This window comes from Segetibacter sp. 3557_3 (assembly GCF_004354985.1).
In the GTDB taxonomy this organism is placed as follows: domain Bacteria; phylum Bacteroidota; class Bacteroidia; order Chitinophagales; family Chitinophagaceae; genus Segetibacter.
Genome location: NZ_SMSK01000010.1, coordinates 1 through 57,671, shown reverse-complemented (window position 1 = coordinate 57,671; position 57,671 = coordinate 1). Strand labels below are relative to the sequence as shown.

At 47.2% G+C, this 57,671-nt stretch carries 26 protein-coding genes (1 of these 26 running past the window's edge); 18 read left to right on the top strand and 8 right to left on the bottom strand.

Translation table 11 applies throughout. From position 1 onward, the window contains the following. The 3 genes from recB to recD form a co-directional block, all read right to left on the bottom strand. A protein-coding gene (recB, locus tag EXU57_RS15255) for an exodeoxyribonuclease V subunit beta (protein ID WP_133269094.1) crosses the window boundary here: on the bottom strand, positions 1–2,491 show its 5' portion. Its footprint begins 959 nt before the window's first position; only the first 2,491 of its 3,450 coding nucleotides appear in the window; it begins with the start codon at positions 2,489–2,491; its stop codon lies beyond the left edge, outside the window. A gap of 64 nt (positions 2,492–2,555) precedes the next feature. Next, the gene (recC, locus tag EXU57_RS15250) at positions 2,556–5,756 is read right to left on the bottom strand and encodes an exodeoxyribonuclease V subunit gamma (RefSeq protein WP_133269093.1); all 3,201 of its coding nucleotides are present in this window, start codon (positions 5,754–5,756) and stop codon (positions 2,556–2,558) included. Positions 5,757–5,826: 70 nt separating this feature from the next. Beyond that, the gene (gene recD / locus EXU57_RS15245; protein ID WP_133269092.1) at positions 5,827–7,644 is read right to left on the bottom strand and encodes an exodeoxyribonuclease V subunit alpha; all 1,818 of its coding nucleotides are present in this window, start codon (positions 7,642–7,644) and stop codon (positions 5,827–5,829) included. An 892-nt stretch (positions 7,645–8,536) separates the two neighbouring features. Between recD and EXU57_RS15240 the strand changes: the two genes are divergently transcribed. Continuing rightward, a complete protein-coding gene (locus tag EXU57_RS15240; RefSeq protein WP_133269091.1) occupies positions 8,537–11,656 on the top strand; it encodes a glycoside hydrolase family 2 TIM barrel-domain containing protein in 3,120 nt (1,039 codons plus the stop codon). A gap of 349 nt (positions 11,657–12,005) precedes the next feature. Continuing rightward, positions 12,006–14,408 (top strand): sensor histidine kinase, encoded by a 2,403-nt coding sequence (locus tag EXU57_RS15235; protein ID WP_133269090.1) that lies wholly within the window; start codon positions 12,006–12,008, stop codon positions 14,406–14,408. Positions 14,409–14,450: 42 nt separating this feature from the next. On the opposite strand, the gene EXU57_RS15230 is transcribed toward EXU57_RS15235, so the two are convergent. Continuing rightward, positions 14,451–15,122: a DUF892 family protein gene (locus EXU57_RS15230; RefSeq protein WP_133269089.1), complete on the bottom strand. Its 672-nt coding sequence runs from the start codon at positions 15,120–15,122 to the stop codon at positions 14,451–14,453. A 599-nt stretch (positions 15,123–15,721) separates the two neighbouring features. Between EXU57_RS15230 and EXU57_RS15225 the strand changes: the two genes are divergently transcribed. The 4 genes from EXU57_RS15225 to EXU57_RS15210 all read left to right on the top strand — a co-directional run bounded on the left by EXU57_RS15225 (position 15,722) and on the right by EXU57_RS15210 (position 22,747). Beyond that, entirely contained in the window at positions 15,722–16,534 is an 813-nt protein-coding gene (locus EXU57_RS15225) for a DUF1206 domain-containing protein (RefSeq protein WP_133269190.1), read from the top strand. Positions 16,535–16,824: 290 nt separating this feature from the next. After that, on the top strand, positions 16,825–17,997 hold the full coding sequence (locus EXU57_RS15220) for an efflux RND transporter periplasmic adaptor subunit (protein WP_133269088.1): 1,173 nt from the start codon (positions 16,825–16,827) through the stop codon (positions 17,995–17,997). Between the two features lie 75 nt (positions 17,998–18,072). Further along, positions 18,073–21,246, top strand: coding sequence for an efflux RND transporter permease subunit (locus EXU57_RS15215; protein WP_133269087.1), 3,174 nt, complete (start codon positions 18,073–18,075; stop codon positions 21,244–21,246). A 112-nt stretch (positions 21,247–21,358) separates the two neighbouring features. Next, positions 21,359–22,747 carry an efflux transporter outer membrane subunit gene (locus tag EXU57_RS15210; RefSeq protein WP_133269086.1) on the top strand — a complete coding sequence of 463 codons (1,389 nt, stop codon included), beginning with the start codon at positions 21,359–21,361 and terminating at the stop codon, positions 22,745–22,747. A 444-nt stretch (positions 22,748–23,191) separates the two neighbouring features. On the opposite strand, the gene EXU57_RS15205 is transcribed toward EXU57_RS15210, so the two are convergent. Both EXU57_RS15205 and treS read right to left on the bottom strand, forming a co-directional pair. Beyond that, positions 23,192–24,736: a PQQ-dependent sugar dehydrogenase gene (locus EXU57_RS15205; protein ID WP_133269085.1), complete on the bottom strand. Its 1,545-nt coding sequence runs from the start codon at positions 24,734–24,736 to the stop codon at positions 23,192–23,194. Between the two features lie 11 nt (positions 24,737–24,747). After that, the gene (gene treS / locus EXU57_RS15200; protein WP_133269084.1) at positions 24,748–28,062 is read right to left on the bottom strand and encodes a maltose alpha-D-glucosyltransferase; all 3,315 of its coding nucleotides are present in this window, start codon (positions 28,060–28,062) and stop codon (positions 24,748–24,750) included. A 177-nt stretch (positions 28,063–28,239) separates the two neighbouring features. Between treS and EXU57_RS25900 the strand changes: the two genes are divergently transcribed. Then, positions 28,240–28,404: a hypothetical protein gene (locus EXU57_RS25900; protein WP_133269189.1), complete on the top strand. Its 165-nt coding sequence runs from the start codon at positions 28,240–28,242 to the stop codon at positions 28,402–28,404. 668 nt (positions 28,405–29,072) lie between these two features. Here the strand turns inward: EXU57_RS25900 and EXU57_RS25155 are convergent. Together EXU57_RS25155 and EXU57_RS15180 are read right to left on the bottom strand one after the other, a co-directional pair. Continuing rightward, positions 29,073–29,279 carry a hypothetical protein gene (locus EXU57_RS25155; protein ID WP_165958160.1) on the bottom strand — a complete coding sequence of 69 codons (207 nt, stop codon included), beginning with the start codon at positions 29,277–29,279 and terminating at the stop codon, positions 29,073–29,075. 614 nt (positions 29,280–29,893) lie between these two features. Then, positions 29,894–31,285, bottom strand: a complete 1,392-nt coding sequence (locus EXU57_RS15180; protein WP_133269082.1) for an aminopeptidase P family protein — start codon at positions 31,283–31,285, stop codon at positions 29,894–29,896. 360 nt (positions 31,286–31,645) lie between these two features. On the opposite strand from EXU57_RS15180, the gene EXU57_RS15175 reads away from it, so the two are divergent. From EXU57_RS15175 to EXU57_RS15125, 11 genes are all read left to right on the top strand, one after another. Next, a complete protein-coding gene (locus tag EXU57_RS15175; RefSeq protein ID WP_133269081.1) occupies positions 31,646–32,590 on the top strand; it encodes a dihydrodipicolinate synthase family protein in 945 nt (314 codons plus the stop codon). Beyond that, positions 32,574–34,169: an aldehyde dehydrogenase (NADP(+)) gene (locus EXU57_RS15170; RefSeq protein ID WP_133269080.1), complete on the top strand. Its 1,596-nt coding sequence runs from the start codon at positions 32,574–32,576 to the stop codon at positions 34,167–34,169. Before EXU57_RS15175 ends, EXU57_RS15170 begins: the two co-directional genes overlap by 17 nt. A gap of 344 nt (positions 34,170–34,513) precedes the next feature. Beyond that, positions 34,514–35,515, top strand: a complete 1,002-nt coding sequence (locus tag EXU57_RS15165) for a 4-hydroxyproline epimerase (protein ID WP_133269079.1) — start codon at positions 34,514–34,516, stop codon at positions 35,513–35,515. A 25-nt stretch (positions 35,516–35,540) separates the two neighbouring features. After that, a complete protein-coding gene (locus tag EXU57_RS15160) occupies positions 35,541–36,785 on the top strand; it encodes an NAD(P)/FAD-dependent oxidoreductase (RefSeq protein WP_133269078.1) in 1,245 nt (414 codons plus the stop codon). A gap of 186 nt (positions 36,786–36,971) precedes the next feature. Next, positions 36,972–38,753, top strand: a complete 1,782-nt coding sequence (locus EXU57_RS15155) for a DUF885 family protein (RefSeq protein ID WP_243745612.1) — start codon at positions 36,972–36,974, stop codon at positions 38,751–38,753. Positions 38,754–39,184: 431 nt separating this feature from the next. After that, entirely contained in the window at positions 39,185–40,981 is a 1,797-nt protein-coding gene (locus tag EXU57_RS15150) for a DUF885 family protein (RefSeq protein WP_243745611.1), read from the top strand. A 356-nt stretch (positions 40,982–41,337) separates the two neighbouring features. Beyond that, positions 41,338–44,127, top strand: coding sequence for a DUF5695 domain-containing protein (locus tag EXU57_RS15145; protein WP_133269077.1), 2,790 nt, complete (start codon positions 41,338–41,340; stop codon positions 44,125–44,127). A gap of 162 nt (positions 44,128–44,289) precedes the next feature. Next, entirely contained in the window at positions 44,290–46,917 is a 2,628-nt protein-coding gene (locus tag EXU57_RS15140; RefSeq protein WP_133269076.1) for a WD40/YVTN/BNR-like repeat-containing protein, read from the top strand. A 1,354-nt stretch (positions 46,918–48,271) separates the two neighbouring features. Beyond that, positions 48,272–51,391 (top strand): WD40/YVTN/BNR-like repeat-containing protein, encoded by a 3,120-nt coding sequence (locus tag EXU57_RS15135; protein ID WP_207955492.1) that lies wholly within the window; start codon positions 48,272–48,274, stop codon positions 51,389–51,391. A gap of 1,092 nt (positions 51,392–52,483) precedes the next feature. Then, positions 52,484–55,459 carry a SusC/RagA family TonB-linked outer membrane protein gene (locus EXU57_RS15130; RefSeq protein ID WP_133269075.1) on the top strand — a complete coding sequence of 992 codons (2,976 nt, stop codon included), beginning with the start codon at positions 52,484–52,486 and terminating at the stop codon, positions 55,457–55,459. A gap of 18 nt (positions 55,460–55,477) precedes the next feature. Next, positions 55,478–57,145, top strand: coding sequence for a RagB/SusD family nutrient uptake outer membrane protein (locus EXU57_RS15125; protein ID WP_133269074.1), 1,668 nt, complete (start codon positions 55,478–55,480; stop codon positions 57,143–57,145). Positions 57,146–57,671: the final 526 nt, after the last annotated feature.

Here is a 57,671-nt window from a genome sequence, read left to right as displayed (position 1 = left end):
GTGTAGAATTGCGGTAATAATTTCCGGAACAGTGGTGCACAAAACATTTATAGACCGCCCTTGTAAGCGACACGTATACCAACCGGCGGTTTTCCTGTTCATTTTGCATACGTACCCATTCCAGCTGCTCTTCACCGATTTTGTTCTTTTCAATGGAGATGTATTCGCCTGACTCGGGATCGCGATAGCTAAACATATCGGCAAAGGTATTTTCAACCAGGTCGAGAAAAGGAGCAAAAACAATATTGTACTCCAACCCCTTGCTCTTGTGTATCGTTACTATTTTTACCGACTCTTCGTCGCTTTCAACACGCTGCTCGTATTCGTCGCCCTCTGCTTCCATTCCTTCGATCCCCCGCCGCAGCCAACTAATTAGTTCGGGTGGTGAAAACTGTTTGTTGGTTTGTACCTTGTGCACCACCTCAATCAGCTGAAACAAGTTAGCAATAATGCGTTCCCCGCTTTCAGTGTTAGCTCCCAATAATACCCCACGCACATCAAAGTCGCTGACAAATTCCATAAGGGCTGTAAATACCCCATCATTTTGCCATTGATTGCGGTATTTGCGAAAAAGCGTCAATGTTATCTCATCATTCAGCGATAAGATCTCAGCGGCCTTATACCCCGTGAAGGGCGATAATAATGCCCTATTGATAGACTGCCTTGAAATGTCTGTCATAGCCTCAAGAACGTACAATAAGCATATTGCTTCCGGCGACCTCAACACTTTACTGTCGTCGATGGTAATAGCAGGTATGCAATATCGTGCAAGGGTCTGCTTGATTTCCCTGCCTTGGCCTTTTGTTCTAACGAGGATCCCAATATCGGATGGGGTTACGCGTCTGTGTTCACCGTTCCGGGTAATCCTAAAACCATCATCTGACAACAACTGAATAATTTGTGCCGCAACCGTTTCGGATAATTGTTCTTTCCTGGGTACTGTTGTAATGGTAATTGGCACAACCGCTTGCCGTTGGTACCCCAGTTCGCCTTTCATGTTTGGCTCAGGTGAATGTACTTCGCGGTACCTTATTGCATCCTCTGAGTCATTAAAGAAAAAAGTATCAAATCCTGGGCGTGGTTCAAAAAACAAGTTCATGGCGTGTATCAGTCCTTCTGCGGAACGGAAGTTCCTGTTCATGGTATACCTGTTTTGAACGTCATTTTTAGCTTTGAAGTAAGTAAAAATGTCTGCCTTTCGCCATGCATAGATCGATTGCTTGGGATCACCAATAAGAAAAAGGATGGTGCCGCTTCCAAAAGCTTTCTGAAAGATTTCATATTGAAGCCGGTCGGTATCCTGGAACTCATCTACAAATACCGCTTTGTACTTATTCTGCAATGCATCCACTAATTTCTGAGGATTTTTACCGGTGAATGCCCTATGCAGGTTAACGATCATGTCGTCGAATGAGAGCAGGTTGTTGCGTTGTTTGTAATCTTCTAATCCTGCGGAAACAATGTTTATCGCCTGGCAACTGATGTCATTGATTACTTGCTGAATCCTTGAGCTGATATCTTTTACCAGTATATCGCAGTCGTTGCAACGGGTTACAATATCTGCAAACACTGTTTGTATGTAGCCAGATTTTCTTTTAGCCAGGATATCCGTTACAAGTTGTTCCGGTGACTCGAATTCATGGAAACGAGCCTTTCTAGCATGCGTGTTTGCCAGGCTTTTATCACGGATTTCCTGCTCATTATTTTTGATAAATTCGTGTAATTCCCCTTTTAGCTTTTGTTCTTCAATCTCAATTTCTGCCAGCTCTGTCAGAATTTTTTGGTGATCCTCTTCGCAGTAAGCGTAATCCTTATTCTTATCGTAATTAAAGTATTGTTTACCATTCAGGTGTTCCTGAACAACCTGCCTGATATGCTCTCTTGTTAAAGCTGGTTCTGCTGTTACCAGGTATTGCAAAAGCCGGGCAGGTATTGTTGTAATATTTTCCCGCCAAAATTTGTTTACTTCATCCTGCAGGACAATACCGGTATCCTGCATGGTTTCCGCACCAAAGAGTTGATTTGTTTCAAATGCAAACTCGGTAAGTGTCAATTGGCAGAAGCTGTGAATCGTAAGGACCGCCGTTTCGTCGAGGAACAGTACCGCTTCTTTCAGCTGTTCCTGCACCTCGGTTGCTGAGGTCTTTGCAATACCAGCGCTAACCAACCCTGAAATGGTGCCATCATCAATTTGTTCACCCTGGCTAGCTTTATAGGCCTTGCGAATAAATAGCCGGATCCTTTCTTCAAGTTCAGCAACCGCGGCCTTGGTAAAAGTGACCATCAGGATTTCTTTGACGGACAGCTTTTGTTCAATGATCAAACGCAAAACCAGGATGGCAATAGAGTAGGTCTTTCCTGTGCCGGCGCTTGCCTCTATTAGGTTGCTGCCAACCAGGTCAACTGAACCGGCGTCAAACGGTTTGAATTCCTGGTGGCTGTTGGTTGTAGATTGTTCCTCGTCAGGAAAAAGGCTGAGTATTTTTGACATCGAATTTTTTTGGAGCACTAGGTATCATTTAGTTCTTTGGCTGCCCGGGAATACAGCATTGTTGTTATTTATAATATTCGGGAAACAGTTCTGCCAGCGGTTTGATAAGCTTTTCACCTGTTTTTTTGAATGCCTCAACAATATTTGCTGATTTAAAATAGCCGTTTTCATATTCATTCAATAAGTATCTGTCCGTACAAGGGAACTTGAAGTTGTGAAAATGTTCGCTGATAACTTTCCTGATGAAGGCTTCATCAAGTTCATCTACTTCAGCGGGTTGAATCTTAAAAGCCGGGAAATAAGCCAGGATACTATCGTGTCCCTGTTTGTACAATCTAACCAGTTCCTGTAAACGGTTCACGGCCTCGGTTTTCGCAATCTTTATACCCTTAAACGTAGCGTTCCGGTTTGAAGAAAGAAAATAAACTTCTAAGTCAAATCCATTTGCTGTGGCCGTTAAATACCGGATGTAAGTATCCAGCAATTGTTTTGCTTCGTCCTTAGCATATGATACAACCACCAGCTTACTGCCAAACATATTTCTTATTGTTCCTTTCATTAAGCTATGATCAATAGTCAGCGCCAGTTCAATTTTCTCCTCCACATGGTCTTCTACAACATCCCTGAATAATTTTTTAATATCAATCACCGACTCTTCAACCTGGTGTAATGCCACGTCTGCCATGTTTTTAAGGGGCAGACCACCGGTTTTTACCAGCCGGGTTTTCAGCTCGCCGAGCTCGTTGTCCGGCATTTTCAACATTTGTGGTTTCAACGTCCATTCCTGTAATTTGTTTAACGTAAAAACTTCGGTATCGCTTAATAGAACATCTTCTTCTTCATAGTAAATGTTGAGCACTTTGTTGTAGTAGGCCTTAAATGGATGTCGGAAGAAAGCAATTAATCCTTCCAAGGAAATTTCATCGAAACTGAGGGACTCAGGCTGTTTATTCTCGTCGATGGTTTTAACCAGATCGCCCCGTTTCATATCAAGATAGTTCGGGTATATTCCACTATTACGAATATACCTTTGACTAAAACTGTGCAGTGGGTGTTTGTTAATTATAGCAGCCCGGACACTTGAGGGTTTTTCGCAGCTTGCTTCTATGTAATCAATTAGTTCATCCACTACAGCAGAAGGGGGAAGGGTGGAGTTGTCTTTTGCACTTTGCCCGATATAGCTCATGTATAAATATGCTCTCGCGGAGAGCACCGTCTCCAGAAAAAGGTGTTTATCGTTTTCTTTGATGTTACGATCACCCCTGCGTCTTTTGTCTTTCTCCATCAAGTCGAAACTGGCAGCATTTTCTTTCCGGGGAAAAGCATCGTAATTCAATCCGAGTAGGGCAACAACCTTAAACGGTATACTCCGCATAGGAATTAGTGAACAGAAAGTTATACCGCCGCCGGCAAATGAGCCGGATCGACCGCCCCGCGAGACAGCTTGTAAAAGGCTGCGTGCGAAGATGTCAAATCCAACTTTCTCATTCATAAACTCATCGGCAACATTGTAATTTTTTAGTTGTTCCTGCAACAACAAGTAATCCTCGTCTACCTCTTCTTCCGGCTCGCAAATCAGGTTGTGAATGAGCCGCTCCACATATTCTACCCAGTCAGCGATCGTTCTGTCCTGCTTTCTCTCCTGGATGCTGTTCATTAGCACTTGCACAAAATGAACAAAGCGAACCACCTGTTCCGACTCACTTCCTTCAAGCAGGTCAATTGGAAAAATTAATTCTCTTTCAGGGTCTGTATACGCATCTTCCCCGCTCATACAGATACCATACATGATCCTTTTCAATCCATATTCCCAACTTACAAACCTGGTTTCGTCTAACATTTTGCCTTTGATTCCAAACCTGATGTTGGCAGCATCTACCACCTTACGTACCAGTTCGAGGTTAGTAATGCCAAAGCGTCTTCTGATATATCCGGAGTCAAATAGTTGAAGTACTTCTTCCGCTTTAAAACTTCCCTGGCTTATTCTCAATAGTGAACTTAACGCGCTTACAAGGGTGTCGCCATTGGTAAAACTTTCATCTGCAATGGTAAAATGGAACTTATACGGAGAATGCCTGAATACTGCTTTGATATAGGGCGCATAAGCATCAATGTCGGTTACCATAACAACGATATCCCTTGGTGAAAGGGCTTCTTTTTTCTTGTCCACCAAATGAACCAGGTAGTTATAGAGAACTTCAATTTCACGCGCAATGGTATAACACGAACTGATGCGAAGCGAACCATCGGTAATATCGGCTATACTTATCGTGTTCCGTTCGTTTATGCCCGCGGCATTAAAAATGTCATCCTGGATTTTGTGCAACAAACTGTTGTTTGGCGGCTCAACAACACCAACCTCCTCAAGGCTGTTCAACAGTGCCTCATTCTTAAACAGCATCATAAATGTATCCTGTATCACCCTTCCCCAACTCGTAAGTAAAGTGTTTCCGGTACTCACTTCAGATTTGTCAACGAATCCTTTCCGGCTTAATATCGCCAGTTGTTTTTCACTCCTGTCTTCAAACCAATACACCAATGGCGCGGGATTAACAAGGTAAAAAGTTACCTCAATGCTTTCTGCGATTTGGAAGAGCAGTTCAAGGTGGTACTCCGTTGTAATCGACAACCCAAAAATGTGCAATGCAGGTATTTTGTGCTGTAGTTTTTCTTTCACCAGGTCCGAATTTATGGCCTCCTTAATAAACCTGCCAACGAGTGTTTTGTCAGGCAGTCTTCCCCCGGAAAGGTTTTTTGCTCTTAGCCAGAGGTATTGCTGCCATTTATCCGTTGTTAAGTCTTCGGGCTTTTGCGTATTCCACTGTGCTATCCAATCCGGGCGGTAAACCTGGTATTGATCAAATAAGTCTGCAGTTTTTTCTGCAAGTGCCATTCTCTTTAGATCCTTGTCTGTGCCATCGTAGTTGTAGTAAGCTGCAATTTGGGCAAAGCGTTTTGTAAAGCTTTTCTCACCCAGGATCGTATATAGTAGCCAGGTAAGATTTTGAGCCGATAACATGTTCGGAAATTCACCACCAACCAGGTAATAAATTTTCTGGATGATTTCATTCGGACTTACAAACAGGCAATTTGCAGCAATTCCGTTATGGTCAGCAATCTGCAATTTCAACCAGTTATTCATTCCTTCGGTCTGCGTCACAATATGGTGCGGCTGAAATACGTTGCCCCGCTTGCGTTGCAGATCGCCGGAAAGTGTGCTGGCTAAAGCACCAAGCGAATTAGATATGATCAGATTTAACGACATTGCCAGGTTTTATCACACGAAATAATTAGATTATGGTAGCGCAGCTATTTGTTCAGGCAGCAGGAGTGTTTCATTTGATTAACGGTTTTACTTCTGCCTCATCAAACCGCTCTGCTATGCCCGAAGCTCTTTTAACCCGCCTGTTAACTGCTGCTACGATTACTGCTTCAGTTGCCTGTATCACTACCTTCGACTTTGCCCTTGTTACACCAGTGTAAATTAATTCAGCTGTTAGTATGGGAATTTCGGGCTTGTCAGGTAGTACGATTAACACGTTATCATATTCACTGCCCTGGCTCTTATGAATGGTCATTGCATATACCGTCTCAGCTTCTGATATAAAGCCCGGAAGCACCGACTTCAGGCCGCCGGAACTGTCTTCGAACCAGGCTTTAAGTACGTTGTCCTGGTCCGGGCGTATGATCCCGATGTCGCCATTAAACAAATCCAGGTCATAGTAGTTTTTTGTTACGATAACCGGCCGGTGTTCATAAAATTCAGTTGTTGGTTTAATCAGCTTTCTTTGCTGCAGGTATTTTTCTATTTTTTTATTTATTGCGTATAAGCCCTGCTCTCCATCCCTGACGGCGCACAATACCCGAACTTCATTGAATTTCGTAAGCGCGGTTTTGATATCTTTTTCTCTTATATAGTTTGAATATGCTTTGATAAGATCCTCGAAAATCTTTTCCGAATAAGCAGTATCTATAGTCACCTGCTCGTCCTTTGCTTCTAAAAATGGCGTTAACTTTTCTAAGTCGTTTGCGATAATCGCTTTGCTAAACTTGCCGATGCCTTTATCGCTTATAAAGCGATGGCTTTTTTTTAGTTCTACAATCGTTTCAAACAGAATGTGGCCGTTATCGTCACTAATTAATTCATGCGGTAGTTGTGCTGACGGGCCATCAATTAATGTATTGATCATTGCCGCCCGGTTTGCAGATACAACAAATCTTGGCTGCGATTTGCAAAGGTCCCCAAACAAACTTCCCGCTTCTACAGATGCAAGCTGGTCTTTGTCCCCCAATAAGATCAACTTCGTATTGCTGCCAATGGCGTCCAGCAATTTGCTAAACAGCGATACGTCCACCATTGAAGATTCGTCTACAACCACCAGGTCGTAGTTCAGTGGGTTGTCGGCGGTATGCCTGAAATAAAGTGAGTCTGGTATATATTTTAACAGTCGGTGGATTGTTCCGGGTATTATCTTTTCGAACTGGTTCCTGGTTTCACCTGGGAGATCCGGTGATGCCGATTTCAATGAGTCGGCCAGCCGCAAAGCAGCTTTGCCTGTAGGTGCTGCAAGCGCCACCTTCAGCTGCGGATTCATCGCATATAGAATTGCCAGGATCTTTGCCACTGTAGTTGTCTTGCCGGTTCCCGGCCCTCCGGTAATAATGGTAAAGTCATTTAATACTGCAGTAGTAGCAGCAACCAGTTGCCAGTTGATATTTTCCAGGGGGTCACCGCTCATTGTCCCGCCGTTATTTTCAAATAAACTACGGATGAATTCGCCGTGTGCAAGTAGTTGAGAAGTGCTGTTCAGGCGTGCCCTCCGGCTTCCTGCAAAGCTCGCCAACCGCTCCAGTATCAGGCTTTCATAGTTGAAATAGCGTTGTAAGTACAGCTTGTCGTTGTGCAGGATAAATGGTTGTTTTGGGCCGTCTTTACGCCCGATCAGCGGTTCCTGGCCGACATTTCTTTGGTTATGCGCGTAAGTATGGATATCGCGATAGGGGCTATCCGCGAGCTCATCTGCCGCAGTGGTAAGTTCTACACATATATGCCCTTCGGACAGTTTTTTTGAAAGCAGGTAAGCATATGGTTTTATTGTTTCGCCAGGAAAAAATTCGGCAAATTGTTGATGAACGTTATTCAGTGTTTGCATATACTCAGGTGGCAACTTTAATTTGTCTACGGTATTCCCGAACGGAAAAAACAAGCCAGCAGAAAGCAGCTAAGTTTTCACGTGAACAAAGGCCCGTACTTCAGCGCCGGTAAAGGTAGATATTAGGATGCTTTTCCTGGTGCCCGGTGGATAGCGCGTTCATAACTAACGGGTAGTTGCTGCACAGCTAACCAATGAGGGCAGCTCACCAATAGGAAACTTTACTAATGAGCCAATGTCGTTTAGTTAAGGAATCTTTTTGGACCAAGCCCCAGTTTTCAATTGTAAGTTGTTGCCCGCCCGGCTGCGCAAGTCGGACGGGCGCCGTGCCCTCGATTTATTGGTAGGTCGCACTCCCGTCCGAACGACTTCAGCCGGGCGCCCGCCCGTATGAACTACGTTCGGGCGGGGGCTTGTACTGTTTACCATTACCCGGCAAGAAGCTGGATAAGGCCTTATTCAAACGACATTAAATAAATGCGCAGTCAATCGGGTGCGCCGCTAACATCTTTGAACATGCACGGGTGCAATCATCAAGGGTCGGGTAAACATTGGTGAACAGCTGGAGCATATCGATTTACATCTGTTGGCGCTATTGCTTTAATCCGGCTGGTGCCCGTTCCGATAGCGGACCTGTGCAATAAACACAGCAACTCACTTCAACAAATGGGTACGCTCACCAGAATGGGTCAGGGAAAGTAACGCTGATACTTACCTGCCCGTATTGGTCAGCTATGGCTTACTGCGGACCTTTTCGAGAATTTCAAATTGTTTATTGTGAACGATTGCGATAGTTTTATCCCTTTGCTATGTATGGTTGGGAGCCAAAATTGCACATTCCTGCCTGATCTATTATCCGGCACAACAAAAATGTTATAATCTTCAAGCTTTTATGAAAAAAGTTCTGTTTGCCTTATTTGGACTGTTTAATGTCGCGCTTGCACAAACAACTAACAACGACTGGGAAAATCCTTCGTTTTTCGAGCAAAACAAGGAGAAGCCGCACGCCACTTATATGCTGTTCGACAAAAAGCAGGATGTAATTGCCGACGACTACAGCCGTTCGCCCTATTACAAGTCGCTAAATGGTACATGGAAGTTTGTGTATGTAGATAAACACGCAAACCGCATTAAAGATTTTTATCGCACCGACCTTAACGACACCAGGTGGAACAACATCCAGGTGCCTTCAAACTGGGAACTCAAGAACTTTGGTATTCCCATTTATACCAATGTCGTTTATCCATTTCCCAAAAACCCGCCATTTATCGGTGAGAATAACCCTGTCGGAACCTACCGGCGGCAATTCACCGTTCCTGCAAATTGGGATGGCCGCGAAGTCATGCTGCAATTTGGTTCCATCACGGGCTGTGCTTTTGTTTACGTAAACGGGCAAAAAGTCGGTATGTCAAAGGTTTCAAAATCACCCGCAGAGTTTAACATCACCAAATACCTTAGAAAAGGAAATAACCTGCTTGCAGTGCAGGTCTTCCGCTGGCACGATGGAAGTTACCTGGAGGACCAGGACTTTTTTAGATTAACCGGTATCGAACGCGACGTTTGCCTGTACGCTGTACCAAAACTTACGGTATGGGACTTTTTTCTAAAGCCCGACCTCGATAACAATTACAAGGATGGCTTGTTTTCCGCAGATGTTACACTTCGGCAGTTCAAGAACAATGCTATCAAATCAGGTAACGTACTCGTCGAAATAGTTGACAAAGCAGGCAAAACCGTATTCTCACAACAAAAGAATTTTAGCGTTACCAGCGATAGTTTGCAGCAGGTTCAATTTAGCGGCACCGTTTCAGCCCCCTTAAAGTGGAGCGCCGAAACACCAGACCTCTATAATTGCATAATCACCTTATCAGATGGTCAAAAGAAAAGCCTAGCAACTACGGGCTCAAGAATTGGTTTCCGGAAAGTTGAGATCAGGAACGCGCAACTGCTGGTAAATGGTGTGCCCACATATGTACATGGTACAAACCGGCATGAACATGACCCTGTAGAGGGCCACGTTCCGATTAAGGCAACGATGATCAGGGACCTCCAACTGATGAAGCAATACAACATCAATGCTATTCGAACAAGCCATTATCCAAACGATCCCCTCTGGATGAAGCTTTGCGACGAATACGGGTTTTACGTGGTTGACGAAGCAAATATCGAAACTCATGGTATGGGCGCTTCGCTGCAGGGCAGGTTCGATACAACGGTTCACCCGGCTTATCTGCCTTTGTGGGCTCCTGCCCATATGGACCGGATCGAAAGATTAATTGAAAGAGACAAGAATTACCCATCTGTAATTATTTGGTCGATGGGCAATGAATGCGGTAACGGCAAGGTTTTCCACGATGCCTATCTCTGGATGAAAGCCCGCGATAAAAGCAGGCCTGTGCAGTTCGAACAGGCAGGCGAAGACTGGAACACCGATATTGTATGTCCAATGTACCCGGGTATGGGATCAATGCGCAGGTATGCCTCCGATCAGGGCAAAACCCGTCCGTATATTATGTGCGAATACTCACACGCAATGGGCAACAGCAATGGCAACTTCCAGGAATATTGGGACGTGATCATGAGCGATAAAAAAATGCAGGGTGGTTTTATCTGGGACTGGGTCGACCAGGGTCTCAAAACAACAACCAGCGATGGAAGAGTGTTCTACGCTTATGGAGGTGACCTCGGTGCATACCATTTGCAAAACGACGAAAACTTTTGTGCGAATGGGTTGATTGCTGCCGACAGAACAATTCACCCCGGATTGCATGAGGTCAAAAAAGTTTACCAGAACATCCTGTTTAAAGCCAAGGAGAGTGGAAAAGGCGTAATCACGGTTGAAAACCTTTTTGACTTCACCAACCTCGACCAGTTCGATTTTAAGTGGGAGATGTTCCAAAATGGCCAAAAGGTAAAAGATGGGAAGTTTGCTGTCGTACTTGCGCCTCACGCGAAAAAAGACATTGATTTGCAGTTGCCCATGTTTAAGTCAGCCGAGGGTAGTGAATATTATGTAAACGTTTACGCGCTTACAAGAAAACCCACCGCATTAGTACCCGCAGGACATGAAATTGCCCGTGAACAATTTAAATCTGCCGGCGACTATTTTGCACGTACACCTATCAGCGGCAATAAGTTGCAGGTAACCAAAGAAGGTGAGCGACTTAGGTTTACCTCGGGCAATACACGAGGCGAAATCGACCTTCGCCAGGGACGTATCAACCAATATACGCTGGGCAACGGTGGCGTGGTTGCACAATTCCCTGAACCTTACTTTTGGCGGGCACCAACAGATAACGACTTTGGCAATAACATGCAGGTGAACCTTGGGTACTGGAGAACCGCTCATGTAAATCCAAGCTTGAAAAGCGTTACTGCCGGAGAACAAACCGCGGCTGGACTACCGGTTAGGGTACAATACGAGCTCGCAGGTTCAGGAGTGCCTTATACCATTGAATACCTTGTTCAGGACGATGGTTCGATCCGCGTTACTGCTTCGATCGATATGACCGGGAAAGCACTGCCGGAACTACCCCGCTTTGGCATGCGCATGCAATTGGGACAACAGTATACCAAACTCAGCTACTATGGCCGCGGCCCATGGGAAAACTATAGTGACCGGAATACAGCGTCTTTTGTTGGGCAGTACGAAGACAGTGTAGTTAACCAGTACACCTGGAACTACATCCGTCCACAGGAAGCGGGTTATAAAACCGATGTCCGCTGGCTTACACTTACCGACGGCAATGGCAAAGGGATGACGATTGAAGGACTTCAGCCAATCTGTTTTAGCGCGATCAACAACACGACCGAGGACCTGGATCCGGGGCTTACCAAGAAACAACAGCACCCAACAGACATTAAGCCCCGCAAGGCGGTACACCTTAATGTTGACCTAAAGCAAAGAGGGGTAGGAGGGGACAATAGCTGGGGAGCTTTACCACATGAGCCTTACCGGCTGTTAGATAAGAAGTACAGCTACAGTTACGTGATAAAGCTTGTAGGGAAGTAAAACCCTTGCTCGTTGTGTAAGCCTATCGTTAAAAATGGAAAGTATTGGAGGTGGTTACATACTGTAGAGCGGCCGCTTGTTAATAGTCTGGGCTGCAAGCAGGGTCTGCCGATTGACGCCGAATTGAAGCGCTTAAGGCTGAACAAGGCATGGTTTAGCCAACCCGTTTGAATTGTATCAGTTAGCGTGGTGCGCTTATACAACCCGGCCATTGCGTTCAATTCAAAGATTTCTGATTGACCCTACTGGATAGCATTTTCGGCAGATCAAATTGATCAGGCGCTTTTACTAAACAACTTCAAACGCATTGTTGATTTTACCTAACTTTTCATTCAAGTGATGCCGATATATGAGCAACCAGGCTGGTAGATTATCCGGTTTACCTGTTGAGGAGTACAATGTGTTTTCCTCTCTGCCGGGGCATTTTGCCCTGGTTAAGGCCGATGCTCCGATATTCACCTTGTTAGCGGTCACTAATGATTTTGCGTCACTGTTAGGTTTAACGGAAAATGATATCGGTAAGAGCTTTGTTGAGAACATTAAGCCTGGAGAACCAGCCGGGGAGATACACCGACTTTTAGACTCTTTTGGTCAAGTGCTACACGCAGGGAGCGAAGATCGGATTACTGATTTTCACTATGGACCCAGGCCCTCGGACTCCCCCAGTTCCACTTCCTGGTCGGTAATCAATAAACCTGTGTTTGACCTTAACAGTAGCGTGGTATCTATTATTCATATTTTAGAACCACAGCAGCAGAATAACAGGGCTGTAAAAGATCCGGAGGATGGAACTACGGATAAAGCCTATTCGTTGTTTATGCAGGCACCCGTAGCGGTTTGTATTGTCAAGGGACCTGGTTATATCGTTGAGCTCGCAAACGACGGCATGTTGGCGTTTCTAGGGCGAACATCGGCCATCGTCGGCCATCCGATTGAAGAGTCGCTTACAGAAGCCAAAAAGCAAGGATTGATCGCTATCCTGGACTATGTACGTAAAACAGGTCAGCCTTATCACGCTCCGGAGTTTCCTGCAGTTTTGCTGATCAATGGTGTTATGGAACAGCGTTACTTCGACCTTGTGTTTAGCTTGTACGATCAAAACCCCAATGACCCAACAACGACAAGGGTGTTTTGCGTAGCTTACAACGTAACCGAACTCGTGCTGGCCCGGCAAAAGGTAGAGGCAAATGAGTCAGAACTTCAGTTGAGGGTACAGGAAAGAACAGCTGCCCTGGTTCAACAGCAGTTGCTCATGAATAGCATACTTCAGGCTTCTTTTAACGGGGTCTATGCGATCCAGGCAATACGGGATTCACAACACCAGATTGTTAACTTCCGCTATCTCTTTGCCAATAAAGTGTTCATTGAAATGCTTGGAAAACCGGAGGAGGAGATCGTCGGCAGCTTATTGTCTGAGGTAATAACTGCCGAAAACCTATCTGGTTGGTTCAATGTTTTTTGCGACACGATACATAAGGGAGAAGCAAAGCGAGACGAAACAGCATTCGAAACTCATGCAGGAGTATCCTGGTTCGACTACCTGTTGTTTCCGATTGAAAACGATATCATTGTAATTACCGTACAGAATATTACAACACATAAAACCTCGATGTTGCAAATAGAGCAGCAACGAAATCTCCTCGACAACATCCTTAAACATTCTCCAAGCGGCATATCAGTCACGGAAACCATACGTAACAACGACGGCGAAATCATAGATGCCAGAACCATTCTAGCAAACGCCGTTGCGGAAAAATTCAGTGGGGTACCAATGGATGATATGCTTTCAAAAAAAGCTTCCGAAATCGACAGAAACTTACTGCAGTCACCGTTATTCCACCAGGCAAAGCATACGTTGGCAACCGGCGAAGCCTTTATTACCCAATATTATTTCGAACCGGCGGGCAGGTGGCTCGAATTGGCAGTTGCAAGAATGGACGAAAACCGGCTCATAAATGTTTTCTCCGATATCACCAACATCAAGGAAAGCCAGTTTCAACTCGAGAAATACATCGATGATCTTAAAAAGTCAAATAGCAACCTTGAGCAATTTGCTTACGCGGCTTCACACGATCTGAAGGAGCCCATTCGGAAAATCCTAATTTTTGCCGACCGCCTGAAAAAAGATTTGCAGTCTACCCTTACAGAAAATCAACAACGGTTGTTTGATCGAATGGAGCATTCCACCCATCGGATGGGGGCGCTGATTGAAGACCTGTTAGCCTATTCGCATGTGAGTATGGGGGTTTCTCATTTCGATGAGGTTGACCTAAATGTTAAAGTTCAAAACGTACTGGAGGACCTTGAAATAGAGATACAGCAAAAGCAAGCAAAGATTGTGGTCGGCACGCTGCCAAGGATAAAGGCGCACCGCCGGCAGATGCAACAACTCTTCCAAAACCTGATCGGTAACGCACTGAAGTATGTTCACCCAAACCGGGTTCCGGAAGTGCATATTTCCGCGACCAGGATTCAAGGGAGGGTGAAAGGGCTCGATCTTTCGATCGACGTCAACAATAAGCCATTTTATCTTATTGAAGTACGCGATAATGGAATTGGCTTTAACCAGGAGGAAGCTGTCCGGATTTTCAATGTATTTACCCGTTTACATGGCAACGCCGAATATACCGGAACGGGGGTAGGACTATCGATTGTACGAAGGGTTGTTGAAAACCATAACGGTTACATCTGGGCTGAAGGTAAACCAGGTGAAGGAGCAACCTTTAAAGTATTACTACCCGCTGAATACTAACAAACGAGTTTAACTACAAGGTATAAACAAGGCAGTTCAACCTTAGTGCCCCCGGGACTCACCTGAATTATATCCCCTGTGCGACCGACCAGCCCGTCCACCGGGTGAATTAATCGTACGTTCGGATATGCTTACTTTTTCTGATTTTTTGAGGTACTCATCGTCACTGCTCACATGTTCATCATTAACCGTGTCCTGCTCTGGTTCCAGTCGGGGCAAAGCCTCTTTATTCATTGCCGACTTGGCCAGCTGGGTTAATAAATCGTCGGCATCGTATTCCTCCTGTAGTGTTTCATGGAGGAGGGCTTCCGCCTTATGCGATTTTAATTGTTGCGCATACGTAAGCGCAGTGCCATAGCACGTAATTTCATAATGTTCAATCTTTTGAATGCCCGCAATAATGGCGGCATCATTTACCTCTTTTGAAAGATCCTCAGCGAGCAAATCGGTTATTTCTTCAAGTATCCCTTTAATACCTTTATTAATTGGTTGCTCGCTGAGTTGCTCCACCCCACCGAGTATTTGCATAACCTTGGCCAATCGTTCTAGTTGCAGTTCCGTTAACCCTGAATGATGCGTTAGCGCATTTTGCAAGGAACTATGATTTACTTTCATAATCACCTGTGGCATTGCCTTCGAGATTTGCATTTCTGCTGAATACAGCGCCTGTAACTGAACCTGTAAAAGGTCTTTCAAATCCGTTATTGCTTGCATAAACACCTTTTTCAAAAAGCAATAAAATCTGTGCCCGAAACTACTTTCTAACGGATCTCAAATCACTTCATTTTGTTTAGTCGTTGAACGCGAAGGAGCTGTATAGAACTGAAAAAACTGTAAGGGTTTGACAACCTGCCCCAAACAGGGTTATTCCCGACAGCTGTTCTAACACGGTTTAAGCGCGAACTAAGATTTCCGACCAGCGACCAGAAGAAACTATTGCATGACAACACCGGATCTCTGATCAGGTGTTGTCATAGCGGAACCAGCTACCGTGTGGACACTTCTTCTTAGCGGTCTAACAAATGGAACACGGATGACAGGGATAAAACGGATAGATACGATTTATCGTTCTGCGAAGCACAAGATCTATTCATTTTGTTCAAAGCCGTAGCAAACGGATTGATTTAGAAGATGGATTTTTGCCAAAATCTGAATAAGTTCATTTCGACCCGTGTTATCCGCGTTCCTATACCGATGTGTACACACAATAGGGGGAACCAGATTGACACTGATGGGTTTTCAACAATTGGGTCGATAAAAGCCAAATTGAGCTTGTACCTCCGCGGTGGCATATTCTTTTGATGTGGATGGATATGGGAAATATTGCTCAACAGTCATCATCACTCAAACGTATTGCCCAGGCAGGACTTATCTCCAAAGGTCTGGTTTACTGTTTGCTCGGTATCCTGGCATTTATGGCCGCTTTTCAGGTCGGTGGCCAATCAACGAAAAACACCGATAAAGAGGGGGTCTTAAACCTGGTGTATAAACAAACAGGTGGTCAGATCCTGTTAGGCCTGCTTGCCATCGGGCTTGCCTGTTATACCATCTGGCGATTAATACAAGCTTTCTCCGATACCGAACACAAGGGCAGCAAGCCTAAGGGTTTGGCGGCAAGAGCCCGATATCTATTCAGTGGGTTGGTTTATGGTTCCCTTGCGATTTACGCCATTAAGATGACCATCAACGCTTCTTCTGGTTCAGGCGGTAAATCAGGTAATGAAAGTATGGCCGGTGACATTTTGAGTAAGCCCCTCGGACAATGGCTGCTCGGGATCGCGGCTGCAATTATTATCGGCGTTGGTATTTATCAAATCTATTATGCGATATCAGAAAAGTATCGGAAGCACGTTGAAAATGTTGGGGGAACAACACACGCCAAAATACTCCTGAATGCGGGCAAAATCGGCTACATCGCCAGGGGTATTGTTTGGCTGGTAATAGGCTGGCTATTCGCAAACGCTGCGCTGCACTCAAATGCGTCAGAAGCGGGTGACACCTCGAAGGCCTTCGGCTTTCTGGCCAATGCTGATTATGGTTCTTTTTTGCTGGGTGGTGTTGGTGTAGGACTGATCTGTTATGGGGTTTTTACGTTTATCCGCGCCAGGTACGAGCGGCTTGGATAGCGGCTTTATAACTGAATGAGGAGTAATTTACCCATTGAAAACAAGCTTCGTTGGTGAAATGAATATAGGTCATATACTACATCAAACGTTTTGATTATTCACGTTATTAGTGGTGCCCCACGGCTAAAAATCATTCAGTTAATCAAGTTACCAGTAACTAAGCCGGTTCCAAAAAGCATCCTGCATACTTACTTGCGAGATATCCCGGGAACAATTTTTATGTAAGAAGTTCCTGGTTATACTATTGGGGTCTGGATCTGATCAGAAGGCTCCTTTGCTAATGGACTCATATGCTCAAAACTGTACTAGTTTCATCCAATTTTCTATTCAGCTTCTTTTTACTTCTTTCGTGTGGCGGCAAAAACGATAAGGCTCCTGCCGCAGCAGCCCAGGCCAACCAGGTAAAAGATTATCCTGTTATCACCATTACAGCACGGCAAACCACTTTGTTCAGCGATTACCCCGCAACGGTACAAGGTCAACAAAACATCGAAATCCGCCCCAAGATCGATGGCTACATCGAGCAGATTTATGTGGATGAGGGATCGACCGTGAAAAAAGGTCAGCCGCTGTTTCGCATTAGCGCGCCGCAGTATGAACAAGGGGTAAGAACGGCACAGGCCAACATCAATATTGCCCAGGCAGATGTAAATGCGGCACAGATGCAGGTGAACAAAGTTCGACCTCTTGTTGAAAAGAACATCATCAGCCGCTACGAACTCGAGTCTGCCCAATACACTCTACAGGCACGTCAGGCAGCTTTGGCCCAGGCCCGGGCAACACTTGCAAATGCCCGTACAAACCTCGGCTACACCCGCATAACCAGCCCGGTGAATGGGGTAGTAGGCTCAATCCCCCACAAAATAGGTAGCCTCGTCAGCAGCGCAACACCGGAGCCACTTACCACTGTTTCCAACATCGGAAACATCTATGCCTATTTTTCCATAAACGAAAAACAGGCGCTCGAGTTTTCAGCAAATACAAAAGGAGCAAGCGTTCAGGAACGAATTGCTACGATACCACCTGTTACCCTTATCCTATCCACCGGAAACGAATTCCCGCAAAAAGGCCGGATCGAAACAGCAAGTGGCCTCATTAATACAGAAACAGGGTCCATTAGTGTCAGGGCCACTTTTCCAAACCCAGGTAATATCGTGCGTAGCGGAAGCAGCGGAGTGGTGCGGATTCCCCGAACCGTCGATACCGCGCTACTTGTGCCGCAAAAGGCTACTTATGAAATCCAGGGTAAAAAGTTTGTTTACGTTGTCGAGAGCACAAATACGGTCAGGAGTGCTGAGATACAGGTTATGGAGAGCGGGAACGGACAATACTTTGTTGTACAACGAGGACTTAATCCTGGCGAACGTGTTGTACTTGAAGGTGTAGCCGGGTTAACGGAAGGCGCCTCAATCGCGGCACGACCGGTTAACACCGACAGTGTATTTGCCCAGGTGACCAAATAATATTAGGTCTTTGTGTTACATCCATCTCTAATGGTTTGCCTTCCTGTAAGCGTGTTGTGTTTTAAGCGATAGATTATGTTTAAACGTTTTATTGAGCGGCCGGTGCTGTCCACCGTGATCTCGGTTCTTATTGTAATACTCGGTGTACTTGGGTTAAATGCGCTACCCATTTCGCAATACCCCGACATAGCGCCGCCAACCGTACAGGTTTCGGCATCTTACCAGGGTGCGAATGCAGATGTGGTGTTAAACAGCGTAGTTGTTCCACTTGAGGAACAAATCAACGGTGTTGAGAACATGACGTATATGACTTCGTCAGCTGGCAACGATGGCACCGCGAACATCACCGTTAATTTTAAGCTCGGTACCAACCCCGATCTTGCCGCCGTTAACGTTCAAAACCGCGTTTCAAGGGCCACCAGCTTACTGCCACAGGAAGTAACGCGCGCAGGGGTAACAACGGCAAAACGGCAAAGTAGTAATCTGGTGATCTTCTCTTTGTATAGCGACAATCCCGCTTACGACCAGATTTTTCTCCAAAACTATGCAAGCATTAACCTGATCCCACAGATCAAACGGATCAACGGAGTGGGTGATGCAACTGTATTCGGGCAAATGGAGTACTCCATGCGTATTTGGCTGCGGCCCGATGTGATGGCTACATACGGACTTGTTCCGGGAGATATCAGTGCTGCCCTACAGGAGCAAAATGTAGAGGCTGCCCCGGGTCAGTTTGGTGAACAAGGTGCACAGGCCTTTCAGTACGTTATCAAATATCGTGGTCGCTTGAAAAGTGCAGCTGAGTTTGGAGACATTGTAATCCGCTCATCAGGTAACGGCCAGATACTCCGGTTAAAAGACATTGCCCGGCTCGAAATGGGCGCATTGAACTACTCAAGTGCAACCCGAACAAATGGGAAGCCTTCAATCGGAGTTGCAATTAGTCAAACGGCCGGATCAAACGCAAAAGAAGTTATTGAAGGTAGTCTTGGTGTGTTGAATAATGCGGCAAAAAACTTTCCTGCAGGAGTAAAATATGTGAACCTTGTTAACGCAAACGACTTCCTAGATGCATCTATCGAAAAGGTGATTCATACACTTATTGAAGCATTCCTGCTCGTGTTCCTGGTGGTATTTGTTTTTCTCCAGGACTTCCGCTCAACCCTGATCCCCGCCATTGCCGTACCGGTAGCAATTGTGGGCACATTTTTCTTCCTCAACGTTTTTGGGTTTACAATTAACCTTCTAACGCTTTTCGCGCTGGTGTTGGCTATTGGTATCGTTGTAGACGATGCTATTGTAGTAGTGGAGGCAGTACACGCAAAACTCGATGAAGGTTACACCTCTGCCCGGAAGGCAACTGTAGATGCTATGGGAGAAATTTCCGGTGCCATCATTTCTATCACATTGGTAATGGCAGCAGTTTTCATTCCTGTAAGCTTTATCACCGGCTCAGCAGGGGTCTTCTACAAGCAGTTTGGGCTTACCCTGGCGATCTCCATTATTCTCTCCGCAGTTAACGCGCTTACACTCAGTCCGGCTTTATGTGCAATTTTCCTTAGGCCACATAACGCCCAGAAACATACCCGCAAGAACCTGTTGCAGCGGTTCTATACCTCTTTCAATGCAGCTTTTGAGGTCACAACCAGGAAATACAAGAACTCCGTTCAGTTTCTGATAAGAAAAAAGTGGATCGCACTAACGGGTCTTGCCCTGTTTGCCGGATTGTTTTACCTGTTGATGGAAACTACACCCACTGCTTTTGTGCCGAATGAAGATATGGGAGCCGTAATGAGCGATATTGCCCTGCCACCCGGAGCCTCGCTGGAACGGACCGACGAGGTTACCAAGGAGATCGAAAAGATCGCCCAGACAGTACCCGAGGTGCAAACCATTTTACGCATAACAGGGCGGGGAATGATCAGCGGGGTTGGCAGTAATTATGGAATGGTTATCATGCGACTAAAACCATGGTCGGAAAGAAGCGACAAGGGGCAAGATGTGCAGGCGATCATTGGGCGCATGTTTGCAAAAACAGCAGCCATCAGGGACGCAAAAGTGATCTTTTTTGCGCCTCCTACCATCCAGGGCTTTGGTACTACCGGTGGTTTTGAGTTTCAACTACAGGATAGGAGCGGGGGTGATATCCCGCGTTTTTCTAAGATAAGTACCGATTTTATTGCAGCACTAAACAAGCGCCCGGAAATTCAGTTTGCTTCAACTTCGTTTAATCCAAACTTTCCACAGTTCCAGATTAATGTAAACGTAGCCAGGGTTAAAGAGGCGGGGCTTGCTGTCAATGATGTGTTGAGCACCATGCAGGGCTATTATGGTGGGGTTTATGCATCCAACTTCAACCAGTTTGGTAAACAATACCGGGTGATGTACCAGGCAGAACCATCGTTCAGGGCAAACCCTGAAGGACTCAATAATGTTTACATCAGGAACGCAGCCGGTACAATGGCCCCTATTACCGAATTCATTTCTCTTGAGCGGGTTTATGGACCACAATCTATCTCAAGGTTCAACCTGTTTACGTCAATAGGCATCAACGGCTCACCAAAGCCAGGTTTTAGCTCCGGTGACGCCATTGGTGCGGTACGCGAGGTGGCAGCACAGGTATTGCCAACAGGTTATGGCTACGAGTTTTCGGGGATGACAAGGGAAGAGCTTTCCGCCGGCGGACAAACCGTTTTTATATTTATGCTGGTGCTGGTGTTTGTATTTTTTCTGCTGAGCGCGCAGTACGAGAGCTACATTCTTCCTTTTGCAGTACTGTTACCTCTTCCAATTGGGCTGGCAGGTGCGTTCGTATTTGCCTGGCTATTTGGTGTCACGAATAACATCTATGTACAGATTACCCTTATAATGCTGGTTGGTCTGCTGGCAAAAAATGCTATCCTGATTGTCGAGTTTGCGGTCGAACGAAGGCGGTCGGGTATGGAGCTTGTGCAATCTGCCCTGGAAGGCGCACAAGCAAGGTTTCGCCCAATCCTGATGACCTCGTTTGCATTTATCCTCGGGCTTGTTCCGCTGATGATGGCATCCGGCGCGGGAGCAACAGGCAACCGGTCGATCGGCACCGGTGCAGTTGGCGGAATGCTAATCGGGACAGTATTCGGCGTATTTGTGATACCTGTGCTGTTCGTTATTTTCCAGGGTTTACAGGAAAGAATTAGCGGTCCGCCAAAACAGCCCATCACCGAAGGGGACAACAATGCCGGACTTAAACCAGCACCTGTAGCTTAGTGAAAACCATTTTAGTGACCAACAAGACGGGTTCTCGCCATTATTGCCCGCCCGGACGAACGCTGTTCGACGGGTGTAAATCACTTGTACGAATACCTGTGAGCCTAAACTTATGAGTAGCAATTTCAGACACCTTTCATTTATTTTCCTGCTGACCCTTATTGTTTGTTCATGCAATATTGCGCGCAGGTACCAAACTCCGGAGGTGCAAACTGAGGGTCTTTTCAGGGATGTGGCGGCAAGTGATACGAACACTATGGCCACGCTGGACGTTACCGAAGTTTTTACCGATACGATTTTACAGGGATACATTAAAGAGGGTATCCGGAACAACCTCGACCTGCGGATTGCTTTCACCCGTATTCAACAGGCACAAGCATATTACCTCCAAAGCGGTGCGGCCTTTTTACCTACGCTAAGCTCTAACCTTGGTGTAACCATATCCAAATTGTCGGAAGCGCAGGGTTTTGGTATACGCACCAGTGCCACCCAATACCAGTTTGGCTTGTCTTCGGCATGGGAGGCCGACATATGGGGACGACTCAGCAGCAGCAGGCGCGCCAGCTTTGCAGCCCTCCTTCAAACCGAAGCTGCATCGCGGGCGGTACAAACCGGGCTGGTAAGTACCATCTCAGGGTACTATTATACCCTGCTTGCCCTGGACCAGCAACTCGAAATAACCCGGCAAACAGTGCGCAACTGGGATACAACCGTAACCACCATGCGGGCATTGAAAGAAGCTGCAAGGGTTACCGAGGCAGCAGTGGTACAGAGTGAGGCCCAGCGATATGCAGCGGAAGTTACCATTCCCGATCTAAAACGGAGCATAAGGGAAACAGAGAATGCGCTCAGCATCCTGCTTGCCCGTCCGCCTGCTTCAATACGGCGAAGCACTTTGGAGGCACAGGCGGTAACGTACCCTCTTGAAACGGGTATACCAACCCAGTTACTGGCCCATCGGCCCGACGTGCAGCAGGCGGAGTTTGATTATCGAAACGCCTTTGAACTTACCAATGTTGCGCGTACCGCTTTCTACCCAGCGTTTTCGATTACGGGCTCGGCCGGGTTAAATAGCCTTACGTTCCCAAAGTTTCTCGATATTTCATCGCTTGCTGCAAGTATCGGCGGAGGGCTGGTGCAGCCGTTGCTGAACCGGCGCCTGAACAGAACCAATCTGTTGGTGGCAGAGGCTGAGCAACAGGCGTCGTACCTGAACTTTCAGAACACGTTATTAAACGCGGGACAGGAAGTATCCAATGCGCTGTTTCTTCATCAAACTGCGCTTGAAAAGATGACCGTTCGTTCCAACCAGCTTTCTGCTTTGGAACGTTCGGTTGAATATACCCAGGAGCTCTTGCGCAATGGATTTGCTAACTACAACGAGGTGATCACCGCGAGGCAGAGCTTATTGCAGGCCGAACTCGGCCAGGTAAATGACCGCTTGCAGCAATTACAAGCCACTGTTAACTTATACCGAGCATTGGGGGGTGGTTGGAGATAACGTTCAATTCCGTTGCAGGTGTGTCACTCAGCCGTTGCAGGTGTTGTAACTCCGCCGTTGCAGGTGTTGTCACCTGCAACTATCATCGTAGAGCAGTGATCGCCTGGCAGATATTGTCACTCTGCCGTTGCAGGTGTTGTCACCTGCAACTACCATCCTAGAGCAGTCGATCGCCTGGCAGGTATTGTCACTCCGCCGTTGCAGGTGTTGTCACCTGCCACCATATCGTAGAGCAGTGATCGTCTACGCAGGTATTGGCACTCCGCCAGGTGCTCCCAATGTCGAATAAATTTCGGCCTGGATGCAATTGCAGAATAGGGCTATACGGTACAAGTGAGTGACACAACCGGAGCCGCAACAGAGTTCCTATGCCGGCTCCATAAAAATTCCCCGTCTTACCTCGTCGTTCATTATCCCTGGCGATTGCTTCAACCGATTGCCAGGCTACTGCTTACCACCTGGCTCATACGTAAAAGCAACGATGCATCCCCGGCAAAAACTTTTTTTCGATTTGCCTTCCGTTGGTCCGGACGACTTGCTGGAACTGTCGACAGAAAGGTAAATATTCCGACCATCGGGTGAGATGGCGAGATCCCGGTAACGCGCAACATCTTTAAAGTAATTAATGGTATCTCCCATAATACCGTCGTTTGCAGCATTGAGCTGCAGGCGTACCAGTTGACCCGTTTTAAGTGCAGGGATCAACAACGAATTTTTCCAACCCGGGATGGCGGAAGACGTATAAACATCTATACTGCTTGGTGCCTCTGAGATCCACTCGGCACGATCGCCTTCCAAAGTTTTGTTGAGTATGTTTTGTAGTTCGCTATGGGGTGTTGGATAAAGGCTTTTAACCGGGTTGCGGTAGCTGGCTCCAATTGCCGAAGCATTGGCCTGCTCGCTCGTAATCAGGGGATAGGTCGTATGCCAAATGCCCGGTAACTCTTTATGATCGGATGCCCCTGCCGCAAGGCCGTTGTAATTACCATCGCTCAAGCCTTCGATTAGCGGGTGCCCGTAATTTGATGCACGCTCAATGATGTTTACTTCGTCATCGGAATATGGTCCATGTTCAGTTGAATAGATCTTTCCCAAGGCAAAAGCAAGACCCTGCGGGTTGCGGTGCCCTGTTGTCCAGACTGCATTTTGCACCCGGGCGTTAAAGGGATTGTCGTTTGGTATCCATTTGTCGTAAGGGTTGGGATCAGCATCGGGTTCGGCATTAAACCGTAGAATTTTGCCTTCGTATGAGCCGGTATTTTGGGCGTGATTGGTTCGGCCGCCATTGTCGAACTGGCCAGCACCCATCTCACCAATAGCATAAAAAAGGTAAGGCTTATCATCCACAGTTGCCATCAACAAACGCCCGCCATTGTGATCGCTGCTGGCAGGTAAGGTGTCGGAGATTATCTCGGGTTGTACCAGGCTGTCCAGTTTTGAATCGTACGTATAACGAACAATGCGGGCCTTATAAAAACAGCCGCCAAACAAGTCTTCACAACCGTTTCCCTCTTTAGCTGCGCCAGCAAAATGATGCACGTATGCGAGGTACACATAAGGTTTTCCGGCAAGTAGCTGCGCGTGCAAAGCAAGCCCCATTAATCCGCCTTGTGGCCAGGGCTTGCCGTCTTTCCCATCTTTTGCCTTGTCGTACCGGTCAAAATTTTTCAAGCCGTTGAGATCGAGCAGTACCTTCTTCGAGCCGTCTATCGGATTGATTTTGCTAACCCGGTAACCTTTGGCTTCAGTTACCCACAAGTGATTATCCGGGCCATAAGTAATTTCCCAAGGATCGCTCAATTGGTTGGCAACTACCCGCCGGGTGAAAATCTCTCCTTTCGGTCCTGTAATGGTTTCCGGCGCTTTGTCGTTTCCACAGCCCATGATGAGTAAAGCCAAAACCAGGTATCCTGTCTTCATAAAAAACTGGTATTTAAAGTGCAGTTCAAAGCTCGATCGTTCAAGACTCTTGCAAGCGTGTGCAGCCATTGCTGCTGTTGTCAACCGCGCTTTTCACCAATAATGGACTTTATAATTCTTAAGGGTACGATTATATGTTCTGCATCACTTTTCATTTCGTCGTTAAGGTTCCAAAGGGCTTTTTCCAACATGTAGGTATCCAACATCATCTTGAGTTCGGCCTTGTCAGCAGGGATAAACGCTTTGCCCTGTACTTCTTCCAGGTAGGCATGCATAAAAAAGCCAACCATATAATGTGCCCACAACCTGGCCATAGGCAACAATGCCGTTAAACCTTCATCCTGCACATGTGTTGTTTTCAGGAAGGCTTCGTAGGCAACCTTCCGGAGCGAATATACCATGCCTGCAACATCGCGTAGGGGCGAGCGTTTTAAACGCCTCTCACTAAAGCTTCGTTTGGGGTCGCCGCCAAAATCGTTGATTACGATGTTTTTGCCCGTAAATATCACCTGGCTTAGGTTTAAGTTGCCATGTATCCGGATCTTCACGACGTCAAGTTTTTTAGCATAGATCCGTTTCAGGGTTTCTAAAACATCCTGCCGTCTGCCGAGTATCTCCTGAAGGTCCTCCCTGGCGTTTTCCGGCGTGTTATCAACATGCCTGTTCTCATAGGTTTCCCGCACCAGTGACTGCATTGACGAAAACAGGGATCTTTGGTAATGCAGGCTAAAGTCTTCAGCCGCAAACTCTTTTAAAGAAGTTCCTGAAGCAAGAGCAAGGTGCATCTGTGCAGTCCTTGTTCCGATAAGTTTCACCTGCTCGCTTGCATTCGCCCCCAAAAGCTCCTGCAGTTCAACCGGAAGCTGGTCATATGGTAATGGATCGGTTAAGGTGCCTAACGAGGGCAGTGACTCAAGTGTTTGTTTGTCGGCTGAAAGAATGCGTTCGATATAGTTATCGATACGGGTGAGCATAAAGCTGTAGCCGTCGCCATGATTTTCCACCAGCACCTGTAGCATTCCCAACGCTATGGTGTCGCGCTGAAATCTCCAGGTAATTGCCCCGGCATACTCAGGTACCGCTTCAAACTTCACTTGCTCCGACAAGTACTGGCTGATCTCAAGATCGGGGTTGGTGGTAGGATCAATTTTGCGGTACATCTTAAGCACGTAACCGTTATCGTAGCTGATGGAGGTAATGCCGGAACCTGGAATTACTTTGGATTTCACTTCCCCGGGTAGTTGCAGCCCCTTGTTGAGTTCCGGGTTGCCTTTGAACTCGATTTCACTGTTGCTTATCCGGATGTTATTGCTCTCGGCCATTCTTTGCAACAACGCTTGTTGAAAGCCTGGCGTAAACAGTGCATCAGCCAGTACCCCCTGCTCCTCACCAACGGTGATACGCGCAATGATCGACTGCGGACAATTGGCCCGAAGGTTTTCAACAAGGCTTTCTTTGATGAAGGTCAACGGCAGCTGATAAGACTCGGGTAAGCCACTTTCGTATTGCACTTCGATCAGGAGCAATAAACAATATTGATTGTCGTACGGAATAACCGCATGGTTTGTAACAGCGATACTGTTGATGCTTTTTTCTTTTGCCACAAACCAATCGGTTCTCAACAGGTAATCACTTAATACTTTGTCCTGCAAACGTTCAAGTAGTCGTGTATCTGCCGTTGCACCCCATGCATTGGTAGTAACTGCCGGCAGGACCACTTCCTGTGCCAGTTGGGTTTGCGAGATATGGAGCTCAAACCATTCGTACGCGTGAGCGCCAAGCGTAAACAGGTAAGGGCTATCTTCTTTAATAATGGGGAACTTGTTTTTGCTGAAAACTTCGGTTGGTATATAACCTTTGAATGCAGCAAGGTTTACCTCAGCCGCCTGTGAATATTTGGAAAGGTTTACAATCACCAGGATAGTTTCGTTGTCGTATGTTCTTGTAAACGCAAGCACTTTTGGATTATCAACCGGTATGAACTTCATGTCGCCACGACCAAAAGCTTTGAAACGTTTACGCATGCTGATCATGCGCTTCATGAACCAGAACAGCGACGATGTATTTGAACGTTGCATTTCAACATTCACCGACTCATAATTGTACTCGGGATCAAGAATGACGGGCAGGTAAAGTTTCTGGGGGTTCGAAGCCGAAAAGCCCGCGTTCCTGTCGGGTGACCATTGCATTGGTGTACGCACCCCATCGCGGTCGCCAAGGTAAAAGTTATCGCCCATGCCGATTTCATCGCCATAATAAATTACCGGGGTGCCAGGCATAGAAAAGAGAAGACAATTCATGAGCTCTATTCTCCGGCGGTTATTTCCCATCAACGGGGCAAGCCGGTGGCGGATACCAAGGTTAATCTTTGCCTTTGGATCCTTTGCATAAACTTTATACATGTAATCCCGCTCTTCGTCTGTAACCATTTCCAACGTCAACTCGTCGTGGTTACGCAAGAACATTGCCCACTGGCAATTTTCAGGTATTTCAGGTGTTTGGTCGAATATATCGGTGATAGGGTAGCGGTCTTCCATTTGCAGCGCCATAAACATGCGTGGCATAACCGGGAAATGGTAATTCATATGGCATTCATCACCATCCCCAAAATAAGAAGCCGAGTCTTCGGGCCACATATTTGCTTCGGCAAGGAACACGGTGCCGGGAAACTTTTCATCAATGTGCGACCTGAGCTTTTTTAAAAAAGCGTGTGTTTCAGGGAGGTTTTCACCGTTGGTGCCTTCGCGTTCATACAGGTACGGAACAGCGTCGAGCCGAAAACCATCAACCCCCATTTCGCACCAGTAATCCAACACCTTAATAACTTCTTCCTGGACGAGCAGGTTATCGTAGTTTAAGTCGGGCTGGTGGTGAAAAAAGCGGTGCCAGTAATATTGTTGGGCAACAGGGTCCCAGGTCCAGTTGCTTGCTTCATAGTCGGTAAAAATTATGCGAACATCTTTCCATTGATTAGGATTGTCTGTCCAAACGTAGAAGTCCCGTTCCGGTGATCCTTTTGGCGCGAGGCGTGCGCGCTGAAACCATGGGTGCTGATCAGAGGTGTGGTTAATCACCAATTCTGTAATCACCTTGAGGTTCCTTTTATGCGCTTCATTCATAAAAGTTTTGAACTGGCTGATGGTTCCATACCTCGGGTTGATGCTCAGGTAATCGGAAATATCGTAACCATCGTCCTTGAGTGGAGAAGGATAAAAGGGTAATACCCAGATTGCAGTTACGCCAAGGTCCTGCAGGTAATCCAGCTTTGTCATCAGCCCCTCAAAGTCGCCAATGCCATCGCTGTTGCCGTCGCAAAACGCTTTTATGTGTAGTTCGTATATGATTGCATCCTTATACCAATGCAGGTTGTCGTCGAGCTTCGTTTTCATTTCCATAAGCGTTAGATTATACTAAGACTGTATCGATGCATAATTTGCGTGCCATGCGTTCAGATGGTTAAACAGCCATTAGTCTTTAAGATCCGGATCGCACGGTTGACAATGACTAGTTGATCGTTCAGTGCCAACTTACCAACGGCCCTTATTAAAACACAACCCACTTAGTTTGTTGCTATTGGTAGCTCAACTGGTGGCTTTAGTGCAATCGCCCGGCTGGTACATGAACCCGACGATCACCTGGGTGCCGCGGTTGGAATGTTGATGCATTTGTCGCATGCTAACCTTGATGAATTCCTGGTACGGCTACACCACTGCCATATTGCGCAGTCAAGTGGCTGATAATGGTAAGGCCCTTAAAAGGGTTGTATCTACATTGCACAGCCTCGCAAACACCTGTCGATAAGGCACGGCCATTTTAGAATTCGCAGCGCGCCGGAGGAAAGCAATTTTCGTCCGTCAACAAATGTATTTTTTTGATTTGCGCAGCAGGATACGATAGCCGGGCAATCGGTGTGATACTAACCGGGCTCGTTCATGATGGCACCGCTGGCATAGAAGGATAAAGCGGCCTGGGGGTACTCTAAATGTGCCGGATCCTGATGCAGCTGAGTACGCCGAAATGGATTATGCGGTCCTCAATAACATGGAGGTGGAACGTTGCATGCTGTTCCGTTATTGTTGAAGCAATTGCCGATATAGTCAAGCAAGTGAATATGGATGCCTGCATTGTGGTACCAGGCCGTTGTTATGGATGTCCATCAGGATGATAGAGTAGCGCAAACACTTGCTTGTAAATAAACACGGAAGCGTTTAGTCGCACGGGAATGCCGCAATAAACGCGTGGCTTCGGGCAAAAATGATGATCTACAGGTGCACCCCCAACTAGCTAAAATGTTACTGGTAGTTCTTGTAACCCGCCACCAATAACCACCATCCTTATTGAAAATTCACGAGGGAATTGGGAGGATGCGTTGTTGTATATAGAATAGCAATAGATAGTTAGAGGACTATTTAACACCGGTTGTTAAATGTGCGTTATGGTAAGGGGGTCGCGGGGTAAGTAAAGAACGACTTATAATGAGCCTGATTTTTAGCCGGATGGTTTTAAGTATTGCAAAGGGAGCATCGGATTGAAGTCCAACCACGTATTCGTTCTGAAGCTTCTTCAGTTCGGTGGCAACTTCGGGATCTATATTCGTAGGTAGTTGATACATAGAATATTATTTGCATATAAAGATAGAAATTATCCTGTCAATTCCTAGTGTTTCGCCAACTATATTTCCGTATCAATGATCTTTTCAGCTGATTAACGATCACCCGGAAAAAATGGGCTTCACACCTCAGCTTATACCCTTGAGTTGGTATGCTGCTGTTACTTGTTGAACGTCAACTATGGTAATTCAAAATTGTTTGGTTAAGCCCTGGAAACAGCAATTTGGTGAATAATGAATCAATGTCGTTTACTTCGGGTCAGTGGCAGAAATTGGTCAATAAAGGGAGGGGGTACAAGGGAGTGACACCCCCGTCCGAACCGGTTCATCCGGGCGGGCGTCCGAACGGCCAGCCCGAAAGAATTCATTCTGGCGGGAGTTCATCCGGCGGGCAACGATGGCAAATTGAATTCCCACTGCTGGTCACCAAAGATTTCTCTTAATCAAACAACATTGAATTAGGAATGCCATACAGAGCGTGACGTTGGAGATAGAATTCCCTTAGCTGGTTTCAATAACTTGCTTAAGGAAACGCCATGCCAGGTAATTAATCGTGCAATCATCAGGGCTAAGTCCAGGGGGCTAAAGCTTCTTTCTAATCCTGAGTCGCACTTTCGTTATCCCGCTTGTCGGGTACTTTCTACTTCCTGCACCGTTATAGCAAGTGGTTTCCCCAGCAACCTCGCCCCGGTTTCGGTAACAAGGAAATCCTCCTCAATCCGCGTACCGCCCGCATCCATAAAGGCCAGCGCCTTATCGTAGTTGATGAAGTTGTCATGCTTTTTCCCGGCTGCCCACATTTCGGTTAATACAGGAATGAAATAAAGTCCGGGCTCTACGGTTACAACAAAACCTGGTTCAAGTGCCCTGCCCAGGCGAAGCGATTTAAGCCCGAATTCCGTGCTCTTGTTAAGTTGATCGGTATAGCCAACATATTGCTCGCCCAGGTTTTCCATATCATGTATATCGAGGCCCATCATATGTCCGAGCCCACATTGAAAAAACAAGGTGTGCGCACCTGCAGCTACCGCTTCCTTCGGATCGCCTTTCATAATGCCCAATGCAATCAGTCCTTCAGTTAGCTTTTCACAGGCAAGGTGATGTACATCAAGAAAGAGCTTACCGGGCTTCAAGGCCGCAGCAGCCGATTGTTGTGCATTCAATACGATTTCATATAACTCGCGCTCCCTGTTGGTAAATGTTTTATCTACAGGAAAGGTGCGCGTAAGGTCGCCGCCATAATGACTCGCGGTTTCGGCACCACAATCGCAAAGCACGGTTGCACCAGAAGGAATAACATTGTCGCCATAATGATTATGCAATACCTCGCCATGGGTCGTCAAAATGGTTGGGAACGAAAGGTTGCCGCCACCGGCAATGGCGATCGCCTGCAATTTACCTGCAAGTTCAGCCTCCGTTTGACCGGCCCGGCACTGTTGCATCGCTGCCAGTTGCATATCGGCAGTAACATCAATTGCACGTTCGATTTCCCGGATTTCCAGCGCTGACTTGATCGATCTTAAACCGACAACCGTTCTAATAAGCTGCTCAGAAGTTGCCGTTGCTATTGCTGCCGCAGGCCGGTTGAGCCAGGCGCTGATCTGCAGGTAGTGTTCACCACGGTAGGGGGGCAAGTAGTGAACGACGCGCTGTTTCGATAATATGTTCGACAGGTAGTGTGCTATCTGAGCTGCCGGCAGCACTTTACTTATTCCGGCGTTGGCTGCAAGTTCAGCTACCGATGTTGGTCGCCCGATCCAGATGATTTCGTCAATCGTTGCCTCATCCCCGAAAAGAACCTCCTCGTCATTATCAATATCAACAACAAAATGAACATTCGGCTTGTCGATACCTACAAAATATAAAAAGCTGCTATCCTGTCTGAATGGATAAACATTATCCTTATAGTTCATGCTACTTTCTTCATTTCCTAACAGCAGGATAACACCGCTGCCAACTCCGGCCTTTAGTGCTGATCTCCTTTGCAGGTAAGTCTCTTTGTCGAACATGGTTGGGATAATTAATCAGTAATAGGATCATGGGTGTTCCAGTGAAATGCACCGGCTGGGGAAAAGACGTTCAAATATAATAACTCGTTTGAATTCTAAATCGTTGATATTCTTCACACTGTCAGGATCAAAGGTGGATTGCAGCTAGTTAAAGCGCTGCAATCGCCAACAAATTAGGCTCTTTAAAAGGGTAAATGCACATTATGACTACCTTTATCCCGATTCATGCAGGTTTACTTCCCCCGTAGAGGGTTAATTTCGAAAGGGGTTAAAATCTGTAAACAATCAATTAATTGCGGAATACTTAACCAGGTGATGCAAAACTAAATTTGACTTATTAATTTAATAAAATAATGTATCATGAGCATAGTTCACTGGAAAGGCGTTTATCCTGCAGTTTTGACTCCCTTCAAAAAAGATGACTCCGTAGATTTTCAAACCTTTGAAACAAACCTGCGTGCCCAGATGGATGCGGGTGTTGACGGGATCATCTTAGGTGGGTCCCTTGGTGAAGCAAGTACGTTACTCAACAGTGAAAAGAAAGACCTCTTGATCTTTTCAAAAGAAGTTGCGGGCGATAAGATACCCGTGATCTGCAACATTGCAGAGCAATCCACCCGGGAAGCAATTGCAGTTGCTAATGAGTCGGAGCGCCATGGTGCAGATGGACTAATGCTGTTACCACCGATGCGTTATAATGCCGACGACCGCGAGACGGCAGAATACTTCCGCACGGTAGCCAACAATACTTCTCTCCCCATCATGATCTACAACAACCCTGTTGACTACAAGATCATGGTTACCCTCAAAATGTTCGATGAGCTCGCGTTGATTCCGAACATCCAGGCGGTAAAAGAGTCTACAAGAGACATCACGAATATTACCCGTATGTTTAACCGCTTTGGCGATCGTTTTCGCATACTCGGCGGGGTAGATACGCTTGCATACGAGAGCCTTTGCGCCGGCGCAGACGGACTGGTAGCGGGGCTTGTTGATGCATTCCCAAGAGAAACTGTTGCGATTTACCGTTTGGTAAAAGCCGGTTACTACCAGGAGGCGCTTAAAATTTATCGTTGGTTCCTTCCCGTTTGCGAACTCGATATTCATCCTAAGCTTGTGCAGTACATCAAATTGGCTGCAACACAAACAGGTATTGGTACAGAACACGTACGTGCGCCAAGGCTTGCCGTAGAGGGAGCAGAAAGAGCGCAGGTACTGGCAATTATAAATGAGGCAATTGAAACAAGACCAGAATTGCCCGATTATTTAAACTTACAACCAGCAGAGAATGTTCAATGGGCATAGTCATGTAGGCTTTTCAACCAGGGCCGGCAGCGACAAAAAAGTAAAAGTATTTAGTACCGCTAAGCAGGAATACCTGCCCGAAGAATTCGGTGTCGTATCTAAAGAAGATATGGAGGAGGCCCTGTGGAAAGCAACAGCCGCTTTTGAAACATATAAAAAAACAACTCCCGAACAACGGGCGGCATTTCTTGAGAATATCGCCGAAGAAATCATCAATATCGGCGATCCCCTTATTCAAAGGGCCATGCTCGAAACCGGCTTGCCCGAGGCAAGGTTAACCGGTGAAAGAGGGCGAACCGTAAATCAACTTAAACTTTTCGCTTCACTACTGCGCGAAGGTTCATGGGTTGAAGCCGTCATCGATCCGGCATTGCCCGATCGCAAACCATTACCCCGCCCCGACCTGCGCAAAATGCTTGTTCCGGTGGGACCAGTGGTGGTATTTGGTGCAAGCAATTTTCCCTTTGCATTTTCCACAGCAGGTGGCGATACTGCTTCGGCGCTTGCCTCCGGTTGTACGGTAGTTATTAAGGCACATAATGCACACCTTGGCACCAACGAACTTGTAGCAAATGCGATCATTAAAGCTGCACAAAACTCGGGTATGCCCGACGGCGTATTTTCTTCGCTGATCGGCGAAGGCGCTTCTCTTGGGCAGGCATTGGCAAAACATCCTGCGGTAAAAGCAATTGGTTTTACCGGTTCTTACCGCGCGGGTATGGCCCTATATAAAACGGCGGTAAACGATCGCCAGGTGCCTATTCCGGTTTATGCCGAAATGAGCAGCATCAACCCTGTGCTAGTTCTGCCAGGTAAGCTCGAAGCAGATATGGATAAATCAGCCTCATTGCTTGCAGGTTCTATAACCCTTGGTGTGGGCCAGTTTTGTACCAACCCCGGTCTATTGTTTGTGCTGGAGTGCGATACTACTGAAGAGTTCATCGGCAAGCTTTCAACACAGCTGCAGGCAATCCCGGCTGCAACAATGCTTAACCAGAGCATCTGCAAAAGTTATTATACCGGCAGGGAGAAGATAACAACTGAAAAAGGGGTTAAGGCCATCCACCTGGGCGAGGATGAATGCAGTGCATATAAAGGAAGCGTAGCTTTATTCGAGGTAAACGCAACCGATTTTGTATCCAATCCCAACCTGCAGGACGAAATGTTCGGACCTGCCTCGATGATCATCCGCTGTGCTACCGCCGACCAGTTAAAACAGGCGCTTCATGCATTACACGGTCAGCTAACCGGTACGATCTTCGGTACTGAAGCCGACATCGCCCACTACGAAGAATGTATCGATGTTATGACCGACAAAGTCGGCAGGCTCATCTATAATAGTGTTCCTACCGGTGTTGAAGTAAGTCATGCAATGGTACATGGCGGACCTTTCCCTGCAACAACTGATGGTCGTACCACATCCGTTGGTGCGGAGGCCATCAAACGTTTCGTAAGACCGGTTTGTTACCAGGATTGCCCCGAAGCTAACCTGCCCGATGCACTAAAAGACTCAAATCCATTAGGGCTCATGCGTAAACTCGACGGGCGTTATACCTCCGATCCGGTTACGAAGCAGTAACTGGCGATATACTTGACGAGGTCCGGGTTTTTTTGGACCCGGCAGCAGGTCGCGATGTAGCTTTTCTTGCCCGCCCGGATGATGGGCGGACGGGCGTCGCACTCTTGTACGGCATCACCGTATGCAACAACTTAGTACTCCTGTACAAGTCATAGCTATAGGTAAAACCGCTGCACCACCGTCCTGGTCGAACCTAACCAACATACAATTTCCCGTTCCGCTGTTCCAGCGGAACGGGTATATTATAATTCCTTTCATACGCATTCCATCGCTTGCTCCATTTCTGCTTTTCAGCAGACCGGACCAAACACTATTCTACATTCCATAACCGACAGACAAAATCAATGGCTGCAAAGAAATTCTTTTGTGTAGATGCGCATACCTGTGGCAACCCGGTAAGGCTTGTCGCTGGTGGCGGACCTTTCCTCGAGGGCAACTCCATTATGGAAAAACGCCTTCACTTCCTGCGTGAGTTCGACTGGATACGAAAAGGTCTTATGTTTGAACCCCGGGGTCACGACATGATGAGTGGCAGCATTCTGTACCCACCACACGATCCACAAAACGATGTGAGTGTATTGTTTATCGAAACCAGTGGCTGCTTACCCATGTGCGGCCATGGTACCATTGGCACCATCACCATTGCCATCGAAGAAGGACTGATCACCCCGAAAGTTCCGGGAAAGCTCCGCATGGAAGCGCCGGCCGGGCTCGTACTAATTGATTATAAACAGGAAGGTAAAAAAGTCACCTCCGTAAAGCTTACCAATGTAAAGTCGTTTCTCGCAGCTGAAAGCCTCGAAGTTGAGTGCCCCGACCTGGGCACGCTTACCGTTGATGTGGCATACGGCGGAAACTTCTACGCCATCGTTGATCCGCAACCCAACTTCCCTGGTCTGCAACATTATAAGGCTGACCAGCTCATCGCCTGGAGCCGGGTTTGCCGCGAAAGACTAAATGAAAAATATACGTTTGTTCACCCCGAGAGTGAACACATAAAGGGTTTGAGTCACCTGCTTTGGACCGGTGCTACAATCGATCCAAAAGCAACTGCCCGCAATGCCGTTTTCTATGGCGACAAAGCCATCGACCGCTCCCCGTGTGGAACAGGCACTTCAGCGCGTATGGCACAATGGTATGCTAAAGGCAAACTGAAGCATGGTGATGAATTTATTCACGAAAGTATCATCGGTTCACAATTCATAGGCAGAATAGAAGAAGAGACAACAATAGCTGGTAAGCCCGCCATCGTACCCAGTATAGAAGGCTGGGCAAAAATTACCGGATATAACACAATTATCATCGACGACGACGATCCGTATGCACACGGGTTCCAGGTGATCTAATCTATAAAAGAAAGGAAGCGCAAGCATGAAAGCAGTAGTGATTGGTGGCGGCATAATTGGCCTTAGTTCGGCGTATTACCTGCAGAAAAGCGGGTGGGATGTCACCGTGCTCGATAAAACCGATATGACCGATAGTTGTTCGTATGGCAACCTCGGGATGATCGTTCCCAGCCACTTTATTCCGTTGGCCGCACCGGGCATGCTTAGCCAGGGCATTCGTTGGATGTTTAACAACAGGAGCCCGTTTTATGTAAAACCTTCCCTTAATCCCGACCTGATTGGTTGGGGTTTAAAGTTCATGAAAAGTGCAACACCCCAGCACCTGGAACGTTCGGGTTTGCCGTTGCTTAACCTGAACCTTTACAGCAAAAAGCTGTACGAAACTCTCCAGCACGAACCCGGCTTCGACTTCGGTTACGAAAACAAGGGTATCCTGATGTATTTCAAAACCGAAAAGTTTGCCGAAGAAGAAATACACCTGGGCGAAAAGGCAAGAAGCATGGGTATCGATGTAGAACCGTTAACGAAAGCGCAGGTGCAATTGCTTGAGCCGGAAACAGAACTCGATATACTTGGTGCAGTGCACTATAAGTGCGATTCGCACCTGTACCCCAATAAGCTGGTTCCCCAACTGATCAGCCACCTGCGCAGTGCAGGTGTAAAAATGCACGGGCACAGCGAAGTAAAAAGCCTTGATGTAGTAAATGGCCGGGTAAAAAAAGTAATTACGGCCGACAATGAATTTGAGGGCGATGTGGTGGTTATGGCAGCAGGTTCGTGGCTGTCGCAGCTTGCAAAAATGGCCAGCTTCAAGCTGCCACTAATGCCCGGTAAGGGATACTCTTTTACATATAGAAAGCCGGAGAAGAAATTAAATGTGCCTGCCATTCTTTGTGAAGCCCGTGTTGCAATAACGCAGATGAATGGTTATATGCGCTATGGTGGTACAATGGAAATTGGCCCGGTAAACAATAAGATCAACATGAACCGGGTGCAGGGTATTGTTGAGTCGGTGCCGAAATACTTTCCCGGTATACAATTGGGTATGCCCGCAGAAAAAGACATCTGGTATGGCTTCCGGCCATGTTCCCCCGATGGCTTACCCTACCTTGGAAGGTCATCGAAAGTCAAAAATGTTTTGGTTGCCGGTGGTCATGCTATGAGTGGAATTAGCCTTGGCCCTGCAAGCGGTAAAGTGATGGCAGATCTTGCCAACGACCAGAAACCCGAAGTTGATATCAGCATATTCGATCCGCAGCGTTTTTCATAGGACTATACTGGGTCATGGAGCCAGCGCTGTTCGAAGTATAACTGAATAGTGTTTATCGAAACAGTTTTCGCCGGGTAAACCGGCTGTAATATTGGGCTCCTGTGCCTCTGGCCGAAGCGTCGACAGGTGCAGGGCATTGTGGGCGTTTAGCCTAAACTTAAAACCCGTTTTACAAACAATACCTACATGCCCGAAATCCGACTGCTGAAACATTTCCTGCTAACCTGTTTTTCTTTGTGCTGTTTAACCGTGACGGCACAGCCCGTTACTGTCAATGGCTTTGTTCCCTGCCAGGAGATGCCCGACCTGATTACAAAGTTTAATGCTGACTACCGTGTGCTGGTGCGTTTTTATACACCAACCACTGCTGGTGGTGGTGGTCGGGGCGGCTTTGGTGCTTCCCCTGATGCGGGCGTTGGCTCTCCTGAAAAAAGAGAACGCTTAAATACGCTTTACGACGAGTACATGAAAAAGCTGGCCGCTATTAATTTCAATAGCCTGCCGCAGGAATGTAAGGTCGACTACATTTTATTCAAACGCGACCTTAGTCAAAAGATTAACCAGTCGGCAGATGAGGCAAAGGAATATGAGAAGATTAGACAATGGTTACCATTCTCTCCAAAGATCTATGCGCTTGAAAAAAGCCGTCGGCGCGGAACCCAACCCGATGCCGAGAAAGTTGCCCGTGAATGGTCCGGCATTGCCGACGAAGTGAAGCGCCTGCAGGCTAAACTAAAAGACGAGAAAAACTGGACGTCGGAGTCGGTTTTCGAAGCTCAGGGTGCGATTGCCGATCTGAAAAAAGCCATCGGCAGCGTGTACGACTTCTATAACGGGTACGATCCTATGTTTACCTGGTGGGTTCCCAAGCCCTACAAAGAACTTGATGATGCGTTGACCGCTTATTCAACAGCGGTAAAAACAAAGCTGGTACAGACGCCAACCGACAAAAGCGGTATCGTTGGTCAGCCTGCAGGGCGCGAAGAATTGATGCGGCAGCTTAAGTTCGAGATGATCCCGTATACCCCCGAGGAGCTCATCGAGATTGCAAACAAAGAATTTGCCTGGTGCGATGCCGAGATGTTGAAGGCTACTAAAGAAATGGGGCTTGGAACTGATTGGAAGGCCGCTTTAGAGAAAGTTAAAAACAGTTATGTTCCGCCGGGTAAACAACCTGAAGCGATCCTGAAGCTTTACACCGAGTCGGTTGATTTCCTGAAAAAGCATGACCTTATTACCCTGCCACCTTTGGCTGAAGAAGTTTGGGGTATGCGTATGATGGCGCCCGAGGCACAATTGGTGAACCCGTTTTTCCTCGGTGGGGCCGACATCATTATATCGTATCCCACCAATACCATGGATGAGGCGGACAAGCTCATGAGTATGCGGGGGAACAATCCGCACTTCTCCCGCGCTACGGTTCACCATGAGTTGCTTGCCGGGCATAACCTCCAACAATTTATGAACAGCCGCTATCGTACCTACCGCAACTTTGGTAGCGGGTTCTGGACCGAAGGTTGGGCACTGTACTGGGAGCTGTTGCTTTGGGACATGAAGTTCCCGCAGGGCCCTGAGGACCGGATTGGTATGTTGTTCTGGCACATGCACCGTTGCGCACGCATCATCTTTTCCCTGAACTACCACATGGGTAAGTGGACCCCGCAACAATGTATCGACTTCCTGGTCGACAGGGTAGGGCACGAACGCGCCAATGCAGAAGGAGAGGTTCGCCGCTCCTTTACCGACCGTTATCCGCCACTATACCAACTCGCATACCTGACCGGTGGTCGGCAATTTTACGCCTTGCACAAAGAACTCGTCGGCACGAAAAAGATGACCAACAAGCAGTTTCACGATGCCGTAATCCAGCTCAATGCGATGCCTGTTGAAATGGTCAGGGCGATACTGATCAACCAGCCCTTGACGGAGAATTTCACCACCAATTGGAAGTTTTATAAGGAGCAGTAAATCGTTAAGAGTTAGGAACTAAAAGTTCAGCGTTGAGGCTATTTTGAATGCTAAATGTTGAATCAATGCCTTTTAGTTAAGCAAATTTTTATGGACCCGGCCAAAGGAATTCTATAGGACATCGTTGCGTCGCACTCTTGTACGATTGGAAGTAGCTGGGCAAACAAATTACATAGTCGGCTTAACTAAACGACATTGAATGCTGAATGTTAAATTGATCCTGTGCAAGTCCGTCATCCTGAACAGTAGCGTCATGCTGTGCAATCGCGTCATCTTGTCCCCAACGCTTTAGGGATCAGGATTTCCTGGCAAAACACCGCCATCGGAGCACGGGATGTTAAGATAGCGCAGTAACCTGGATCCGCTGCTTTTGACACCATAACTCGTTGCCAAACATTAGGATCGTAGCGGAACTAACACCTGAAGTTATCATGAACAAACTACCTGTAATAATGGCCCAATCGCAGTTGCCTAAATTTTTAATCTGCCTGAGCGTCCTGTTCTGCAGCATTAACTTGTTTGCGCAGCAGCGCGGAAACGAATATGTGCCCTGCCAGGAGATGCCCGACCTGATCACCAAATTCAACGCCGATTACCGGGTACTGATCCGGTTTTATTCACCGACTGTTGCTTCTGCAGGTCGTGGTGGGTTTGGTGGCACCCCGGATGCAGGTGTAGGTTCACCGGAAAAGCGCGAACGACTGGTCAAACTGTACAACGACTACCTGAAACAACTTGGCGCACTAAACTTCAAAAACCTGTCGCAGGAATGCAAGGTTGACTACATCCTGTTTAAACGCGATATCAATGAAAAGATCGCATTGGCTGCCGATCAGGCAAAACAGTACGAAAAGATCAAACCTTGGATACCCTTTGCTCAACGGATATATGCGCTTGAAAAGACACGGCGGCGTGGTACCCAGCCCAACGCTGAAAAAGTTGCCCGCGAATGGTCAGACATCGCCAGTGAAATCAAACAGCTGCAAGCCAAACTTAAAGACGAAAAGAACTGGGACAGTGATGCCGCATATGAGGCAGGGGAAGTTATCGCTGATCTGAAAAAAGCTATTGCAAGCGTTTACGAGTTCTACGGCGGCTATGATCCGATGTTTACCTGGTGGGTGCCTAAACCGTACAAAGCACTTGACGATGCCTTAACGGCTTATGCCACGCAAATAAAGGGGAAGGTAAACCAGGCACCTACCGATAAAAGTGGGATCGTTGGTCAGCCTGCAGGACGGGCAGAACTCATGCGCCAGCTAAAGTATGAGATGATTCCATACACCCCAGAGGAACTTATCGAAACCGCCAATAAAGAATTTGCCTGGTGCGACGCCGAAATGCTGAAAGCAACCAAAGAAATGGAGTTTGGTTCCGACTGGAAGGCGGCACTCGAAAAGGTGAAAAACACCTATGTGCCCGCAGGTAAACAGCCTGAAGCTATCCTGAAACTCTATACGGAGTCCGTGGACTTTCTAAAGAAAAACGACCTTATCACACTACCACCGCTTGCCGAAGAAGTTTGGGGCATGCGAATGATGCCACCGGAAAACCAATTGGTAAACCCTTTCTTTACCGGCGGTGCTGACATCACGATTTCGTATCCTACCAATACCATGGACCAGGATGATAAACTCATGAGCATGCGCGGCAACAACCCGCACTTTTCAAGAGCCACGGTGCACCACGAACTGCTGGCCGGTCATAACCTGCAACAATTCATGAACAGCCGCCATCGTACTTACCGCAACTTCAGTACACCATTCTGGGGCGAAGGCTGGGCACTGTACTGGGAGCTCTTGCTATGGGATATGAATTTTCCGCAGGGACCCGAGGACCGGATTGGTATGTTGTTCTGGCATATGCACCGTTGCGCACGCATCATTTTTTCCCTAAACTACCACATGGGCAAATGGACACCCCAGCAATGTATCGACTTTCTTGTCGATCGTGTTGGCCATGAACGCGCCAATGCAGAAGGCGAGGTCCGACGCTCTTTCGTCGGCCGTTATCCTCCGCTTTACCAGCTTGCATATTTAACCGGGGGCAGACAGTTCTATGCGCTCCGCAAAGAACTTGTTGAAAGTAAAAAGATGACGAACAAGCAATACCACGATGCGGTCATGCAGCTCAATTCAATGCCGGTTGAAATGGTCAGGGCCATCTTAACGAACCAACCGTTAACCGAGAACTTTAGCACCAGTTGGAAGTTTTATCAAAACAATTAAAAATTAAAAATTCAAAATTAAAAAGCGTCGGGAGTGATGAGAGATGAGCCATAAAATTTTGGTTGTCATCCGGAGGCACGAGGGATCTTGGTTCCAAGCAATAAGAAATAAGAACGATGAGATATGAACGATGAGAGATGAGCCGTGAACTTTTTGTTGTTCCGACGCAGGATGGATCACGTTGCAAGCTATGAGATAGAGCGCCATGTTGAATGTGAAGTTAGCTGGAGTATGCGTAATCCGTTCATCCGTAATCCGCCAATCCGCAATCCGCCAATCCGCCAATCCGATAATCCGCCAATCCGCAATCCGATAATCCGCCAATCAATCATCTTTCACCTTATAATTAAGCCGGTATGGTTACCAGAATTCTTCGCGCACTGCTTCACTTTTCCTTCGTGCTGGCTTCCGGAACGGCGATTGCCCAGTCCGGTAATGTCATCAGCAATGCCGCATTTACCTTTCGGGCCGATCGCCATGGCATTGCCGACCTTGCGAGGACCGGCGACGTACACCCCACAGCTTATATCCGCAAGGGCCGCCTGTTTGGCGACGTTACCGTGCGTTATGTTCATGACCGAAAACTCGACACAACCCGTGCAGCCATCAACAGCAAAACGCATTTTCTGCACAATGGCAAATTGCTACATACCGGGCTCGCCGACAGCAGTAAAAATGTGCCGCTAAAGATCAACGAAAGTTTTGCATTGGATGCCAACAGCCTTACCTGGAACATCCACCTCCTCAATAATTCTTCCACTCCCATCCGCATCGAGGACCTTGCCATACCACTCGTTTATAACAGCGGAGGAGGTGAGAACCCAAAGGAAATATTTGAAGAACGTGTAGTAAAACACCACTTCATCTCCGGCAACAACTCCTTTCTTTACTGGCAACGCCCAACAGGGCTCGGACCATACCTTGTATTGGTTCCGCTTCCGGGCACGTCGCTGGAATATTTTTCTACCAACTCAACCGCGCCGGGTGATCGCGGAACCTTCCAGGCGTTTATCCATTCTGCACTAACCGGCAATCGCGAAACCCGCGGAACCTGGCGCCAGCAACATACCGCAGCTTTCGTTCCAGCCAACGACAGCCTGCAATATGGTTTCAAGTTCCGCTGGGCTAACGACTACCGGGGCATTCGCGACATTCTGGAAGAAGAAGGCCTTATAGACGTACAGCTAATGCCGGGCATGAGTATACCTACCGACCTGGATGCAATGATTGCGCTCCGGACACGCCAGCCCATTCAACAAGTGCAAGCGGAATGGGGCCCCTCAACAACCATTCAATACCTGGGTGAAAAACAACGGGGAACCCACCTGTATAAGATCAGGTTTTCACGGCTCGGTGAAAACAAACTCACCATTCACTATGGTAAGGGTTATAAAACCTACCTCGAATTTTTTGTAACGGAGCCTCTTGAAACACTCTATAAAAAACGGTCGGCATTTATTGTAAACAGTCAGCAACACAAAGACTCCTCGAAATGGTACGACGGTTTATTTGGGGTTTACGACATGAAAAACGCACAGCTCCGGGGTCCGGATAACCCTGATTATTTCGATACCAGCCGGCTTAGTTATGTGCTTACCTGCGATGATCCCGGCCTTTGTAAAGCACCATTTGTAGCAGCGAAAAATGTATTTTATCCCGATCAGAAAGAAATCGACGCGCTTGAATACTACATCAAAAATTTTGTCTGGGGCAAGCTGCAACGCACCGACCAGGAAACACCTTATCCATATGGTGTTTACGGAACACCGAGCTGGTATGTAAACCGCGATACCACCAGGCGTCGGGCAAATACCGCTGATCGAAACAGGGACAAAATGCACGTTTGGCGCTCGTACGATTACCCGCATATTATGATGCTGTATTACCATATGTACCAGCTCGCAAAGATGTATCCCGGCAAAACCCATTACCTCGATCAGCGCGGTTACCTCGAGCGGGCAAAGGAAACAGCAAAGGCATACTTCAAATATCCTTATGAAATATTACCCTGGTACGAAACCTACAAATGGGGTTGCTACAATGAATTGTTGCTTACCGACCTGATGGCCGACCTGGAGAAGGAGGGTTTTAAAGAAGACGTTGCCTTTCTAAAAAGCGAATGGGAAAAGAAAGTGAAGTACTTCCTCTACGACGATCCATACCCGTTTCGTTCGGAGTATGCCATCGATGCTACTGCTTTTGAATCGAGCCATGCCCTGGCGAAGTATGCCATGCAAAACCAGTTGCAACCTGATAGCAACTTATGGTACGACAAAAACCTGAACAAATGGTATTCGCACCCCGTAATTAAAGCAGAAGACGCACCCCGGTTTATGGAAAGGCAACTTCAGGCGAACCTTGCATTGCGCGGTGTTATTGAACCTGCATATTATTATCTCGGTAGCGATTTCAGGGGCCGAAGTGATAGTTATACGCTGAGTTATATGTCGCAAATGGGCGGCTGGTCAATATTGGATTATGCCCTGCACTTCAGCAACGATCCGGCAGATTATATTCGCATGGGTTACCAGGCATACTTGAGTTCATTTGCCTTGATCAACAGCGGAACTGCCGCATCCAATTACGGGTTTTGGTACCCTGGTAAAGAAAATGATGGCGCGTCGGGCTGGGCGTTCGAACCACAGAAATATGCTACACCCTGGATACAAAAACCACAAGGTCGCGGGCCCTGGTTTTACGATGGCGAGATCGACCTGGGTTATGGTGGTGCAACCCGCGCAGCAGCTACCGTGGTCACCAATGATCCAATATTTGGACTCGTAGCATATGGCGGAACCCTCACCCAACCGGCGGGAGCTTTAGCGGTTGTTCCCCGGGATGGTTTGCGGAGAAAGATCTATTACCGGTTGGGTACACAAAAAACAGATATAGAACTACTGGCTGATGGGTTCGCAAAAGATAAACCCATTAGGATGGAGAAGGGCGGCAAGTCCGTTTCTTTTCAACTGGAAAACCGTGTAGCAAGGGCGCATGAAGTGCCCCTGATCCTTGCAGGCTTTGATGGAACAGTTGAGATAAAGGCTGGTGTAGCAAAACCCATACGAAAACAAATCAGTGGACGCACGACGATACCGATTCCTGTTTCCGCTGCACAGCTAACCCCAATAACAATTCGTAAGGTGTAACTAGCCCATATCTCACTTCTCAACTTTCCTCCTAATACCTCAATACCCAATACCTTAATACCCTCGATACCCAATACCTCAATACCAAATTACCAATCCGCAAATCCGTAATCCGCAAATTCCGAATACTCAATACCTCAATACCCAATTTTTAATATACCGATGAAAAAACTCCTGTTCCTGCTCCTGCTTACACGTATTGCCACAGCGCAAAACATACCACAAGAGCTACTGCAGCATTTCACCTATCGCAACATCGGGCCCTTTCGCACGGGTGCATGGATCACCGGGTTTGCCGTGCCTGAAACCCCTTTGCATGATCACCTGTATACTTACTATGTGGGCACGCGTAACGGCGGGGTATGGAAGACCGTAAACAACGGCACCACGTTCGAGTCTATCTTTCCATACCACCACACCATAGGTGCTGTAGCCGTAGCACCATCAAATCCTGCACACGTATGGGTAGGTACCGGCGAGTCGTATATCGCCCGAAGTTCATACTCCGGCGATGGTGTTTACGTTTCAACCGACACGGGCAAGACCTTTACCCACATGGGCCTCAAAGAAACCCAGCACATCATTCGTATCCTTGTTCACCCGCGTGATCCGAAAACGGTGTATGTGGCATCCCCGGGTCACCTGTTTTCATCCAATGCTGAACGCGGCGTTTTTAAAACGGGGGACGGTGGCAAGAGCTGGAAAAAGGTTTTGTATTTCAGCGACACAGTAGGGGTGATTGATCTCGTAATGCACCCCACAAATCCCGACATTTTATATGCCGCCTCGTACGATAAAAAACGAACCGCATGGGCAATGGAATCAGGTGGACCGCAAAGTGCGCTTCACCAGACAACCGATGGTGGTAAAACCTGGAAGAAGTTGGCCAATGGTTTGCCCTCGGGCAACATTGGGCGGATAGGTATCGACATCTGCAAAGCGCATCCTGAAACGATGTACGCGGTATACGAAAACCTGAATCTGAAACCCGGTGCTACCAACCCTAACGAAACGATTGGCGGCGAAGTGTACCGTACCGACGACAGTGGAAAAAGCTGGCGGAAAATGAATAAACCAACCGACGACCTGGGTGGTAAAGCTGCTTATTCGTTTAACCAGATTACCGTGCACCCAACCAACCGCGACTGGATATTTGTAACAGGTGTTGCGCTTTCCAATTCGCGTGATGGTGGTAAAACATGGCGCGACATAAGCTACCGCGACCGGTTTTTCTTTCCCGAATCGTTTGGCGACGTCCGGACTTTCTGGATCGATAAAAGTGACCCGGAGCACATGTTATTTGGCAGCGACGGCGGTGTACACGTAAGTTATGACGGCGGTAAAACAAACGCGTTTCATTATAATATTCCACTCGGCGAAGTATATGCTTTGGGGGTCGACATGGACGAGCCTTACAATGTATACGCTGGCCTACAGGATCATGAATCGTGGAAGGGTCCGAGTAATGGCTGGTCGGGTTCGGTGACCCTGGAGAACTGGGTTACCGTAGGCAGCGACGACGGCATGTACAATGTAATCGACCCAACAGATAGTCGCTGGGCGTATAACTCGGGCCAGTTTGGTTTAATGTGGCGGGTGGATCAGAAATCCGGTATCCGGCAAAGCATACAGCCACGAGCAACGGAGGGTGCGCCTCGCTATCGATTTAATTGGGTGACCCCATTATTACTTGCGCCATCAAATCCGAAAACCATTTACACGGGTGCACAAATGTTGTTGAGGTCGAAGGACCAGGGATCAACCTGGGAGGCCATTAGTCCCGACCTGACCACCAACGATCTGGCTAAGACCACACCAAAGGGTAATGTGCAATATTGTACCATCAGCACCATTGCTGAGTCGCCATTGAAGCCCGGCGAAATATGGGTGGGTACCGACGATGGCAAGGTTTGGCTGACCAGCGACGACGGCAAAAACTGGAGCGACCTCACCACAGCCATTGCGGGTGCGGGCGGTCCCGCTTCGAAGTGGGTGAGCAGGGTTGTAGCTTCGGCCCATACGCCGGGAACAGCTTATGTTGCAAAAAGTGGTTTTCGCGACGACGATTTTACTGCATACCTGTACAAAACAACTGACTGGGGCAAAACATGGAAGGCCATCAAAAATGGCCTGCCTGCAAAACCGCTGAACGTTATTGTTGAAAGTCCGGCGAATAAGAATTTGTTGTTTTCGGGCAATGATATTGGGGTCTATGTATCAGTTGACGGCGGGGAAAACTGGCAGGTCCTCCGTGGCAATATGCCGATCGTACCCGTACACGACCTGCAGGTGCATCCCCGCGAGAAGGACCTGGTGGTGGGCACCTATGGCCGGGGTATCTGGACGGCCGATATCTCATTTCTTGAAGAAGTGAATACCGCTATGCTGGCCAAAGCCGCGCACCTGTTTAACATTGAGCCCAAGTATGCATGGGTGCCCCGCACCTTTGGCGGTAACTACCAGTTGTATGGTAATAAAACGATTGAAGTTCCGAATGAACCCAACGGGCTAACGATAAACTTTTATACAAAAGAAAACAGATCCGACTCAGTAAAAATCACCATCAGCGGTGCGGACGGTAAGGTGGTACACCAGCGAAATGTAAAAGCCCTTAAAGGACTAAACACCACGGTATGGCCTTTCCCCATGGCTAGCCGCGGTGGCTTTGGTGGGGGTGGCGGAGCCCCGTTTCAACCCGGCAAACTTACGGTCGCACTCGACATTGCAGGGCAACAATTAAGTACGTCTACCGAATATAAGGGGGTACGAGGATGGCCGGTGGGGTATTAGTTGAGCGTTAGGAGTTAAGAGTTAAGAATTATGAGTTAAGAGTTATGAGTTGGGCGCTATGAATTAGCTTCAGAGCCGGTTGATTAGGTATTGTTGACGAACCCGCTTCTGAGCCTGAAAACGATCAATGTTAAACATGCCGGTGCTCAAACCTGGAGGAGTCAATCATCATAGCGCCGATGCAATCCCGGGAAAAGAACGCCTGCGTTTACAACTGTGGAGGGGTTGAACTTACATAGCCCCGGATGCAATCCGGGGAAAAATAACGCATACATTTTTACAACCGTGGAGGGGCTGAACATACATAGCCCTATGCAATTCCGGGAAAAAGACGCATGAATTTTACAACTTTAGCGGGGTTGACCCTCTGCAATCCAATATAGAATGCTTGCGTGTTTACAACCTTAAAGGAGTTGAACATTATAGCGTCTGCAATCACGGGAAAAGAACGCCTGGGTGTTTACAACCGTGGAAGAGTTGAACATAATAGCGTCTGCAATCACGGGAAAAGAACGCCCGGGTGTTTACAACCGTGGAGGGGCTGAACATACATAGCCCCTGATGCAATTCCGGGAAAAAGACGCATGAATTTTACAACTTTAGCGGGGTTGACCCTCTGCAATCCAACATAGAATGCTTGCGTGTTTACAACCTTAAAGGAGTTGAACATAATAGCGCCAATCCAATCCCGGGAAAAAGACGCATGAATTTTACAACTCTAGCGGGGTTGAACATACAAAGCCCCTCTGCAATCCGGCAAAAGAACGCCTGCGTTTACAACCCTGAAGGGGTTGAACATACATAGCCCCGGATGCAATCCGGGGAAAAATAATGCATGCATTTTTACAACCCTGAAGGGGTTGAATTGAAGTTGCGCGAGATTTTTTTAGAGACGAGCCGAGGTTTTTTGGGCGACGCTTTGTGTTTCGGTTCTTTATTGAACAGGTGGAGAGCATTGAGTGTGCTGAGTTGTAGCGCGAAGTTTGTCCTGGCATCGTCATGAGCAGATCCCTCGTAGCTCGGGAGGACACTGTTCGCGATCGGGTAAATATTAAGCCGAACAGGTTTATATTTGGTAACTGCGTTACCCGGTGTGACACTATCTTCAACAAACAGAACACAAGGCAAATTCGTAGTCATTTGGCATGCTAACAAAGCCGAATAAAGTTCTTGTAGTACAAGAGTGCGACGCAACGATGCCTTATGAAAGTTATACAGCCGGGCTCATAAAATTGCTTTTAGAACACTAGATTCAATGTATCGGGCAGTTAAAGACTCATCACGCTGCACTCAAAATTCTACACTCGTAACTCTACAATCATAACTCCACATTCATAACCCTGCTTTCACAACTATGAAAAACTTCTTCTTCATCGTACTGCTATTCGCAAACTTCGTTCACGCGCAAATGCGTTACGATAGCGTGTTTGCAAAGCTGCCGTTTCGCTATCTCGGCCCCGACGGTAACCGAAGCATCGCCGTTGCCGGGGTTCCGGGTAACCGGATGGTCTCCTATGTTGGGGCGGCAAGCGGCGGTATTTTTAAAACGGAAGATGCCGGTCTTACCTGGGCCCCGATTTTCGACGACCAGGACAATTCCTCCATCGGCGCGCTGGCCATCGCACCGAGCAATCCAAATCATGTTTGGGCAGGAACAGGCGAAACCTTTTTGATCCGTCCGGCGCATGCAATGGGAAACGGTGTTTATAAATCAACCGATGCGGGTAAAACCTGGACCAATATGGGCCTTCAGGCTACCGGCAGGATCAGTCGGGTTATTGTACACCCTACCAATCCCGACATTGTATATGTAGCCTCCCTGGGCAACACGCATACACCACAACAGGAACGCGGCATTTATAAAACAACCGATGGCGGAAAAACCTGGCAGCGCATATTGTTTGTAAACGAAAACACCGGCTGCTCCGACTTGTCGATGAATCCAAAGAACCCGGACATCTTATATGCTGCCACCTGGCAGGTAGACATAAAAACCTGGAACCTGAACAGCGGTGGCCCTGGTAGTGGTATTTACCGAAGCAAAGATGGTGGCAAAACATGGCAGCCGCTGCGCAATGGATTACCGGGAGGAGATGCACACCCCGTAGGTAAAACATCGGTTGATGTGGCGTACAGCAACCCTGATGTGGTATATGCGCTCATCCAGGACAAAGAGCCGGGGTTATACCGGTCGGCAGATGGCGGTGATAGCTGGAAACTTATGAACCGTAATCACTCGATGGCACAGCGCGGATCGTATTATACCCGCCTTCGCGTTGCTCCCGACAATGAGAATAAAGTACATACCATCTGTGTTACGATTATGACCACGCTTGACGGCGGCAAAAGTTTTACGACCGAAAAAGGGGATTACCGTGGTGGCGGGGATTGCCACGATATGTGGCTTGATCCGCTAGACTCGAACCGGATCATGGTTGCCCATGATATTGGAATGAACATGACCTTCAACAATGGTAAAACCTGGCAAAATATCAACCTGCCGATCGCGCAGTTGTATCATGTGGCGGTAGACAACCAGGTACCTTATAACGTTTTCGGCAATCGCCAGGATGGCTCTTCTTATCGTGGTCCGTCGAACAGCCTGGGTCGTGGCATTACCACGAGCATGTGGATGAATGTTGGCGGTTGCGAAAGTGGCTTTGCCCAGCCAGACCCGGTGGACAACAACATCGTTTGGTCGGGCTGCTACGATGGCGGTCTTGACGTGTTTAATGTGAAAACGGGTCATGCACGCGATGTGCGTGCCTGGCCGGAGGCCGGTTACGGATGGGCGCCAAAAGACATGAAGTATCGCTGGCACTGGAACTTCCCGATGATTATTTCTAAACACAACCACAACAAGGTTTTCATCGGCAGCCAATACGTTCACCAAACCACCAACGGCGGACAAAGCTGGCAGGTGATCAGTTCGGACCTGACCACCAACGACAAAACACACCAGGAGAACTCGGGCGGAATCAGCAACGACAACCTGTTTACATTCGACGGTTGTACCCTTTTTTCTATGGCTGAATCGCCCCTGAAAGAAGGGGTGATCTGGACCGGCACAAACGACGGCCAGGTGCAGCTTACAAGGGATGGTGGAAAGACGTGGAAGAATGTTACTGCAAACATAAAGGGCATGCCGGCATGGGGAACGATCCGTTGCATTGATGCATCCAGGTTTGATGCGGGAACGGCTTACATCGCCGTTAGTTTTCAGCAGCTGGGTGATTTTAAACCCTACATTTTTAAAACGACGAACTACGGCGAAAGCTGGTCGAAGATTGGTGACGGCATTCCAGCGTCAAACTCTTCTACGGTTCACCAGGTAATCGAAGACCCTGCAGTAAAAGGGTTGCTGTGGGCCGGCACCGACAACGCCCTGTACTTCTCTCCTGATGATGGCAGTACCTGGGTACACCTGAAAAACAACCTGCCGCCCGCCCCGATCTACGGCATCGCCATACAGGAAAACTTTAAGGACCTGGTGTTGGCAACTTATGGTCGCGGTTTTTACATTCTTGACGACCTGACACCCATTCGCGAGTATGCAAGAGGGGTACAGGAAAAGGCCGTGCACTTGTTTACTATTCGAAAGGCCTACCGCTTCCAGGACCCGGGAGGCTACCATAGCGAACGGGGATTATTCAACGGCCAGAATCCAACCTATGGTGCAAGCATCAACTACTATTTGAAAGAAAAAGTAAAAGACTCTGTGCACATCGAAATCCTGGATGCGGAGGGCAAAGTGCTGCAGAAGCTTCGAACCCAAAACCAGGCCGGGGTAAACCGGGTACATTGGGATCTTCGATTGGAGCGATTGGTACTACCCGACCTTTTAACAAAACCAAGAGGGAAGGAGTGGGTGAACCTTGATGCCGCGGGCAAACGTGCAATGACCATCTACGATTTAGATATTGGTCCGGGCATGGTGGCGCCGCTTGTTCCACCCGGCCAATACCGGGTGCGACTTACCGCAGGTAACGAGGTATATGAGCAGCCACTCACCGTGGTGAAAGATCCCAATACCTTATCTACCCAGGCGGCTATAATGCAACAATATGCGTTTGGCAAAAACCTCTTTGGTGCGATCAACAGTGCGCTCGCAACAATTAAAGAGCTTGAGCAAATTCGGGCTGCTGCCCTTGCGAAAGCTGCCGCCAATCCAACGAACAAAAATGTGCTAACAGGGTATGAAGAAGAGTTGTGGAAATTGGAAGCCAGGTTGCACGATGTTTACCAAACCGGTGCAAGGCAGGATGCATTCCGCAGCCCGATACAAGTGCTGGAGCGTTTGCTGGGCATCTCCAAAGAAGCACTTGCAGGTGCTGCAGATTTTGCCCCAACTGACCAGCACCAGGCTGTATTCAGGCAACTGAACCAGCAATTGGAGGCGGTGAAAAAAGATTTTGCATCGGCCAAAGCAAAGCCCGTGTATAAAGAGGTGATGCAGGCTAAAAAAGGCTTCTAACCTGCATTCTTGCAATTTCGTAAGCTGAAGCGATGCTGTTTAAATTATGTTGGAGGTTGTATGATAAATGTTGAATGCCTACTTTTTGCAAGTTGAGAATTGAGATTTTGCAATTATGCGTGCAGGTGCGGGTTGTATGATAAATGTTGAATGCCGCTTTTCGCAAAGTTGAAATTTAAGCGTGCGTGCAGGGCAGGTATGGTTATGTTGGATGTTGTATGATAAATGTTGAATGCCACTTTCTGCAAAGTTGAAAATTAAGCGTGCGTCGAGGTGCCGTTGGGAGCTATGTTGAATGTTGTATGATAAATGTTGAATGCCTACTCAATGCCGTTTACTTAAGCAAATTTTTATGGACCCGGCCACAGGAATTCTATAGGACATCGTTGCGTCGCACTCTTGTACGATTGGAAGTAGCTGGGCAAACAAATTACATAATCGGCTTAACTAAACGACATTGAATGCCTACTTTTTGCAAAGTTGAAAATTAAGCGTGCGTGGAGGTGCCGTTGGGAGTTTTGTTGGATGTTGAATGATTAATGTTGAATGCCACTTTTTGCAAAGTTGAAAATTAAGCCTGGGTGGAGGTGATGTTGGGAATTATGTTGGATGTTGTATGATAAATTTTGAATGTGATTCCATTTACGAATGATGACTCATGACGTTTTTTGAAGCCATTTTTTTGAAACCAATAACCGACTCTTAATTCGACGTGGTTGGACGACCGAATAAATCCTCTTCAGACAAGTGTCACTTACTGTACCTGCGCTATTTACTGAATTAATCACTTCTGTTTGTCCTTAGTCACCGCAATTGCGTGCACTAAAAATTAGCCCCGGTCCACGTCTTAACTGCATATCTCCAGCACCTCTATCCGCTGCGCATCTCCATTTCACCGGTTCCCGGATGCATGAGATTAGTTATCGATAACCTCGTTGTTTCTGCATAGCACCAACTTTCTTCCGTCCTTGTTGAACAATCTTTAGCGAAAAAAACAAAAGATTACACGTTTTCATTTGTTTCCAAATTGTTAAAAATTATTCAAAAAGATGTGTAGATTTAACACACGTTATTCACCCCAACGAACTTGCTATGCGAAACTTTACATCTACCATTACGGTATTGCTATGCATTATATTTCCTCTCTTTTCATTTAGTCAACAGAGAACCATATCCGGAAAGGTATCCAACAAAGACGGTGTTGGTATTCCCAACGTTACGGTTGCGCCGAAAGGCACAACATCAGGGGGGCAGACGAGCACCGACGGGACTTTCCAGATTGGTGTAGGGCCTGCTGTTAATACGCTTTTGTTTTCCTCTGTAGGTTATGAGACCCTGGAAGTAGACGTTACTGGTAAAACGAGCATAGATGTAATCCTTACCGTAACAAACGTATCGTTAAACGAAGTTGTCGTGATTGGATACGGCTCCGTTAGAAAAAAGGATGCAACAGGTTCGGTGGCATCGGTGAAAGCAAAAGATTTTAACCAGGGCGTGATTGTAGCACCCGATCAACTGCTGCAAGGAAAAGTTGCCGGGCTTGATATCACCAACAACAGTGGTCAGCCCGGGGCTGCCACCACGATTAAAATACGCGGAAACAATTCTATCAGGGCGAACAATAACCCCTTGTATGTGGTAGACGGTGTTCCATTGGACGGCAGGACCGCCCGCCCAAGCCTTAACTTTTCGGTAGGAGGTTTCGGACCTACTCCGGAGTCAAATCCTTTACTCTACATTAATCCAAACGACATTGCACAAATTGACGTTTTAAAAGATGCTTCCGCAACGGCCATCTATGGTTCAAGGGGTGCCAACGGCATTATTGTAATTACAACCAAGAGAGGTGCTACAAGCGGTACCAAACTCGAGTTCGGTATTAACATGGGCGTTTTTGCAGGTTATATGAAAAAGTACAAAGTACTGGATGCCGCCGAGTTTCGTGGTGCGCTTAAAAAGTATACCCTCGACACCTTCCAGGTATCACTTGATAAAGGTGGTTCAGTTGATGCGCTCAAGGAGATTACTTCAAACGACTTAACACAGAACTACAACCTTGCGGTAAGTGGCGGTAATGAAAGCGGTAAGTTCAGGGCTTCTTTTCTGGGGTCAAGAACCGCCGGATTTATTAAAAAGTCTTCGCTTGATAAATACCTGGGAAATTTTTCGGGTCAATATAAGTTTCTTGACAAACGCCTTTCTTTTGACTTCTCCCTTATCGCAGGGCATACTACGGAAAACATGGCTTTGATCAGCAACACCCCGGGTGCCGGAGGAAACTTGCTAACCTTTGCCTTAAACTGGAACCCAACCGCTCCTTTCTACACCTCGAATGGGCTCTATAATTTGTCCAGCAATTCCGTTGCTAATCCGTTAGCAGTAATTGATGGTTTTAACGACGTTGCTGATGTTAATGTATTTCTAGGCAATGTTTCTGCCGGCTATAAGATCACCAACGATCTTGAATATAAATTTCTATATGCCATCAATCATGGTTCCGGAACCCGCAATTCAAGTATCGACGGTTGGCTTGCTGAACTACAAGGTATAACAGGTTCGGGTGCTGCCGCAATATCCCAGGCGAAGCTCACCTCGCAAACATATACCCATACGTTAAACTACAACTCCCGATTGCGATCAAACATTATGCTGAATGCTGTTGCCGGGTATGAATACTGGAAGTCCGATTACCAGAACTCAACATTAGGCGGTGTAGGCTTCAATACCAATCTCGACCAGGCAAACCGTATCCCTGTTCTTTATACCAGGTTCCTGCAGAACGCAACCAGTCAAAGCCCGCTGGTTACCACCGTGGACCCCACAACAGAAATTCAATCTATTTTCGGAAGGGTAAATTTGAGCCTGTCGGAAAAGTACATTGTTACGCTTACCGTAAGGGCGGATGGATCAAACAAGTTTGGAAAAAATAACCGTTACGGTTACTTCCCTTCTGTTGGAGGAAAATGGCTGATCAGCAGTGAAGATTTTATGAAAGGAAGCAGGACCCTGAGTACACTTGGGCTTCGTGCCTCATGGGGTATTACGGGTAACCAGGAATTCCCGGCAGGTGCTTCCCTTGAGCAATTTACTTCCGGTGGTTACAATAGCATAGGTCAAAGTAATGTTGCAAATCCCGACCTTCGTTGGGAAAAAACATCTGCTTACAATGTTGGTCTCGACTATGGTATTTTAAACAACAGGATCACCGGTTCCATTGATTATTACCGGAAAAATACTACCGACCTGCTTTTCCAAAGTACCGCTATTCAACCTGCTCCGGCTTCAATATTTTTTATTAATCTTCCCGCCAACCTGATCAATTCAGGTGTGGAGTTCTCCGTTGCTGCTACACTGCAATCCCGCAAACAATTTGGATGGGACGTCGGGTTTAATATTGCCTACAATAAAAACCTGCTGAAAAATTTTGCACAGGCGCCAATTCAAACAGGTCAGGTGAGTGGTAACGGAGTTTCGGGCGCACTTGCCCAGATCATCGCGAACAACTATCCCGTAAATGAATATTACCTGAAAGAGTTTAGGGGTTTCGACCAGGCTGGTCAACAGATTGTAAGTGATAACCCAATCTATGCAGGCGATCCCAACCCGCAATTTATTGCAGGTATTAGTAATACAATACGCTACGATAAACTAACTTTTACGGTAAACGCTAGCGGCGCATTTGGCTATCTTATCTATAACAACACGTTCAATACGATTACCAACATCAGCCAAATCGCGAAAGGACAGAACATCGCCTCCGGAAATCTTCAGAGTGTAGAGAGTATCAAATCGGGTGTTGCTGCCTCTACAAGGTATCTTGAAAGTGGCAACTTTGTAAAATTGCGGAATGCCTCTGTTTCGTACGCCTTCGGAGATGTCGGCCGTTTTGTTAAGAATCTCAATGCTTTTGTAAGCGGGACCAACTTATTTGTCATTACCAAATTCACCGGTTTCGACCCTGAAGTAAATGTCGATAAGAGTAACAACAATTATCCTTCACGGAATATGGAATATGTGCCCTATCCAACTCCACGCACCATTTCATTTGGCTTTAATCTTGGGTTTTAATCCGAAAACACTACTCATATGAATTCAAATATAAAAATCCCGTTTTCAATAGTTTTGTTGGTTTCCATTACCATTTCGGCTTGCACGAAACTTGATCAAAGCCTCAACAGTGCACTAACCAACGACCAGGCCGCGAACGCCCTTGGCGCAAACGGTACGGCTCTTCTACTAAGAACCGCTTATACCAACATTGGAAATCCCTACTCTGATATGGGGAACATATTTGCACTTGAAGAAGTAACCGGCGACCAATGCCTGGTACCAACAAGGGGAGGTGACTGGGATGACAACGGAAAATGGCGTTCCCTTCACCAACATACCTGGACGGTTGACGGTGTGGATGCCATCCTGAACCAATTCAATGCACTGAACAAAATGAATTTCGATGCCACGAATGTCATGGCATTTACACCAACAGAATCACAAACCGCGGAAGCCAGGTTTATCAGGGCGCTCTCGTTGTACCAGCTGTTCGACCTGTTTGGTCAGTTCCCTTTTCGTAATCCTAAAGAAAACCTGCTCAATGCACCAAAGGTTTACTTCGGTGACTCGGCCATAAATTTTATCATTAGTGAGTTAAATGCAGCCCTGCCATTATTAAGCCCAACAAATCCTGTTTACATGGCAAATCCTGATGCGGTAAGGATGTTACTGATGAAATGTTACCTTAACAGGGGTGCGTTTCTCAACCGGGCTGCTCCAACCTTTGCAGATGCCGATATGCAGCAGGTAATTAACCTTGGAAATGCCATCATCAACAGTGGCAGATACGCATATACACCCAATTACTTCGATAATTTCAGCTACGACAATGGGGCAAAATCGCGCGAGGCCATCTTTGCGTTTCGCAATAGTTCAGGCGTAACGGTAAACAATTCCGGGATACACAACAGGTGGTGGCCCACCCTCCACTATAACCAGGGGCTTCCCGGAAAAATAGGCGGCTGGAACGGGTTTTCCACCGTGGCGGAGTTTTACAATTCTTTTGGGGTTACTTCAGTGCCTACCCAAACCCTGGCCGACAGTAGTCTTGATCAACGTATTGGTGGGCGTTTTTACAAAGGAGCTACCGACATCTCAGGTTTACGACCAGGGTTGCTGGTAGGTCAGCAATACGGCGATTCAGCATTAAGAGTACGATTGATGGATAGGAAGGGTAATTTTTTAGCCTATACACCGAACATCGCGCCCGACTTAAAAGAAACGGGGAACAACCTTGAGATAACCGGTATAAGGGCGGTAAAATACGTTCCGGATTATTCGGCAACAGGCGGAGGAACACCTGGTGATAATTATGGTGATAATAAAGCCGGAAACTGGTTGATGCTTTTCCGGTATCCCGAGGTGGTGCTGATGGTAGCGGAGGCTAAAATGCGCGCGGCGGTTCCTGATAATGCTGGCGCACTCGCCCTGGTAAATGGCTTGAGAGCCGCAAGAGGGGCTGCATCAGTAACAAATATGCCGCTGGTAAATACCAACAATGTATATGACCCAAATACCCTGCTTGCCGAACGCGGCCGTGAGTTATACTGGGAAGCGGTAAGAAGAACCGACCTGATCCGGTTTGGCGTATTTACAAAAGCATGGGCTTACAAACCTGCAAGCAACCCACGGTACCTTTTATTCCCTATTCCGTCTGCGGCACTTGCTGCCAATCCTAACCTCAAACAAAATACCGGTTACTAAAAGATAGTAAGACACATATCGGCAGCAAGGGTGGTTGCCGATATGTGCTGGATACATTCACCCGTTTAACAAAATAAAGACTTCTGGAAGCTGTGGGCCACCAAGGACCCAGCTCTCTTTGCTGATTGCGATACAGCATCGGTTAATACCTTTCGTTAACGACAATAGTCAAAGGGAATTCATGGATTAACCAGCACGGCAACGAGCCGGAAGACAAGTCTTTTGTTTGCAACCAAATAGTTAATCCTGTATACCTGACATAACAGCAAACACCGGTTCGTGGAATGACATCTGATATCCGGATGTTATTCGGGGTTCTCCCGGGTGAATTCCAAATGAGCAATGGTGTATCAATGCCATTTAGTTAAGCAAATTTTTATGGACCCGGCCACAGGAATTCTATAGGACATCGTTGCGTCGCACTTCTATGCAACTCCTCTCGAAAGCTCAAGAGGATTGCCAATAGTCATCGGCTGTTTGAGCTTGACAGGACTGCTATTTGTTATCATGCTGCTTCTTGCTTTAG

What these genes read in the sequence shown, in the direction of transcription:
- recC (WP_133269093.1), bottom strand. Translation starts at nt 5,756, where the DNA reads ATGTCGTTAAATCTGATCATATCTAATTCGCTTGGTGCTTTAGCCAGC.
- recD (WP_133269092.1), bottom strand. Translation starts at nt 7,644, where the DNA reads ATGCAAACACTGAATAACGTTCATCAACAATTTGCCGAATTTTTTCCT.
- EXU57_RS15240 (WP_133269091.1), top strand. Translation starts at nt 8,537, where the DNA reads ATGAAAAAAGTTCTGTTTGCCTTATTTGGACTGTTTAATGTCGCGCTT.
- EXU57_RS15235 (WP_133269090.1), top strand. Translation starts at nt 12,006, where the DNA reads ATGAGCAACCAGGCTGGTAGATTATCCGGTTTACCTGTTGAGGAGTAC.
- EXU57_RS15230 (WP_133269089.1), bottom strand. Translation starts at nt 15,122, where the DNA reads ATGCAAGCAATAACGGATTTGAAAGACCTTTTACAGGTTCAGTTACAG.
- EXU57_RS15225 (WP_133269190.1), top strand. Translation starts at nt 15,722, where the DNA reads ATGGGAAATATTGCTCAACAGTCATCATCACTCAAACGTATTGCCCAG.
- EXU57_RS15220 (WP_133269088.1), top strand. Translation starts at nt 16,825, where the DNA reads ATGCTCAAAACTGTACTAGTTTCATCCAATTTTCTATTCAGCTTCTTT.
- EXU57_RS15215 (WP_133269087.1), top strand. Translation starts at nt 18,073, where the DNA reads ATGTTTAAACGTTTTATTGAGCGGCCGGTGCTGTCCACCGTGATCTCG.
- EXU57_RS15210 (WP_133269086.1), top strand. Translation starts at nt 21,359, where the DNA reads ATGAGTAGCAATTTCAGACACCTTTCATTTATTTTCCTGCTGACCCTT.
- EXU57_RS15205 (WP_133269085.1), bottom strand. Translation starts at nt 24,736, where the DNA reads ATGGCTGCACACGCTTGCAAGAGTCTTGAACGATCGAGCTTTGAACTG.
- treS (WP_133269084.1), bottom strand. Translation starts at nt 28,062, where the DNA reads ATGGAAATGAAAACGAAGCTCGACGACAACCTGCATTGGTATAAGGAT.
- EXU57_RS25155 (WP_165958160.1), bottom strand. Translation starts at nt 29,279, where the DNA reads ATGTATCAACTACCTACGAATATAGATCCCGAAGTTGCCACCGAACTG.
- EXU57_RS15180 (WP_133269082.1), bottom strand. Translation starts at nt 31,285, where the DNA reads ATGTTCGACAAAGAGACTTACCTGCAAAGGAGATCAGCACTAAAGGCC.
- EXU57_RS15175 (WP_133269081.1), top strand. Translation starts at nt 31,646, where the DNA reads ATGAGCATAGTTCACTGGAAAGGCGTTTATCCTGCAGTTTTGACTCCC.
- EXU57_RS15170 (WP_133269080.1), top strand. Translation starts at nt 32,574, where the DNA reads ATGTTCAATGGGCATAGTCATGTAGGCTTTTCAACCAGGGCCGGCAGC.
- EXU57_RS15165 (WP_133269079.1), top strand. Translation starts at nt 34,514, where the DNA reads ATGGCTGCAAAGAAATTCTTTTGTGTAGATGCGCATACCTGTGGCAAC.
- EXU57_RS15160 (WP_133269078.1), top strand. Translation starts at nt 35,541, where the DNA reads ATGAAAGCAGTAGTGATTGGTGGCGGCATAATTGGCCTTAGTTCGGCG.
- EXU57_RS15155 (WP_243745612.1), top strand. Translation starts at nt 36,972, where the DNA reads ATGCCCGAAATCCGACTGCTGAAACATTTCCTGCTAACCTGTTTTTCT.
- EXU57_RS15150 (WP_243745611.1), top strand. Translation starts at nt 39,185, where the DNA reads ATGAACAAACTACCTGTAATAATGGCCCAATCGCAGTTGCCTAAATTT.
- EXU57_RS15145 (WP_133269077.1), top strand. Translation starts at nt 41,338, where the DNA reads ATGGTTACCAGAATTCTTCGCGCACTGCTTCACTTTTCCTTCGTGCTG.
- EXU57_RS15140 (WP_133269076.1), top strand. Translation starts at nt 44,290, where the DNA reads ATGAAAAAACTCCTGTTCCTGCTCCTGCTTACACGTATTGCCACAGCG.
- EXU57_RS15135 (WP_207955492.1), top strand. Translation starts at nt 48,272, where the DNA reads ATGAAAAACTTCTTCTTCATCGTACTGCTATTCGCAAACTTCGTTCAC.
- EXU57_RS15130 (WP_133269075.1), top strand. Translation starts at nt 52,484, where the DNA reads ATGCGAAACTTTACATCTACCATTACGGTATTGCTATGCATTATATTT.
- EXU57_RS15125 (WP_133269074.1), top strand. Translation starts at nt 55,478, where the DNA reads ATGAATTCAAATATAAAAATCCCGTTTTCAATAGTTTTGTTGGTTTCC.